The 57,671-nt window shown below is 50.6% G+C and carries 51 protein-coding genes (1 of these 51 running past the window's edge); 13 read left to right on the plus strand and 38 right to left on the minus strand.

Features of this window, described 5'->3' with window-relative positions; all coding sequences use genetic code 11:
• The 5 genes from BMX58_RS02855 to BMX58_RS02875 form a co-directional block, all read right to left on the minus strand.
• The coding region (locus tag BMX58_RS02855; protein WP_131814026.1) for a PTS sugar transporter subunit IIB at positions 1–299 on the minus strand (299 nt) is incomplete at its 3' end.
• 67 nt (positions 300–366) lie between these two features.
• Positions 367–1,677, minus strand: a complete 1,311-nt coding sequence (locus BMX58_RS02860; protein ID WP_068621890.1) for a PTS sugar transporter subunit IIC — start codon at positions 1,675–1,677, stop codon at positions 367–369.
• 198 nt (positions 1,678–1,875) lie between these two features.
• Positions 1,876–3,276, minus strand: coding sequence for a glycoside hydrolase family 1 protein (locus BMX58_RS02865; protein ID WP_068621888.1), 1,401 nt, complete (start codon positions 3,274–3,276; stop codon positions 1,876–1,878).
• Positions 3,277–3,528: 252 nt separating this feature from the next.
• The gene (locus tag BMX58_RS02870) at positions 3,529–4,284 is read right to left on the minus strand and encodes a MurR/RpiR family transcriptional regulator (RefSeq protein WP_068621887.1); all 756 of its coding nucleotides are present in this window, start codon (positions 4,282–4,284) and stop codon (positions 3,529–3,531) included.
• Between the two features lie 178 nt (positions 4,285–4,462).
• Positions 4,463–5,500: a DUF7309 domain-containing protein gene (locus BMX58_RS02875; protein ID WP_068621885.1), complete on the minus strand. Its 1,038-nt coding sequence runs from the start codon at positions 5,498–5,500 to the stop codon at positions 4,463–4,465.
• Between the two features lie 200 nt (positions 5,501–5,700).
• On the opposite strand from BMX58_RS02875, the gene BMX58_RS02880 reads away from it, so the two are divergent.
• On the plus strand, positions 5,701–6,459 hold the full coding sequence (locus tag BMX58_RS02880) for a GNAT family N-acetyltransferase (RefSeq protein WP_068621883.1): 759 nt from the start codon (positions 5,701–5,703) through the stop codon (positions 6,457–6,459).
• Positions 6,460–6,523: 64 nt separating this feature from the next.
• Here BMX58_RS02880 and BMX58_RS02885 read toward each other — a convergent pair whose 3' ends face one another.
• The 10 genes from BMX58_RS02885 to BMX58_RS02930 form a co-directional block, all read right to left on the minus strand.
• Positions 6,524–6,802: a DUF503 domain-containing protein gene (locus BMX58_RS02885; RefSeq protein WP_068621881.1), complete on the minus strand. Its 279-nt coding sequence runs from the start codon at positions 6,800–6,802 to the stop codon at positions 6,524–6,526.
• Between the two features lie 434 nt (positions 6,803–7,236).
• A complete protein-coding gene (gene hisIE, locus BMX58_RS02890; protein ID WP_068621877.1) occupies positions 7,237–7,878 on the minus strand; it encodes a bifunctional phosphoribosyl-AMP cyclohydrolase/phosphoribosyl-ATP diphosphatase HisIE in 642 nt (213 codons plus the stop codon).
• Complete coding sequence (hisF, locus tag BMX58_RS02895; protein ID WP_068621876.1) at positions 7,871–8,635, minus strand: imidazole glycerol phosphate synthase subunit HisF; 765 nt, start codon at positions 8,633–8,635, stop codon at positions 7,871–7,873. The genes hisIE and hisF overlap by 8 nt, the downstream gene beginning before the upstream one ends.
• A complete protein-coding gene (gene hisA / locus BMX58_RS02900; RefSeq protein WP_068621875.1) occupies positions 8,632–9,336 on the minus strand; it encodes a 1-(5-phosphoribosyl)-5-((5-phosphoribosylamino)methylideneamino)imidazole-4-carboxamide isomerase in 705 nt (234 codons plus the stop codon). Before hisA ends, hisF begins: the two co-directional genes overlap by 4 nt.
• A complete protein-coding gene (gene hisH / locus BMX58_RS02905) occupies positions 9,337–9,912 on the minus strand; it encodes an imidazole glycerol phosphate synthase subunit HisH (protein ID WP_068621874.1) in 576 nt (191 codons plus the stop codon). It abuts the gene before it with no gap.
• Positions 9,909–10,487 (minus strand): imidazoleglycerol-phosphate dehydratase HisB, encoded by a 579-nt coding sequence (gene hisB / locus BMX58_RS02910; protein ID WP_093088776.1) that lies wholly within the window; start codon positions 10,485–10,487, stop codon positions 9,909–9,911. The genes hisH and hisB overlap by 4 nt, the downstream gene beginning before the upstream one ends.
• Positions 10,484–11,482: a pyridoxal phosphate-dependent aminotransferase gene (locus BMX58_RS02915; protein ID WP_068621871.1), complete on the minus strand. Its 999-nt coding sequence runs from the start codon at positions 11,480–11,482 to the stop codon at positions 10,484–10,486. Before BMX58_RS02915 ends, hisB begins: the two co-directional genes overlap by 4 nt.
• A complete protein-coding gene (gene hisD / locus BMX58_RS02920; protein ID WP_093088778.1) occupies positions 11,479–12,729 on the minus strand; it encodes a histidinol dehydrogenase in 1,251 nt (416 codons plus the stop codon). The genes BMX58_RS02915 and hisD overlap by 4 nt, the downstream gene beginning before the upstream one ends.
• Positions 12,716–13,333 (minus strand): ATP phosphoribosyltransferase, encoded by a 618-nt coding sequence (gene hisG / locus BMX58_RS02925; RefSeq protein ID WP_068621867.1) that lies wholly within the window; start codon positions 13,331–13,333, stop codon positions 12,716–12,718. Before hisG ends, hisD begins: the two co-directional genes overlap by 14 nt.
• Positions 13,334–13,345: 12 nt before the next feature.
• Positions 13,346–14,167 carry an ATP phosphoribosyltransferase regulatory subunit gene (locus BMX58_RS02930; protein WP_239420526.1) on the minus strand — a complete coding sequence of 274 codons (822 nt, stop codon included), beginning with the start codon at positions 14,165–14,167 and terminating at the stop codon, positions 13,346–13,348.
• 159 nt (positions 14,168–14,326) lie between these two features.
• On the opposite strand from BMX58_RS02930, the gene hisJ reads away from it, so the two are divergent.
• The 3 genes from hisJ to BMX58_RS02945 all read left to right on the plus strand — a co-directional run bounded on the left by hisJ (position 14,327) and on the right by BMX58_RS02945 (position 16,712).
• Positions 14,327–15,133: a histidinol-phosphatase HisJ gene (gene hisJ, locus BMX58_RS02935; RefSeq protein WP_068621863.1), complete on the plus strand. Its 807-nt coding sequence runs from the start codon at positions 14,327–14,329 to the stop codon at positions 15,131–15,133.
• 153 nt (positions 15,134–15,286) lie between these two features.
• Positions 15,287–15,862, plus strand: coding sequence for a DUF1836 domain-containing protein (locus tag BMX58_RS02940; protein WP_068621861.1), 576 nt, complete (start codon positions 15,287–15,289; stop codon positions 15,860–15,862).
• The gene (locus tag BMX58_RS02945) at positions 15,852–16,712 is read left to right on the plus strand and encodes a DegV family protein (protein WP_068621927.1); all 861 of its coding nucleotides are present in this window, start codon (positions 15,852–15,854) and stop codon (positions 16,710–16,712) included. The genes BMX58_RS02940 and BMX58_RS02945 overlap by 11 nt, the downstream gene beginning before the upstream one ends.
• Before the next feature lie 299 nt (positions 16,713–17,011).
• Here BMX58_RS02945 and BMX58_RS02950 read toward each other — a convergent pair whose 3' ends face one another.
• Both BMX58_RS02950 and BMX58_RS02955 read right to left on the minus strand, forming a co-directional pair.
• Entirely contained in the window at positions 17,012–18,409 is a 1,398-nt protein-coding gene (locus tag BMX58_RS02950) for a 6-phospho-beta-glucosidase (protein ID WP_068621859.1), read from the minus strand.
• 272 nt (positions 18,410–18,681) lie between these two features.
• Positions 18,682–19,557, minus strand: a complete 876-nt coding sequence (locus tag BMX58_RS02955) for an aldo/keto reductase (RefSeq protein WP_239420524.1) — start codon at positions 19,555–19,557, stop codon at positions 18,682–18,684.
• A 257-nt stretch (positions 19,558–19,814) separates the two neighbouring features.
• Between BMX58_RS02955 and BMX58_RS02960 the strand changes: the two genes are divergently transcribed.
• Positions 19,815–20,792, plus strand: coding sequence for an aldo/keto reductase family protein (locus tag BMX58_RS02960; RefSeq protein ID WP_068621855.1), 978 nt, complete (start codon positions 19,815–19,817; stop codon positions 20,790–20,792).
• Positions 20,793–21,293: 501 nt separating this feature from the next.
• Here the strand turns inward: BMX58_RS02960 and aroD are convergent.
• The 4 genes from aroD to BMX58_RS02985 form a co-directional block, all read right to left on the minus strand.
• Positions 21,294–22,049, minus strand: coding sequence for a type I 3-dehydroquinate dehydratase (gene aroD, locus BMX58_RS02970; RefSeq protein WP_068621846.1), 756 nt, complete (start codon positions 22,047–22,049; stop codon positions 21,294–21,296).
• Between the two features lie 262 nt (positions 22,050–22,311).
• Positions 22,312–24,315: a transketolase gene (gene tkt / locus BMX58_RS02975; protein WP_068621844.1), complete on the minus strand. Its 2,004-nt coding sequence runs from the start codon at positions 24,313–24,315 to the stop codon at positions 22,312–22,314.
• A gap of 193 nt (positions 24,316–24,508) precedes the next feature.
• The gene (locus tag BMX58_RS02980; RefSeq protein WP_068621842.1) at positions 24,509–25,894 is read right to left on the minus strand and encodes an MATE family efflux transporter; all 1,386 of its coding nucleotides are present in this window, start codon (positions 25,892–25,894) and stop codon (positions 24,509–24,511) included.
• 106 nt (positions 25,895–26,000) lie between these two features.
• Positions 26,001–26,921 carry a Gfo/Idh/MocA family protein gene (locus BMX58_RS02985; RefSeq protein WP_068621840.1) on the minus strand — a complete coding sequence of 307 codons (921 nt, stop codon included), beginning with the start codon at positions 26,919–26,921 and terminating at the stop codon, positions 26,001–26,003.
• A gap of 188 nt (positions 26,922–27,109) precedes the next feature.
• Between BMX58_RS02985 and BMX58_RS02990 the strand changes: the two genes are divergently transcribed.
• From BMX58_RS02990 to manA, 4 genes are all read left to right on the plus strand, one after another.
• Positions 27,110–28,504 carry a glycoside hydrolase family 1 protein gene (locus BMX58_RS02990; RefSeq protein WP_068621838.1) on the plus strand — a complete coding sequence of 465 codons (1,395 nt, stop codon included), beginning with the start codon at positions 27,110–27,112 and terminating at the stop codon, positions 28,502–28,504.
• Positions 28,505–28,529: 25 nt separating this feature from the next.
• Complete coding sequence (gene celB / locus BMX58_RS02995) at positions 28,530–29,813, plus strand: PTS cellobiose transporter subunit IIC (RefSeq protein WP_068621837.1); 1,284 nt, start codon at positions 28,530–28,532, stop codon at positions 29,811–29,813.
• A 145-nt stretch (positions 29,814–29,958) separates the two neighbouring features.
• A complete protein-coding gene (locus BMX58_RS03000; protein ID WP_068621836.1) occupies positions 29,959–30,672 on the plus strand; it encodes a GntR family transcriptional regulator in 714 nt (237 codons plus the stop codon).
• Positions 30,673–30,693: 21 nt separating this feature from the next.
• On the plus strand, positions 30,694–31,653 hold the full coding sequence (gene manA / locus BMX58_RS03005) for a mannose-6-phosphate isomerase, class I (protein ID WP_068621835.1): 960 nt from the start codon (positions 30,694–30,696) through the stop codon (positions 31,651–31,653).
• Positions 31,654–31,732: 79 nt separating this feature from the next.
• Here manA and BMX58_RS03010 read toward each other — a convergent pair whose 3' ends face one another.
• The gene (locus BMX58_RS03010) at positions 31,733–32,593 is read right to left on the minus strand and encodes an ROK family protein (RefSeq protein ID WP_068621834.1); all 861 of its coding nucleotides are present in this window, start codon (positions 32,591–32,593) and stop codon (positions 31,733–31,735) included.
• 349 nt (positions 32,594–32,942) lie between these two features.
• Here BMX58_RS03010 and BMX58_RS03015 point away from each other — a divergent pair, with 349 nt between their 5' ends.
• The gene (locus tag BMX58_RS03015; protein WP_068621833.1) at positions 32,943–33,992 is read left to right on the plus strand and encodes an aldose epimerase family protein; all 1,050 of its coding nucleotides are present in this window, start codon (positions 32,943–32,945) and stop codon (positions 33,990–33,992) included.
• 191 nt (positions 33,993–34,183) lie between these two features.
• Here BMX58_RS03015 and BMX58_RS03020 read toward each other — a convergent pair whose 3' ends face one another.
• From BMX58_RS03020 to gloA2, 11 genes are all read right to left on the minus strand, one after another.
• Complete coding sequence (locus BMX58_RS03020; RefSeq protein ID WP_068621831.1) at positions 34,184–36,241, minus strand: beta-galactosidase; 2,058 nt, start codon at positions 36,239–36,241, stop codon at positions 34,184–34,186.
• Between the two features lie 23 nt (positions 36,242–36,264).
• A complete protein-coding gene (gene ganQ, locus BMX58_RS03025) occupies positions 36,265–37,113 on the minus strand; it encodes a galactooligosaccharide ABC transporter permease GanQ (RefSeq protein ID WP_068621829.1) in 849 nt (282 codons plus the stop codon).
• 2 nt (positions 37,114–37,115) lie between these two features.
• Positions 37,116–38,375, minus strand: a complete 1,260-nt coding sequence (gene ganP / locus BMX58_RS03030; RefSeq protein WP_068621827.1) for a galactooligosaccharide ABC transporter permease GanP — start codon at positions 38,373–38,375, stop codon at positions 37,116–37,118.
• A gap of 36 nt (positions 38,376–38,411) precedes the next feature.
• Complete coding sequence (gene ganS / locus BMX58_RS03035) at positions 38,412–39,704, minus strand: galactooligosaccharide ABC transporter substrate-binding protein GanS (protein ID WP_068621825.1); 1,293 nt, start codon at positions 39,702–39,704, stop codon at positions 38,412–38,414.
• 179 nt (positions 39,705–39,883) lie between these two features.
• Positions 39,884–40,870, minus strand: coding sequence for a LacI family DNA-binding transcriptional regulator (locus tag BMX58_RS03040; RefSeq protein ID WP_068621824.1), 987 nt, complete (start codon positions 40,868–40,870; stop codon positions 39,884–39,886).
• 146 nt (positions 40,871–41,016) lie between these two features.
• On the minus strand, positions 41,017–41,913 hold the full coding sequence (locus BMX58_RS03045; protein WP_068621823.1) for a DMT family transporter: 897 nt from the start codon (positions 41,911–41,913) through the stop codon (positions 41,017–41,019).
• A gap of 237 nt (positions 41,914–42,150) precedes the next feature.
• Positions 42,151–43,140 carry an L-glyceraldehyde 3-phosphate reductase gene (mgrA, locus tag BMX58_RS03050; protein ID WP_068621822.1) on the minus strand — a complete coding sequence of 330 codons (990 nt, stop codon included), beginning with the start codon at positions 43,138–43,140 and terminating at the stop codon, positions 42,151–42,153.
• Positions 43,141–43,258: 118 nt separating this feature from the next.
• Positions 43,259–43,990 (minus strand): GntR family transcriptional regulator, encoded by a 732-nt coding sequence (locus tag BMX58_RS03055; protein ID WP_068621821.1) that lies wholly within the window; start codon positions 43,988–43,990, stop codon positions 43,259–43,261.
• Between the two features lie 105 nt (positions 43,991–44,095).
• Complete coding sequence (locus BMX58_RS03060; protein WP_068621820.1) at positions 44,096–45,511, minus strand: glycoside hydrolase family 1 protein; 1,416 nt, start codon at positions 45,509–45,511, stop codon at positions 44,096–44,098.
• Positions 45,512–45,541: 30 nt separating this feature from the next.
• On the minus strand, positions 45,542–46,885 hold the full coding sequence (locus tag BMX58_RS03065; RefSeq protein WP_084253805.1) for a PTS sugar transporter subunit IIC: 1,344 nt from the start codon (positions 46,883–46,885) through the stop codon (positions 45,542–45,544).
• 379 nt (positions 46,886–47,264) lie between these two features.
• Entirely contained in the window at positions 47,265–47,645 is a 381-nt protein-coding gene (gloA2, locus tag BMX58_RS03070) for an SMU1112c/YaeR family gloxylase I-like metalloprotein (RefSeq protein WP_068621926.1), read from the minus strand.
• A 199-nt stretch (positions 47,646–47,844) separates the two neighbouring features.
• Here gloA2 and BMX58_RS03075 point away from each other — a divergent pair, with 199 nt between their 5' ends.
• A complete protein-coding gene (locus BMX58_RS03075; protein WP_068621819.1) occupies positions 47,845–48,186 on the plus strand; it encodes a heavy metal-binding domain-containing protein in 342 nt (113 codons plus the stop codon).
• A gap of 340 nt (positions 48,187–48,526) precedes the next feature.
• On the opposite strand, the gene BMX58_RS03080 is transcribed toward BMX58_RS03075, so the two are convergent.
• The 5 genes from BMX58_RS03080 to BMX58_RS03100 all read right to left on the minus strand — a co-directional run bounded on the left by BMX58_RS03080 (position 48,527) and on the right by BMX58_RS03100 (position 55,628).
• Positions 48,527–50,701, minus strand: a complete 2,175-nt coding sequence (locus BMX58_RS03080; protein WP_068621818.1) for a type IA DNA topoisomerase — start codon at positions 50,699–50,701, stop codon at positions 48,527–48,529.
• A gap of 154 nt (positions 50,702–50,855) precedes the next feature.
• Positions 50,856–53,054, minus strand: coding sequence for a DNA topoisomerase III (locus tag BMX58_RS03085; RefSeq protein WP_068621815.1), 2,199 nt, complete (start codon positions 53,052–53,054; stop codon positions 50,856–50,858).
• A gap of 199 nt (positions 53,055–53,253) precedes the next feature.
• Positions 53,254–53,802, minus strand: coding sequence for a flavin reductase family protein (locus tag BMX58_RS03090; protein WP_068621814.1), 549 nt, complete (start codon positions 53,800–53,802; stop codon positions 53,254–53,256).
• A 12-nt stretch (positions 53,803–53,814) separates the two neighbouring features.
• The gene (locus BMX58_RS03095) at positions 53,815–54,912 is read right to left on the minus strand and encodes an ABC transporter permease (RefSeq protein ID WP_068621812.1); all 1,098 of its coding nucleotides are present in this window, start codon (positions 54,910–54,912) and stop codon (positions 53,815–53,817) included.
• Positions 54,909–55,628 carry an ABC transporter ATP-binding protein gene (locus tag BMX58_RS03100; RefSeq protein ID WP_068621810.1) on the minus strand — a complete coding sequence of 240 codons (720 nt, stop codon included), beginning with the start codon at positions 55,626–55,628 and terminating at the stop codon, positions 54,909–54,911. The genes BMX58_RS03095 and BMX58_RS03100 overlap by 4 nt, the downstream gene beginning before the upstream one ends.
• 324 nt (positions 55,629–55,952) lie before the next feature.
• On the opposite strand from BMX58_RS03100, the gene BMX58_RS03105 reads away from it, so the two are divergent.
• Both BMX58_RS03105 and BMX58_RS03110 read left to right on the plus strand, forming a co-directional pair.
• The gene (locus BMX58_RS03105; RefSeq protein WP_068621808.1) at positions 55,953–56,633 is read left to right on the plus strand and encodes a MaoC family dehydratase; all 681 of its coding nucleotides are present in this window, start codon (positions 55,953–55,955) and stop codon (positions 56,631–56,633) included.
• A gap of 3 nt (positions 56,634–56,636) precedes the next feature.
• A protein-coding gene (locus BMX58_RS03110; RefSeq protein WP_204243751.1) for a thiolase family protein crosses the window boundary here: on the plus strand, positions 56,637–57,671 show its 5' portion. 159 nt of this gene lie beyond the right edge of the window; only the first 1,035 of its 1,194 coding nucleotides appear in the window; it begins with the start codon at positions 56,637–56,639; its stop codon lies off the right edge, out of view.

Consider the following 57,671-nt stretch of genomic DNA (forward strand, 5'->3'; position numbering starts at 1 on the left):
GCTGTTTTCAATACTTTTTCGCCGTTCATCATGCCGTAGTCCTGCATGTTGATGACATCCATTTTTGTGTCGGTGCCGGCAACTTTGTCTTCGAATTGTTTCTTCATGTATTTGACTTGAGGCCCCAACATCAGGACATCAATTTTTTTCTTGGCCAAGTTTGCGTCCGCTTCAGAAGCGGATACTGCGAAGATTTCAGCATCCAAGCCTTGCGCTGCCGCTGCTTTTTGCATTTTTGATACGAGTAAGCTGGTGCTCATTCCAGCTGCACATACCAACATGATTGTTTTTTCTGCCATATTATTCTCTCCATCCTTATATCTAATTAGAGCCCCTATCGAAGGGGCTCATTGTGACGCTATGTTATTACGCTACTACGTTGCCTGAAGCATCTGCTTCAAGTTCACCGATTTCAACATTGTAAGCTTTGTTGTCTTCGATTTTGAAGAATGGGTAGAAGACTGCAGCACTGATGACTGTTTCGATGATTTGCCATACAGCACCTCTCCATCCGCTGATCAAGAAACCAGAGAATACAGGAGGAGTTGTCCAAGGAATGTTAACCCCGTTAGTAAGAGGAACCAATCCGATGCTCATTACGATGTAAGTAAGGATTGCCAAGATTACTGGAGTCAAGATGAACGGAATCATCAAGATCGGATTCAACACGATCGGCATACCGAAGATCAAAGGCTCATTGATGTTGAACAAGCCAGGTCCGATTGCCAATTTCCCGAGTGTTTTGAATTGGGAAGATCTGGCTACGAATAAGCACAACAATGCCAAACCTAAAGTTGAACCGGCACCACCGATTTTGATGAAGTTAGCGTAGAACTGGTAGTTGACGATGTTCGGCAATTCTGCACCAGCAGCGTAAGCATCCGCATTTTCCGCAGTCAGAGTCAACCAGATCGGTTGCATTACAGCACCCAAGATGTTTGGACCGTGAAGACCGAATGAGAACAAAAGTGTTTCCAAAATCAGTACCAAGACAGTTGCCGGTAATGTTGCACCTAAGCTGGTCAGTGGTGCTTGGATGATTTCGAAGATGAACGATTGAGCTGTTTCGTAAGGTGTCAAAGCGAACACCATGCGCAAGATGTTGAAGATCAGGATGATGAATAATCCAGGGATCAACGCGTCGAATGATTTTGCAACGTTTGACGGAACGGAATCAGGCATGCTCAGTTTCCAACCGCGAGCCAATACCCACCGCATAATTTCGACTGCGAAGATGGCGCTCATCATGCCAAGGAACAAACCGCTGGCGCTCAAGTTGCCCATTGGGATCCCTGATGCATTTTCTGTGCTCAAGATTGTTGGAGTCAAGATCAGGAAGCCGACGATACCGTAGATGATTCCTGCCAGATCATCCAAGTCATAGTGTTTCGATAAGTCTTGGGAGATACCGATCATAACAAACAGCGTCATGATGTTCATGGTCATGTTGTAAGGTACCATGAAGAATTGCGTCCAGTTGGCACCAAAGATGCCTGCCATCATGTCGGCATAACCCGGAATCGGCAAGTTTGCGAACAATAGGAAAATCGAACCGATGATCAGCAGGGACATTGCTCCGAAGAACCCGCTCTTGATTGCGGAAAGGTAACGGTTTTCGTTTAATTTATAAGCGATTGGTCCTAATTTTTCTTGTAATGTATCTAAGAATTTATCCATAATAATAATCCTCCTCTGTTAGGAACACTCTTGAAGACTGCTCAGCGTCTTCGGTAACAGTAAAATAAATCGATATGATTGCTTGTTCGGATTCTGCCAGTCAGTATCAGAACAATGGGCCTTCGTTTCCCGCATTCAAATTTCGCCGTTCTTTATCAACAGCGGATGGCACGAGAAACTTTTTCTTGCTTGCTTCCTCTAACCTTCCAGATTTTCCCCGTTTGACGCGATCACTCCTTTATACCAATAGAAACTATCTTTCCGGTATCTCTTCAGATCTTTCAGATCGAAGTCTTCCCGGTTGACGTAAACAAAGCCATAACGCTTGCGGAACCCTTGGTGGGTGCTGATAAGATCGATTGCACTCCATGTGCAATAGCCGAACACATCTGCTCCATCCGTGACTGCCAGGTTCATCTGTTCGATATGGTTGCGGAGATAGTCGATCCGATAATTGTCATGGACCTTTCCATCTTCCAGCTTATCAATACCGCCTAAACCGTTTTCAGTAACGATCAGGGGTTTACGATAACGAGAGTAAATTTGGTTAATCGTCGTGCGGAATCCGGTAGGGTCGATCTGCCAGCCGAATTCTGTATAAGGAAGATGCTCATTGTCGGATCCTGCGAAGAACCCTTCTTGGCTATCCGATAATTGCTGATCTTTTTTGCCTGCTTTGCGTTCTGTGCCGGCCGGATAGGCTTCGACAGTCGAGCTGTTGTAATAGTTGAAGGCGATGAAATCGCATTCCGCGGATTTCAATATATCCAAGTCACCAGGTTCCATGTCAGGCAAAGCATCATTTTCCTCCAGGTAAGCCCAAACTTGGTGATTGTAGACACCATAAACGGCCATATCAAGATAAAGCCAGTTGCGGATTGCGGTATACAGATCGGCCGCTTGGACGTCCACCGGGTTGTTCGATTTCGGATAGACGGCTGAGATGTTCGGTGCCGGTCCGATTTTCACATGCGGTAGTTTTTCATGGCAACTGTTCATCACTAATGCCTGCGCAACTAGCATGTGGTGGTTTTGTTGGTACAAGGATTTCAAAGTGCTTTCGCCTGTTCCGACTGCTGCCCCGTGAAGAATCATCATATTCTGCTCATTGATCGTCAGCCATAGTTTGACGCGGTCCCCGAAGTTGTCGAAGAGGACATCGCAATAGCGGACAAAAGCATCGATTGTGGCGCGGTTTTCCCAGCCACCTTTTTCGGCAAGTCCTTGCGGCAAGTCAAAGTGGTAAACCGTCACTAACGGTTCGATTCCGTATTTCAGGCATTCATCTATCAGATCACTGTAGAACTGAAGACCTTTCGGATTGACTGCACCGTCACCGTCCGGGATGACCCGCGACCATGAAATCGAGAAGCGATAGGTTTTGAATCCCATCTCGGCCAACAAGGCAATGTCTTCCTTCATGTGGTGGTAGTGATCAGTGGCTACTTTAAAATCGGATGTATCCGGAACGATTTCCTTCACGTCCTGAACGGATGGTCCTTTTCCGTCTTCATTCCAAGCGCCTTCAACCTGATAGGCACTTGTAGCGGACCCCCATAAAAAACCTTCTTTAAACGGTTTCAATTTTTTATGATACATACGCTCATTCCTTTCCCCTCGTTCTCAAATCCGAAAGACGACCTGTTTTAAGCGGTTACATCCATCCGCAAAGCAAACTCTCTTTAAAAAAGAGCAGCTTCGCATTTTCGAATGCGCTTTCGGCTTTTCAATCTAACCCTATTATAGAGTTTGTGAACGAAATGTAAACAGTTTCACCTCGTAAAGGAACAACAATCAGTTTTTGGAATGTTGTTTCAAAAAAGAATCATTCCGTTTCAGTCTGAACTCGCATTAAGGCTTGCTGTTGCGCATTTGTTGCATGTAGTTGTAATTGCGTCTTGCAAGTGTTTCAATCAAAAATACAACCGGCAATTGGGAAGTGACGTTCACCTCATCGTCGACGTATTCAGGTGTCAAGTGATAGGCCAGGTTGATTTCTGATTGTCTGGCCAAGGAATTGGTGGAGGAATTCGTGATGCTGATGATTTTGCTCCCCAGACTCTTCAGGTCACCTACCTTCCTTAAGGTGATGTCTGTCTCGCCGGAAACAGAACAAACGATAGCCACGGTGTTCGTGTACTGCCTGCTGATCAGATGGAAGGGGTAATAAGCATCTTGGATGTGGAAGGTGCTTTGACCCAGATTTGAAAACTGTCGTGCTGCGTAGGCGGCAATCAGCCCTGACGTCCCGATCCCAAAAAAGAGTGCGACTTCTGAATTGGCTATCAGTTCGACTGCTGCCTGGATTTTTTCTTCATATTCCGACTGCATGGAACGGCTGAAAAACTCTTCGACGATTTCGGAAGTTTCAAACACTTTCTTATTGTGTTTGCGGTTGTCCATTTCCTTCAGATGCAGCTTGCACTCCCAGATGTTTTCGAAACCTAACTTGCTGATGGTCCGCGTTACGGTCGCTGCTGACACGTGTGTTTCGGACGCGATTTCGCGGACGCTCATGCGGATGACTTTTTGGGTATGCTGCACGATGTACTCATACACCTTTAACTCTGTATTCGTCAGTAACTTCACATTTTCTTGGTTAAACACGGAAAAACCCCTTTATGTGGAACAAAATAAGCTCTGAGGCGTGCATTAGTTCGTAGTCTTTTCTTCTCAACCATTTTACCATTTATTTTGAAAAAAACAAAAAACAAAACAATTATTGCAGTTTGCAAAATTGTTTTGTTTTTTCGTGATTTTTTATTCAGAAAATCCTGGCTTCAGCTCAGAAGATATCTTCCGCAAGGCTTTTACGGAATGCCTCGATTTTACGCAATCTGTTTTTTTCGCTGTGCGGGATGTCCAATTCATCCAACAAGGGAACCAACATCTCGTAGGTTTCCAGCACGCTGTCGCCGCGCATTTCGATTTTTGCAGGAAATACTTTCGCTTCGAACAGATATTTGTACAACTCGAACTGGATGTCGCGCGATTTATCGGAAGTCAGCACCGTCGCCAGCAGAACTTCTCCTGACTTCTTGTCTGCGATGGCCATCATCTTCACAAACCGCGGCCGGTCCCCTTCTTTGAAAGTGATCGGTTGCGGCAAATAGAACAAATCTATTTCAAAAGTATTCTTCAGGAATTGTTTCTTTTCCATCATCAGACGGCGGATCTCGAACTGCGAAAGCATCAGATCGTAAGGCCCTTTTGTCAATTCGCCGCCAGTCAGGAATGACAGGATGTGTTCTTCCTTCAACTTCCAGACACTGTCCTTGGTGCCGGCTTGGTAATAATAACGCGTCGGCACATCATCCGCAGCAAAAGACTTATCGAAGTCCATCTTGCTGTATACAGGGAACATTTCCAGGAAACTCTCCAATACCCGTTCGAAGAGAGCAATGTCCTCTTCGTTGGCAGACCATGGAGTGAAGCCTGGCGTAAAATCGAGAATTTCCGGCCAAGCTTGCTTGCCGCGGAATTTGACGTCCGTTGTGCGAATGCGCTGATAGTCGATCTCCTGGAGTTTGTTGCGGTCGACAAATTCCAGTCGGATATTTTTCATTTTCTCGGTGTATTCGCCGTTGCCATCTACTTCCGTAAACTCCGATTCCAACAAATCCAAGTAGAGGATGTATTCCGAAACATCCCTGAAGACGCTCAGTCCGATGCTGTCCTCGTCCAATCCGTCCAAGGCAAAGAACACCGGTTCCTTGCGATCGGAATATTTGATCCCAACGACATCTGTGTCTCTCATTGTTTCCCAAGGCTTCAGTTTATGGAAAGCCTTTATGTTCTCGTACATTTTTTGATAATCTCTCATTTATATCTCCTATCTACTTGCGTAAGCATAAGCAGAAAGCCCAGATTAGCGCAGAACCCGGCGAACATACCGCTTCTTTTGGCACCTGTCCGCAGTGGCCCCGGCTGCTTATCCTGTTTCAGCTTATTGAAACAAAGTCCTTTCCTATGCTATCATATCTTGAACCTCGCATCAATTTTTCTTTTTTAAGGAGCCCGAAAATGACCTTTTCTTTCCAGGATATCGAACACAGCAAGTCCGTAGTCAAAGAAACCTCTCTGTACGCGCACCATCGCAACGAAGAAGCGCTTTTTATGCACATCGAGAATTATGTTATTTTCCATCGCGTACCGACCTACGCTGAATTCGTGGAAACGGAAGCCTATCTGAAATCAGAGCACCAAAAACAAGGGCAGGATTTCATCAAATTCATCTGGCCGGAAGATTGCGAAATTCCGCAGCCAATCATTTCCTATCTCGGATCGAACGACTTCAGTCTGGATGTCCTGGAACTTTACGCGGCACCTCCAGGAACCTTTTTGCCGACGAAAACAGAAACGCCTTCCGACCTTAAAGTGGCTTGGGTGCGAGCCGATAACCGCAACGCCTATCTGGAATTCTCAACTCAAGCCGATCTGGAAGTCAGCGAGGCATTCGCAAAACAAAAGCAACCTTACACGCGAACCAAATTCGCCAATCCGAATTTCTGCCCCATCGTGGCCATCCGCTCCGGTGAAGCGGTCGGTTCCATCGATCTCTACCTGAAAGAAGACAGCATCGAAATAGACAACTTCTATGTTGCCAAAAACCACCTGGGTAAAGGGATCGGAACGGCGCTGCAGCAGTTCGTCATGGAGCATGCCGATGGAAAGACCGTCCTTTTGGTGGCTGATGCAGCGGATACGGCCCGCGAAATGTACAATCGCCAAAATTACGCTTACGTTTCTTTCCGCTATGAATTCCTGAAGATCCTTCCATAATGACGCAACGCACTAGCACCCACTCGGCAAATTGCCGGATGGTTGCAAGTGCGTTGTTTCTTCATCATTCGATTTCGTTGATCTGGTAGATTTCCACCGGATAATTCGCTTCGATTTCCTCAATGATCTTATCCACGATTTGTCGGCAAAGCAAGCTTGAACTGTTGACGACCGCCAAGCCTATGACCGCTTGGTTCAGCATATCCTGCTCCGCCACTTCCGCAATGCTGACATTGTAACGCTGATGCATCTTGGCAAGGATACTTTTCACGACGCTGCGCTTGTCCTTCAATGAATACGAGTCAAACAACCGCAAGTACAATTCCACAGCCAACACTTTCATCGCAATCGCCCCATTTTCATTATCATATAGAAAAACATTATCTCTCCACGACAAAAAATAACCGAAACCGTCCCTTCTGTCAAGGGACAGCTCCGGTTACCACACTCTCAGTAGTTGAACTCTGGATCCCAGAAATTTCCGCCTAAGTTGATAACCCCACGCGGACAAAAAACGTCCGCTTAGTGTTTATCCCCCTTAGCGCTCGATTTCTAAACGGGATTCACCGTATCCTAGAACGGTTCTGATTCGCAGACACCACTAACGTTTTGTCATGGCTCTTGCGATTTTTAATCGCTTATGAGTGCATCATTAAGTTATCCAAAGAGACTCGCAGCGAGGCCCTCTGATGTCGCACTGTGACATCAGAGTACTTGACCGGTACGGTCACAGTGCGCCTCCAACGTACGGGTGTCTAAACGCGAATCATCACACTCTCAGTATTCTTCTACATCTCTTCTTTCGCCTTTGAAGTTGTTTTTCTTTTGATGGCGCTCGATAAGGACTTTGGTCACATCGGCGACGTCGACGCCTTGATCGTACAGGAGTACGCCCAGGTGGTAAAGCAGGTCGGCCGTTTCGTTGGCCACTTCTTCTTTGTCGTGGTTTTTGGCCCCGATGACGACTTCGAAAGCCTCCTCGCCGAATTTCTTGGCGATTTTATCGGTACCCTTGTCCAGCAGGTAGTTCGTGTAGGACTTTTCGTCATGACCGACTGCGCGCTGGCGGATGGTCTCTTCCAGGTCATCCAACCCGAAGGCAACCGGGACATCGAAACAGCTTTCCGTGTTGCGATGGCAAGTAGGGCCTGCCGGATCGACCATGATCAGCAACGCGTCCTGATCGCAATCCAGGTACATGTCCTTCACGAACTGGTAATGCTCGCTAGACTCGCCTTTCTTCCAGAGACGGTCCTTGCTTCTGGAAAAGAACCAGACAACCTCGTCCCGTTTCGTCAATTCGAAGGCCTCTTCGTTCATGTAGCCGACCATCAAAACATTTTTGTTCGTAAAGTGCTGAAGCACGACAGTCAATAACCCTTTCGAAAAATCAGGCACCAGTGCATCGTATTTAGACATTGCGCATATCCACTCCATTCTTCGTGCAGCATTGTTTCACTTCGGCGATTGACACTTCTTCATCATGGAAGATGGAAGCTGCCAATCCGGCCGATACGTCGGTTTCCTTGAACAGGTCGGCGAAATGCTGGGCATTGCCGCCGCCTCCGGAAGCGATGACCGGGATCGATACCAAAGCTTGGATTTTCTTCAGCAGGCGGTGATCGAAGCCCTGCTTCATGCCGTCATAGTCCATGCTGGTGACCAGCAATTCACCGGCCCCGAGAGCCTCCACTTGCTGTACCCAGTCCAACGTCTTGATGTCGGTCCGTTTTTTGCCGCCGTGGGTATAGCAATACCATTCTTCCTTATCGGCTTCCCATTTCGCGTCGATGGCGATGCAGATGCACTGGCTGCCGAACTTGTCGCTCGCTTCCTTGATCAGCTGCGGATTCGCCAGCGCCGACGAATTCAGGCTCACTTTGTCCGCTCCGGCATTCAGCAGGCGGGAAATGTCATCCGTCGATTTGATGCCGCCGCCGATCGTCATCGGGATGAACAGCTGCTGCGCCGTTTTGCGGATGACGTCGATCATCAGGTTATGCCCGGTTTCGGTTGCCGAGATGTCCAGGAAAACCAGTTCATCCGCGCCCAAATCGTTGTAGCGCTTCGCCAATTCGACCGGATCGCCGATATCGCGCAAGCCTTTGAATTGGATTCCTTTGACGACGGTGCCGTCCTTCACATCCAGGCAGGGAATGATCCGTTTCTTAATCATGCCAAGCCCTCCCAGAAGGCATCGGTATTGGCCGCTTTGCCGACGATCGCTGCCGCCACACCCAAAGCTTCCAATTTTTTGATGTCTTCGATGCTGCGGACGCCGCCCGATGCGGTGATCGGGTGGGTCGAGAGTTCGACAAGTTTGCCCGTCAGCTCAAAGTTCGGTCCGGCCATCTTGCCGTCTTTCGAGATGTCCGTATAGATGATGCCGCCCAAAGCCATCGGATTCGTCGCTTCCACGACGTCATAGATGGTCTGGCGGCCCGTTTCGGTCCAGCCGTTCACGGCGACCAGTTCGCCTTTCGCATCCAGCCCCAGATAGATTTTGCCGGGATATTTCGCCGTCATCTCCGCCAGCCAAGGCAGATCCTGCAGCCCCTTCGTCCCGACGATCACATAGCTGGCGCCTTTATCGAAATAGTGCTGGATGGTTTCTTCGGAGCGGATACCCCCGCCGATTTCGACAGGCAATGGGCTCTGCTGCAAAAGTTGCTCAATAAAAGGCGTTTCTTCCGGTTTTTGGTTCAAAGCGCCCATCAGATCCACTATATGGATGCGTTTCACTTGTTCAAATTGCGCATAAAAAGCGATGGCTTCCTGCGGCGTGCGCTGCATTTCCTCTTTCGTGCCGTAGTCCCCTTCGGTCAGGCGGACACTCTTGTTGTCGATCAAGTCGATCGCCGGCCAAATCTCTATCATTTATTTCCATCCCCCTTGCAAAGCTTGGTTCAAAATCTTCAGGCCGTAATCTCCGCTCTTCTCCGGGTGGAACTGGATGCCGATGACGTTATCCTTTTGGACGATCGCCACGATTTCCTGGCTGTAATCCGCCGTAGCCACGACATTTTCGTCGGTCACGACCTTGTAGGAATGGATGAAATAGACATCCTTATCCAAACCAGGATAATCCGAGTGCAGATTGTTCCAGCCCAAATGCGGAACCGGCAGATCGCTGACGATGTATTTCACTTCGCCCGGCAAAAAGCCCAGTCCATCCACATCGCCTTCTTCGCTGTGTTGGAACAGCAATTGCATGCCCAGACAGATGCCGATGAACGGCTTTGTCCGCTCCAATTCCGTCAGGAGTCCCCGCAAACCGATTGCGTCGATCCGTTCGATGGCGTCCTTGAAATGGCCCACACCCGGCAGGACAATGACATCCGCTTTGCGCAATTCCGCTTCATCATGCGTCAGGATCGTTTCATAACCGAGAAAACGGATGGCGTTCGTCAGGTTCGCGATGTTCCCCAACCCATAATCAACGATGGCTATCATTCGATCACTCCTTTTGAGGAAGGCAAGCGCTGCACATCCGAATCGGCCATCGCGATGCGCAGGCTTTGCGCAAAGGCTTTGAAGATGGCTTCGATTTCGTGGTGCGTGTTGCCGCCGCGGATCAGATCGATATGGGCCGTGTAGCGGGCATTGATGACCAACCCGTGGAAGAATTCCTCCACCAGCTCCACATCGAAGCTGCCGACTTTTTCTTTCGAAAAATCGGCATTAAAGCTCAGATAAGGGCGGCCGCTGATGTCGATGACGGAACGGGCCAAAGTTTCATCCATCGGCACATATGCGCTACCGTAGCGGTTGATCGCCCCTTTATCCTGACCCAATTCAGCCAACAGCTGCCCAAGGACGATCCCGACATCCTCTGTCGTGTGGTGGTCGTCCACATCCGTATCGCCGTCCACCTGCACATCCAAAACGAAGTGGCCGTGGAAAGCGAGCAGATCCAGCATATGATTCAGGAAGCCCACACCCGTATTGATGACGGAAGGCTCCAGCCCTCTTTTCAAGGTGATGGCGATTTTCGTTTCTTTGGTAATACGCTCTTTAGATACGCTCACAGCTGTTCTCTCCATTCTCTGATGATTTCGGCTAAGGCATCCAGCTGTTCATCCGTGGCGATCGAATAACGGACGGCCTTTTCGATGCACGGGATGCCTGATTTTTCATACGTACGCGGCTGATAGCCGTGGTCGATGATCCATTGGCCCAACGCAGGCGCCAATTCACCGTAAGTGAAGACGAAATTCGTTTCGCTCGGCAGGACCGAAAGGATAGCGCCGACTTCTTCATTGAAGATTTTCTTCAATTTGGCGGAAAGGCGGCGCTGGTCGGCCATAAAGGCACGCAGCCTCTCCGGATGCTCCAGCAAAAAGGCCGCGATGCTCAAAGACAGCGTATTGAGCGGATAGGGATGGGCGATGGAGTTCAGCAGCTGCATCGTCTTCTCCGTCGAACTGGCGATGCCGATGCGCAATCCGGCCAAGCCGTAGATTTTTGATAAAGTACGCAAAAGGATGACATGGTCGCCGACCGGCCGAGCCGGTGGATTGTCCACGAAATCCATATAGGCCTCATCCAAAATCAGATAGCCGCCGTACTGAGCCAAAAGGTCCGCCGTTTTTTGGATGAACGCGGCAGGATGCAGTCCCCCCAGCGGGTTGTTCGGTTGCGAAACAATAAAATAGGAAGGTTTTTCCTTCTCGATGACGGCATACACTTGCTCATAGTCGAAGGAATAATCCGCTCGGCAAGGCACTTTGATGATTTCGCGCTGGAATTGCGCGGCGTACTCTTCGTACATCACAAAATCCGGCTCCAGCATCAGGATCGGCCCATCACCCAAAAGAATCGTGCACTTCTGGATCCATTCATCCGATCCGTTGGCAAAAGCGATCAGGGCGGGATCCTCGCCGTGGAAAGCGGCGTACGCTTCCGTCAAGCGGTCGATGGCATCGTCCGTATATTCCTGGAAGCGCGTCGCCACGGCTATTTCCGCAATTTCTTCATCCGTCAGTGCACGGATGGGACTTTCATTTTTGTTGATGCGGATCATTTGTCGCCCCCCATTCTGACGGCCAGTGAATCGTGGTGGGCCTGCAGCGATTCTTCGGTTGCGATCAGCATCCCGGCAGGAGCCATTTTCCGGAACGTTTCTTTTTTCAGGTTCAGGACAGAGTTCGGGCGCAGGAAGTCATTGACGGACAAGCCGTTAGCAAAACGGGCATTGCCTCCGGTAGGCAGCACATGGCTCGGACCGGCAACATAATCCCCGATTGCTTCCGGCGAATATTCGCCGATGAAGATCGCTCCGGCCGTCTGGATGGCATCGATGTAATCTTCGGCGTCTTTTGTCTGGATCGAGACGTGCTCGCCGGCGATCAGATTCACGACTTCGATGTTTTCTTCCTTGCCGCTCGTCAGAATCGGGAAGTGGTTGTGCTTCAGGCTTTCGTCGATGACTTGGATGCGGCTTTGTTTGGCTTTCTGGACAAGCAATTCGGCTTCGATGGCAGCCAATTTTTCTTCGTTGTCGCAGACAAGGAAAGTGCGGGCCAACTCATCATGCTCGGCTTGCGCCAGCAGGTCGACGGCCACCCATTCGTTGTTCGCCGTTTCGTCGACGACTACGACGATTTCGGATGGTCCGGCGATCGAATCGATGCCGACATCCCCATAGACCAATTTTTTCGCCAAGGCGACATATTGATTCCCGGGTCCGACGATTTTGTCGACGCGCGGAATCGTTTCCGTTCCGTAGGCCAAGGCCGCAACGGCTTGAGCGCCGCCGACCTGATAGACGTGCGTGACATCACAAATGTAGCAAGCAGCCAACGTCGCCTGGTTGATGGCGGTTTTTTGCGGCGGCGTCACAACGATCGTCTCCTTCACGCCCGCTACATTGGCCAACACGGCAGTCATCAACACGGTGGAAGGATAACTCGCTTTGCCGCCCGGCACATAGATGCCGACTTTATTCAGCGGATGGATCTTTTGGTACAGCTCACTCGCGGGTGATTGCTGCCATTTGATGCTTTCCTGGTAGACCGTGATGTTGTCGCGGGCTTCCTCCAGAGCGGCGCGCAAGTCCGCATCCAAGGTGTCGTAGGCTTCTTTGATGACGCTCTGCGGCACTTCCAATTCCGTGATGTCGGCCCCATCAAAACGTTTTGCGTATTCGAACAGAGCCGCATCGCCTTTTTCCTGGACCGTCTGGATGATTTCCATCACGGCTTGCGTCTTCGAAAAGTCGATTGTATTTTTGGTTTTGTATGCTTCTTTGAATGTTTTAGTTGTGTACATTATCCTTCACCTTCAATTGATTGATTATAGTCTGGATTTCATCATATTTGGAGAAATAAGCATGCTTGTTCGAAATAAGGCGTGCATTGATTTCGTCAAGCCGGACTTGTTCACTCAACCCGTTATCATGCAGGGTTTTGCCGGATTGGACGATATCCATGATGGCATCAGCCATATCAATGGTTGCGGCCAGTTCAACCGACCCCTTCAGCGCGATGATTTTCACTGGCTGCTTGATGGAATCGAAATATTGTCTGGTGTAGTTCACGTACTTCGTCGCAACAACTGGATAAACATCCTTCTTCTCTTTGCTGGCGATGGCGAAATGGCAGTAACCGAACGGCAGATCCATCAGATTGTTGATGTTGCAGTTCTGTTCGATCAGAATATCGCTTCCGGTGATGCCCAAGTCCGCGATCCCTTCCTCCACATATACAGGCACATCTTCCCCCTTCACCAAAATGAAGCGGATGTCCTCTGTCTGAATGACCAATTCCCGAGAAACGGACTTCAATGCTGTCGACCATTCGGTCAGGTTGATTTCATCCAAATATTGGATGAAATCCTTAAGCTGTCTGCCTTTTGATAGCGCGATGGTAATCATTTTTTCCCTCCGTTAATTGTTGATGGCCATTCCAAATGCTTTGGAAGAGCTTGTATATTGACCGCCCGATGCTACGGGTTCCGTTTGGTTTTCTCCGTACAGCTGAATAAAGATTCCCTTGTAGTAGGATTGGTTCGGCAATGCCAGCATATCCGCGTAGACGTAATCCACGTTCTTGCTTTTCAGCGTCGCCTCCCATTCCGCCAGTTCATCCAAATGTCTAGTCAGTTCCGGATAATTCTCTTTCAGGTAGCTGGCCTGTTCGGTAGGCGCTTGGTCCATCAGGCCGATCAGCGGGTGATCCGCTCCCAAACGATGCTTCAGAGCATCCTGGTTTCTTTCGCAGATGAACTTGCGGACGGAAGGATCTTCCAGCTCACGCGGGCTCAGCATTTTTTTCAATAATTTATTATGGCTGACTACAGCAACCGATAAGGAAAGGTTCAGTTCCTTTTCCATGAATGTGATCATATCGCCCAAAACCTCGATCTGTTTGGGAATCGAATCGGTAAAAGTTTCCACACCCAACTGATGACGCTCTTTCTGCAGCGAATAGACCGGGCCGGAGTAGGCTATTTTATCGGCGCGCAAATGGTACTGCTTGCGGTATCTCACGATGGCATTCGTCCAGTCACTGCGCAGGGCGAAAAGTTTATCACCGCTCTGCCACTTATGCCGGTTCAGCATCAGGTGCAAGTCATCATGAGACAGTTGTGTCCACTCAAATTTCTCTACGACTCCCAGGTCGATCAGATCGTACCCTAAGTGGTGGAAATGATGGAGAAACCCCATCTCTCTCTGTTTCTTCGCCAGCAACGATTCATTCGTCATCATTTCGTCCAAACTGTCTCACTCCCATTTCTTTTTGATAAGTCATCTGGTATCCTTAGAATATCGTTAGAATACCATTAAACGTTGATGTTATCATACCATAGAAAGCTGCCACATTGTATCCTAAATTGATGACACTTTAAGAAGGAAGGAAGATAGAAGATGCTCAGCGACAGACACGTCCACACCCCCTATTGCCTGCATGGTTCATCCGATGCTTTAGAAAACTATGTGAAGGTTGCCATCGAAGCAGGCCTCGAATCAATCACATTCACGGAACATGCACCTTTACCGATGGAAGATCCGCTGCCCGACAAAGACAGCTCGATGCGCCCCGAAGATGTCGAAGCTTACCTTGCAGATGTCCGCTCGCTCGCAAAAAAATATCACGGCATCATCGATATTCATGCCGGTTTTGAGTTGGATTATCTGGAAGGAAAAGAAGCGGAAACGCGCGCTTTTCTGGAAAAATACCCGGAAACGGTCCCGCACTCGATCCTGAGCGTGCATTTTGTACAGCTCGCTCCTGAAGAATACTTCTGCATCGATCTGGATCGCGAATCATTCACGCAAAAAGGAGCGGAGATCGGCTACGAAACGCTCTATACGCTTTACGAAGCGGCTGTCAAAAAAGCTTTGGCGCTTCCGTACGGGGAGCTGACGCCGAAAAAGATCGGCCACATCAACCTGATCCATAAATTCCAAAAAGCCTACAGCGTCAGCGACCCGATCGACTGGAAGCTGCTTTTGGACACGGTGAAGGCGAGCGGATACATGCTCGATTACAATTTTGCCGGCATCGACAAACCGGATTACGGCAAAACCTATCCGGATCCGGAAATGATGGCCTACGCCATCAAGATCGGCATCCCCTACGAAAAGGGGTCGGACGCCCATGCCTCCCACGAAGTCGCCCGCTATTTCGGAACGGCAACAGAAACGGAATACGATGACTGGAAGGAAGCCTGAAAAGGCTTCTTTTTTTGCTCTGTTCCATCGGCACCAAGCTTTGCGGATTGAATTTTCTGCTCAATACTGGTACATTTATCTAGTAATAAAAATAATGATATCTAGTTTTAAAAACCAGATAAAATCCCTCCATTCCAGAAAGCAGGTTGTGCCGTGAAGCTTAAACCAGAGTTGAAAGAATATCAGCAGCAGCTGTTGGCCCTGGCATTCATCCGTTTTGATGACTTGCCCGATTTCGGCATCTACAGCGACCAAGTGATCGCCATCATCGAAAAACAGTTGAGTTTCCTGAACGCAACCCAGGAAGAACGCATCATCACACCGGCCATGATCAATAATTACGTCAAACTGCAGCTGATCGATAGGCCGGTGAAAAAGAAATATTTCAAAACCCACATCGCCCAATTGATCGTCATCACCTTGCTGAAACAGGTATTGCCCTTGTCGGAGGTGAAGAAAGGCTTGGATCTGCAGGTCTCCATCCGCGGTTTCCGGATAGCCTACGATACTTTCTGCCAGGAACTGGAATACGCCTTCCGGATGCTCTTCCGCGATCTCGACAAGAAGGAACATTTCACCTATACCCTGGAGGATATCCACAGCGAAAACATCGCACTGAAAATGATCACGCTGTCGTTGGCTTCAAAACTGTTGACCCAAAAAATCATTCTGGTGGATGGCGTCAGCCGCGCATCCCAAAAAGGAGAAGAAACTAATGATGAAAGCTAATTCCATTGCCGTCCTGGCTGATTCCTGCAACGATATCCCGCAGGAACTGCTCGACAAATACCATATCTACACCTTGCCGTTGATGATTAACTATAGGGACGCCAGCTATCGCGATCGGATCGATATCACACCGGAGCAGGTCTACGAAAGATTCCAGGAAGAGATCCCGAAAACAAGCCTGCCTTTGCCGGAAACGATTGCCGACACATTCGCCAAAATCAAAGCGGACGGCTTCGACAAAGTCATCGTATCCGCCATTTCCAGCGGTTTGAGCGGCACTTGTCAAGCAATCAAGTTAGTGGCGGAAGATATGACTGATATGCAGATCGTCGTCATTGACACCCTGAATATCGCCATCGCATCCGGCTTCGTAGCGCTTTATGCTGCCGAACTGATCGAAAAAGGACTTCCGTTCGATGAAGTCGCTTCAGAAACACAAGCAGCCGTGAAGCGCTCCACCATCCTGTTCGGGGTCGGCACTTTGGAGTATCTGATAAAAGGCGGCCGCATCGGCAAGGTTTCCGGGATTTTGGGGAGTGCCCTGAACATCAAACCGATCATCTCCTGCAACGAAGACGGAATCTACGATACCGTCGCGAAAGTCCGCGGCCGAAAGCAAAGCCTCCAAAAACTCATCGACATGACCCGTGAAAAACTGGGTCAGCACAAAAATTACTACCTTTCCATCTGCCATGGGGATGCCTATGAAGAGATGCTCCTCATCAAAGAACAGCTGAAGGATCTGGTGGCCGGAGCCAAAATCTACGCGGAGGGCCAAATCTCGCCGGTACTGGGCGTCCACACCGGCCCCGGATTACTGGGTGTCGGAATAATGGTGCTGGAAGACTAAAGAGTGTGATGATTCGCGGGAGGGGATGAGCACTAAGAGGCGATTACGAGAACGGGCGCTTTTTGCCCGTGACGTAATCGCAGCTTAGGCACAGATTTCTGGGATTCAGAACACGTTTGAGTAGAGTGTGATGAATCGCGGGAGGGGCCGTCTCAAATGAGGCGGTCTTTTTGGTGCTTTCCGGCGAGCGGTGGATGCGCACCCCAGCTCCGGTCAGGCCATCGTTCGCCGGAGTTGCGCGCAAAAAAGAGCGGCTTCCTAATTTTTCGGGGCAGCCGCTCTTTTGATTGCTGGATTTGTTAATTTGATTTCATCAATTCATCGACATACGCAACTGTTTCCGGTTGATTTGCTTCGATTTCGGCGATTTTCTCTGCGAATTGAGGCAGATGATCTTTGTGTGCATACAACAATTCATCCAGCAATGTTTTCGCCATCGTACCACCCGGCACTAAAGGATTGATTGTGAAGGCTTGCAATGCTGCACCGTAGCTGCCTGTAATGGCTGCGCGGATGACTGTCTCTTCCATTGCTTTCATGCCTTGCAATAAACCACGGGCTGCTGAAGGCATTTCACCCCAGTTGTATGGCTCCGCACCATGCGCTGTGATCAAAGCTGAGACTTCGACAACGCAATCATAAGGCATGTCATCAATGGTGCCGTTGTTCGCTATCGATACGACCATGTCCGTGCGTTTGTCGTTTTGGATTGAAGCGATCACTTCGCAGGCTGCATCACTGTAATGTGTACCGCCGCGTTGCGATAATTCCTCAGGCTTGTAGTTCAAAGCAGGATCTTTATAAAGTTCGAACAGGCGTGTTTCTGTCGCTTTGACGACTTGCGCACGTGTTTCGCCTTTTTCGAATTCTTCGATGGAATGCTTCAGCATTTCATCTTCGATATAATAGTAACGGTGGTATCCGCACGGAAGCAATCCTAAGTCTTTCAATTGCTCATAGTGGAATTGTGCGCTGTGGATGTTTTTCAGATGGTTGTCGTCTTCGCTTTGCTGCGGTCCGTAAACCAGATCAATCACTTCGTCTGTGCGTTCAGCGCCTTTATCATCCCAAATACGGTGCCAGTGGAAATGATTGATTCCAGCAAACTTGAACAGCAATTCGTCTTCCGGAATCGACAGTTTTTCGGCTGCGACCTTGCGGTGTCCAATCGGAACATTGCACAATCCGATTGTTTTCTTCCAACCAAAATGTTTGATGGCGGCTTCCGTCACCATGCCTGCAGGGTTCGTAAAGTTAATCAACCAGGCATCCGGACATTGTACTTTCATATCCGCAATGATTTGGCCGATGATCGGAATAGTACGGAAGGCTTTGAACATTCCGCCTGCACCATTTGTTTCTTGACCCAACACGCCATGGGATAATGGGATGCGCTCATCTTTGATACGGGCATTCAGCAAACCTACACGGAATTGCGTCGTTACGAAATCCGCATCTTTCAAAGCATTGAAACGATCCAATGTCAAATGGACTTCCCAGTCCAAACCAGCCGCCTCAACTTGGCGTTTTGCCATTGCGCCGACGATTTCCAGTTTCTCTTTACCCTCTTCGATATCCACCAACCAAATTTCTTTGATCGGCAATTCATCTTTCCGTAAGATGTATCCTTCAATCAATTCCGGTGTGTAACTGGAACCTCCACCAATCGTAACAATCTTCAAGGCTTCTTTCGACATGCATGCTTCCTCCCATTTTTGGTTTTCTTTTCGATTGCCGGATCGCCCGGCTCAAAAATTCTGTCGTGACAATGCATTTCCTCATAGAAAGCGGACCTGAGCCAAAACACTGTTCAGGAAAGGCTTTCATTCACACCTTCCATGAAAGGGCTTTTCGCTTTCATGTGTTCATTTTAGCATACCCCTACACCATCGGGAGAATCCCCTTACATTCTGATCACAAGTTCCCCATTATGATTTTTGTTTCAGAAATGAAACGATTTGTTTCGTACTCAAATGATATCCAAGGCCGTTTTGAAAGTGGGTGCCGGGAACCTTCCATCCAACAGTTTCAGATCTTCCTCATCCAGACGGATTCTGGAAGCCGCGGCATTGAGATACGTGTGCTCAGGGTTCGAAGAGCGCGGTATCGCTGCGATATCCGGATGAACGAGACACCACGCCAAAATGACTTGGAGCGCTTCGACACCGTGTTTTTTGGCGATGTGTTGGACTTCTTCGCTCTCGAGCAATTGCTCGCGCAACCGGCCGCCTTGGGCCAAGGGCGAATAAGCCATGATCGGAATATTTCGCTCGCGTTGCCATTTCAACAGGTCGTACTCGATCCCGCGAGAGCCCAAATGATACAGGACTTGGTTCACCTGGCACTGGTTGCCATTTTCCATCGACAGAAGATCCTGCATATCATGGATATCGAAGTTGGAAACGCCCCATCTGCCGATTTTCCCTTCCGCCTTCAATTGCTCCATTCCGGCAATCGTCTGGGACAGCGGCACATTGCCGCGCCAATGCAACAGGTAAAGATCCAGGTGGTCCGTTTCCAATCTGCGCAAACTTTCCGCACAGGCAGCCAAAATCTCATTCCGGCTCGCACGATGCGGATACACTTTGGAAACGAGGTAGACTTGGTCGCGGATGCCTTTGATCGCTTCGCCCACCAGATGTTCCGACTTGCCGTCCCCATACATTTCGGCTGTATCGATAAGGGTCATCCCCAGCTGCACGCCTAAACGCAAAGCCTCGATTTCCTCTTGCCTTTTGGCAGGATCTTCCCCCAGATACCATGTTCCTTGGCCAAGCTGCGGCATGCTGCTGCCATCCGGCAACGCCACCATTCGCTTGCTGTTCTCTTTTTTCAGAGATTCCATAATGTGTTCATCTATGTTCAGCATTTACAGACACCAACCTTTCTGTTTTTGGACACCGTCCCTTACGTCAAGTATACCTTTTTTTACCCGGAAAATAAAAAGAATCATAACGCTTACAAACTTCGTGATTCTGCGGTCTTATCCTTTGGCGATTTTGTTCTTGTGGCTTATGATAAGAATATAGGGTGTTGCTGTACGTTCTAACGAAAACGGAAGGACAAATCAAGAAACGGATCGGAACCAAGGAGGAGAAGCATATGAAATACCGGAATCTTGGAAAAAGTGGTTTGCGCGTCAGTGAAATTGCGTTGGGGAGTTGGTTGACGTACGGAAAATCAGTAGCGGATCAAACTGCGGAAGCATGCATCCGGACTGCGTACGAAGCGGGCATCAACTTTTTCGACACAGCCAACGTCTATGAAAAGGGAGCAGCGGAGACCGTGCTCGGAAAAGTGCTGAAGGACTATCGGCGCTCCAGTTTGGTCGTCGCCAGCAAAGTCTATTTCCCGATGGGGGACGGCCCGAATGACCGGGGATTGTCCCGCAAGCACATCCTCGAGTCCTGCGATGCCAGCCTGAAACGCCTGGGCATGGACTACCTGGACCTCTACCAATGCCACCGTTACGATCCGACTGTACCTTTAGAGGAAACGCTGTGGGCCCTCGACGACCTGCAACGCCAAGGCAAGATCCTTTACGCCGGCGTCAGTGAATGGCCTGCCGACAAAATCCAGGAAGCGCACCAGATCGCAAAACAGCACAACTTCCGGCCGCTCGTTTCCAACCAGCCGATCTACAATATGATCGAGCGCTACATCGAAGTCGACGTACTGCCCGTCTCCGTCGCAAACGGCATGGGGCAAGTCGTCTTTTCCCCATTGGGCCAGGGCATTCTGACCGGCAAATACAAAACCGGCCAACAAGTTCCGGAAGGAAGCCGAGCCGCCAACAGCAAACTGAACAGTACGATGCAGAAATATCTTGAAAACGAGCTCTTACTGGAAGCGGTTGGGGAGATCGAAGCCATCGCGCACGAATTGGAGATCACCATGCCGCAACTGGCTTTGGCCTGGATTTTGCGCCAACCCGGCGTCAGCTCCGCCATCATCGGCGCCAGCCGTCCGGAGCAGATCGAGGACAACATCAAAGCAGTGGATGTGGAACTGACCGAAGAACTGTTGCTTGGCATCAACCAAATTCTGCTGAAAGTAAGCAGCTTCAAGCCAAGAAGCTGAGAGCGTGATGAATCCCGTTTAGGAATCGAGCACTAAGAGGATAGCCACAACGCGACCCGCTTTTGGTCGCGATGTGGCTATCAGCTTAAGCACAGATTTCTGGGATTCAGAACGCGTTTGAAAATTTCAAAGGATGCACTGTGGTCGCAAGCGACCAAGTACTCTGATGTCACAGTGCGACATCAGAGGGCTTCACTGCGAGGAAGTTTGGATGTCCTGAGATGGCTATCAAGCGATTAAAAATCGCAAGAACCATGACAAATCCTGAATAGAAAACAAGCCAAAAAGACCGTTTCGAGACGGTCTTTTTGGCTTGTTTATTCAGGATTTCGCTCCTGCCCTCCGGTGAACGGGGGCTTCGCCGGAGTTCGGCCAACATTCCGAATTGCCTTCTCCGATAAGGGAAGCTTCGTCGAAGTTGCGGCTGAAAGTTACCGTTGTGATCCGGCGAGCGCATGCCTTGCCGGATCTGAAGCCCGTTTCGGGCGCACCCCTTCTTTCTCAGTCCAACGCCAGTATATCCAGGATGGAACGGACATCGCGGACGGATACCTGCCCCGGTGCTGAGACCTCTTTGGCCGCCGCAAAAGTCAGGCAGGAACCGAACAGTTCACCGGCCAGCCGGGAAATGACGCCGTATTTCCCCATCGACATCGTGATACATGGCCGGTCAGCTTTCACCTTTTTCATTTCCAACGTCGCCGCCAGCAACGTCAGGACATCTTCCTCGCTTTGCGGCATGACCGCGATTTTCGTGATGTCTGCCCCGAGTTCCTGCATCTTCACCAATCTTGCGACGATTTCCTCTTTAGGTGGCGTCCGGAAGAAATCGTGGCTCGACAGAATGACTTTCACGTTTTTCTCTCTGGCTTCGGAGATCAACTTGATCACCTCTTCTTCCGAACTGAACAGTTCGAGATCGACCAAATCCACCCGCCCGCTGCGGATCGCCAAACGGACCAGTTCAAAATAGCGCTCCATGCTCAGTTCGCGCTCCCCGCCCTCTTTTTTGGTGCGGAAAGTGAATAACAACGGCTTTTTATGGATGCTGTTGATTTCGGCCAATAATATTTCAACTTGCTCGGGCTGCTCTACTCCATCGAAGCAATCGATGCGCAATTCCGCCAGATCGTATGCAACATTTCCCAGCATTTTGACATCAGCAATGATTTCCTGTTTTGTTTTGCCTACCAACGGCACGCAGATTTTCGGCCTGCCTTCGTTGAAGACGACATCTTTCACTTGAACGGTTCCCATCAATGTATTCCTCCAGGCGCATCTCATCACCAACTACCCTGAACCGTTATGGTTGCAGGATGCCGGATTCTCGCGTATATGATACTTTCCATTTTAGCGTTTATCGTAGCAAAAGCATAGAAGCACTTTACGCAATTTTTCCGTTCCGCTCATTTTTCTATTCTGTTCCTATTTGAAAAATGCAAAGTGCATCAAAAAAAGCTGCCCCCGCTCCCAGAGGAGTAGGTGGCAGCTTTTTGACATTGACTAGTCTAAAATAAGTCTATTTTGCGAATTTAGCTTGATAAGCCGCAACTACTTTTTCAGTAGTGAAGCCATATTCCGCCATTACAACGTTGCCGTTGCCGCTTGCGCCGTAAGTGTCGATGCCGTAAGCCAGGCCGTCAAGACCGACATAACGTTCCCAACCGAAAGTCGCGCCCATTTCGATGGACATGCGGTTGCGGACTGCACCAGGCAAGACGGTTTCTTTGTAGGCAGCATCTTGCGCTTCGAACAGATCGAAACTCGGCATCGAAACGACGGATACGTCCACGCCGGCTTCACGCAAGTGTTTCTGCGCTTCTACAGCCAAGTTCACTTCCGAACCAGTCGCGATCAGGATGCCTTCAGGCGTTTCGCCTTGTTGCGGTGAAAGCACATAAGCGCCTTTTTTCACGCCTTCGCGGGCCAAGGTTGGCGTGCCTTCCAAAACAGGCAAGTTTTGGCGCGTCAGCACCAACAACGTCGGTTTGTCCATTGAAGAAACCGCGATTTCCCAAGCGGCGCTGACTTCGTTGCCGTCGGCCGGGCGCAGAACCGTCAAGTTCGGCATGCCGCGGTAGCTGGACAAGTGTTCCACTGGTTCATGCGTCGGGCCATCTTCGCCGACCGCTATCGAGTCATGCGTCATCACGTAAGTGCCTGGCAGATTCGAAATCGCTGATAAACGCATTGCTGGGCGCAGGTAATCCGTAAAGACGAAGAACGTTCCGACATACGTTCTCGTGCCGCCGTGCAATACGATCCCGTTCATGATGGCAGCCATCGCGAATTCGCGCACGCCGTACCAGATGTTGCGGCCAGCATAGTTGCCCGGCTCAAAGTCGCTGGCGGACTTGATCATTGTGTTGTTTGAAGAAGATAAGTCAGCCGAGCCGCCCCAGAAATAAGGAACCGTTTCGCCCAAGGCTTGGATCGCTTCCGCACTGGTTACACGGCTGGCTTTGGCTGCACTGCCCACTTCATAAGTCGGCAGTTTGTCTTGCCAGCCTTCAGGCAATTTGCCCGCCATTGCGTCTTCGAATTGTTGCGCCAATTCCGGATAAGCCGCTTTGTAGTCGTTGAACATGGCTGTCCAGGCTGCTTCCGCTTTTTGGCCTTCTTCGACCATTGTTTCGTTGAAGCGGGTCGTCACTTCGCCAGGCACACAGAATGCTTCGTCGGCACAGCCGTAAGAAGCTTTTGCGAAGGCAACGCCTTCTGGGCCAAGTGGCGCGCCATGCACTTTGTGCGTTCCTGCATCAGGAGCACCAAAGCCGATGATGGTTTTGATTTCGATCAGTGTCGGTTTTTCGGTTTCCGCTTTCGCTTCCTCGATGGCTTTCGAGATGGCTTCCAGATCGTTGCCGTCCTTCACCAAAATATGTTGCCAGCCATAGGCTTCGAAACGGGCAGCCACATCTTCCGTGAAGGATTTTGATGTCGGGCCGTCCAAGGAAATATCGTTGGAGTCGTACAAACCGATCAGTTTGCCCAATTTCAGGTGGCCGGCCAAGCTGGCTGCTTCATGGGAAATGCCTTCCATCAGATCGCCGTCGCCGTTCAGGAAGTAGGTATAGTGATCCACAACCGGGAAGTTCTCTTTGTTGTAGGTTGCAGCCAAGTGCGCTTCCGCCATTGCGAAGCCGACTGCATTCGCGATCCCTTGTCCCAATGGACCGGTCGTCGCTTCCACGCCGTCTGTGTCATGCACTTCCGGGTGTCCCGGAGTTTTGCTGCCGAATTGACGGAAGTTTTTCACATCGTCCAAGCTTACAGCGAAGCCGGACAGATGCAATAAGCTGTACAACATGGATGATCCATGTCCAGCCGATAATACGAAACGGTCACGGTCTGCCCACAAACTGTTCTTAGGGTTGACTTTCAAATGTTTTGTCCAAAGCGCGTAGGCCATCGGAGCGGCTCCCATCGGCAAACCAGGGTGTCCCGAATTTGCCTTCTGTACGGCGTCTATGCTAAGTGTACGTACTGCATTAACTGCTAACTCATCAATTTGATCAAACATTTTTTTCCTCCTCAAGATAGTGAATCAAGTATTGAACTCCTAAACGAACACAATCTGAACTATGCCGGCTTTCCCTGAACGATTTCATTTGATGGGTAACCAACTTTTATAATCATGCTTTAATCTCATTATAACATATTCCGAATCGGTTTATATCAGTTTATTAACTTAGCTATGCATCAATAATGGGTTATCAATCCGACACTTCCACCCGTCGCTCCCGTTCGGCTTCCTTGCAGCTTTTCGCTTCCAATAAGGTCAATTTCCGTTTCAATTGACGGTAAGCATAAACCATCGGAACGGCAGCCCCGACCCAAGCTACAGGATTGGCAAAGGCGACTGCCTGGTAACCCACCAGACCGGCGAATGCTAAGGGAACAAGTACACGCGCGACCATCTCCATGACACCCCCAAAGGTAGGCGCAGTATTGTCCCCCACCCCTTGCAGCGTGTAGCGCAAAATGATCAGCGTCGTCAATACCAGATAGAAGCTGGCCGTGGCGATAAAATAGGTACGCGCAAATCCCAATACGGCTGGATCATTCTGGTCGAACAACAGCCGGATCAGATCCGTACCGAACAACAGCAACACTGCTCCAACCAGAATGCTGTAGGCACATGACAGCAGCAAACTGATGCGGGCGCCTGCCCAAATCCGCGCGTACAACCCGGCGCCATAATTTTGGGCTGCGAAAGTCGCCATCGCGATACCGATGGAGGCTATCGGCAACGTCGCCATGATGTCCAATTTTTGGGCGATGGCATATCCGCCGACCGCTTCCGGACCGAAGCCGTTCAGACTCTTCTGCAACACGATCGAACCGATCGCAATGATGGATGCCTGCAGACCGATCGGGAGCGAAATTTTCAACGGCAACGAGAAGTCCGTAGGTTCCATGCGCCAATCTTCACTGGAAAAGTGCAGAATCGTCATTTTCTTGCGGATGTAAACGAAGCAGAGAAAACTGGCGAACAACTGCGATGCAACCGTTGCAAGCCCTGCACCGGCGACGCCCATCGAAAACCAGACAATGAACACATAATCCAATGCCACGTTCATTATCGAAGAAATCACCAGGATAACCAACGGCAGCTTGCTGTCACCCAGCGAACGCAGAATGTTGCTCAATAAATTGAATGCCATGATCGCCACCGAGCCCCACATCATAGCCAAAAAATAGGCTTCAGCCTCTTTGCTTATTTCTGCCGGGGTATCCATGAACAAAAGGATCTCTTCAGCGAACCCGACACTGATAAGGGTGATGAGTATTGTCATGGCAAGCGTGATCCAGACGCTTATCGTGATACTTTTGCGGATCCGCTCTTTGTTTTTCGTGCCGAAACGCTGCGCGATGACAATCCCCAGACCGGAAGTGACGCCGATCCCGAATCCATGGATAAAAAAGAGCACCCCGCCGACCGATCCGATGGCCGCCAGTCCTTCCACTCCCAATGTCCTGCCGATGATGATCGTGTCGGCCAAGCTGTAGAGTTGTTGGAAAATATTCCCTATCAGCATCGGAACCGAGAACAGCACGAGCAGCTTCGCAGGGCTGCCGGCAGTCATATCTTTTGTCATCCTTCACCTCCCTCTGTCGCTTGCATGCCTTACTGGTTTATAGTATACCAGAGATGTACGAACAAATTAACAAAAATATATAAATTGTACCTACAAAAATTCCTTTCTACTCATTCGGCTTGTTTCCGAACCCGTTGTCGGCGAGTATCTTCTCGCACAACGAATGGCTCAGGTAGCTCGATTCCGTGGAGACGGGGTTCGCCTGTTCCTTTGCGCCCGCGACAAACGAACGGATCAACGGCGCAAAGCCTCTCTTGTGGAGCGTCCCTTCCCAATCGCCGAAAGCGACTTGCTGCTTGCCGTTTTTGTATTCGATGGTCATATCGGTCAAATTCACTACGCGCGCAATCCCTTCCGGACTTTGGACTTCCATGACTTCGCGATTGGCCCCCGCTTCATAGTTCATCGAAACGAAACAAGTGGTGCTTTTCGTCTCCAGCATCAGCCAGAGCCGTTTCAGTTCCCCTTCGCTTTCGACTAGGTGCGATTGCACCGAAACAACTTCATCATCCAACAAATACAAAGCGGTATCTGCGATATGGATGAACAGATCATAAAGGGCGAAGCGGACCGGTTCTACGTTTTTGACACGATCTTTCTGAATCAGGATCATCTTTTTGTCAGGAATTTCTTTCAGGCGCTGGATCATCGGAGCAAAGCGGCGATTGAAGCCCGCCGTCAGGAGCAAACCCTTGGCGTCCGCCAACTCGATCAGTCCCTTTGTCTCTTCCGGATCATCACTGATCGGCTTGTCCACGTAGACCGAAATGCCGCGCTCCAGCAACTTGCGGATGATTTCCGCATGGGCAACGGTAGCCGCGTGCACGAAAGCAGCTTCGATGCCGCTGTCCAACCACTCCTCTAATGAAGTGTACAAATACTGGAAGCCGAATTTTTTCCCGACAGCTTCCAGTGTCTCCTTGTTCCGCGAGCATAGATGCCACTCCACCTCATCCTGCATCTCGACCATGACCGGCAGATACGCTTTTTGCGCAATGTTCCCTAACCCGATGACTCCAATCTTCATCAATAATCGCCTCCAAATCTGTTTGTTCCTTTTATACCATAATCTTGCGGTGAATTCTCGTTATAAGGCGAAAATATCCCGAAAATAAAAAAATATATATTTTTAATTGAAATCGATTGCATTCCTGGAATTTATTTTGTATAATTCTTTTTGAAGTTATGTATAGACATGAAAAAGGAGTTGTTTAGATGAAATACGAATTTCCTGCAGGTTTTTGGTGGGGATCGGCAGCAAGCGGACCGCAGACAGAGGGCACGATGGCTGGAGACGGCAAAGGGGACAATATCTGGGATCATTGGTACAAACAGAACCCTGAGCTGTTCTTCAATCAAGTCGGGCCTGAAAACACATCCTACGTATACAATCGCTACAAAGAAGATATAGCGCTCATGAAAAAAACGGGGCACACCAGCTTCCGGACTTCCATCCAATGGAGCCGTCTGATTCCGGACGGTATCGGCGCGGTGAATCCGGAAGCGGTGGCGTTCTATAACAGCTACATCGACGAGCTGTTGGCCAACGGCATCGAACCCTTCATGAATCTTTATCACTTTGATATGCCGTTGTCATTACAACAGAAAGGAGGCTGGGAAAGCAAAGAAGTCGTGGACGCCTATGCGGATTACGCACGCATCTGCTTCGAACTGTTCGGCGACCGCGTGAAAAAATGGTTCACCCACAATGAACCGATCGTTCCGGTCGAAGGCGGCTATCTTTATCAATTCCACTACCCAAGTGTTGTGGATATGAAAAAGGCCGTTCAAGTCGCTTACCACGAAACTCTGGCAAGCGCGAAAGCCATCCAGATTTACCATGAAATGAACCTTGACGGGCAAATCGGCATCATCCTCAATCTGACGCCTAGTTACCCGCGCAATGGGAACGATCCTGAAGACGTCAAGGCAGCCCGTCTCGCTGATGCCTTCTTCAACCGTTCCTTCTTGGATCCTGCCATCAAAGGCACCTTCCCTGAAGATTTGGTCGAATTGCTGAAGGAATTGGATTACCTGCCGGAATATACACAAGAAGAATTGGAACTCATCAAACATAATACCATCGACATTCTGGGGATCAATTACTATCAGCCGAGACGCATCATGAAAAAAGAAAGCACCACGCGCCTGTCGGACAAGCCGATGCCGGATGATTACTTCGACAACTACATCTGGCCGGAACGCAAAATGAATCCGTACCGCGGCTGGGAAATCTACGAAAAAGGCATCTACGATTGCCTGGTCAATGTCCGTGACAACTACGGCAACCTCCCTTGCTTCATCTCCGAAAACGGGATGGGTGTGGAAGGCGAAGAGCGCTACATCAACGCGGATGGCAGGATTGACGATGATTACCGTATCGAATTTGTCCAAGATCATCTGAAATATGTCCATCAAGCGTTGCAGGAAGGCTGCAATGTGAAAGGCTACCACATGTGGACGTGCATGGATAACTGGTCCTGGACGAACGCGTACAAAAACCGCTACGGCTTTATTGCGGTCGATCTGGATCAAAAAGGCAAACGTACAATCAAGAAAAGTGGCTACTGGTTCAAACAAGTTTCTGACAATAATGGTTTTGACGCATAAGGTTTCCAGGAAAGGAAAATGATGAATGAATAATTTTATTGATAATTTAGCCGAAAAATTGACTCCGCTTGCCGGCAAACTCGGCTCGAACAGATATTTGGCAGTATTGCGCGACGCTTTTATGCTCTCTTTCCCGCTGACGATGTTCGGTTCCATCGTCGTGGTGCTGAACAACTTGCCCTTCTGGAGCGATGACCTGAAAGGGACATTGGGTGGCTTGTTCGGAAACGGCCAAAACGCAACCATGTCCATCATGACGATCTTCATCACATTCGGTATCGGGTATTACCTGACCCGGTCCTATGATGAGGACGGCATCTTCGGTGGGGCTGTTTCGCTGGCTTCCTACCTGATTCTGACGCCTTTCAACTTCACGACTGCAGACGGCGCTGAAGTGAGCGGCGCCCTTTCCCTGGATCGCTTGGGCGCAAAAGGGATGTTCATCGGGATGCTGGCAGCGTTCCTTGCGGCTGAAATCTACGTCCGCATCACGAAAAAAGGCATCGTCATCAAAATGCCTGAAGGGGTTCCCGATGCGGTTGCCCGTTCGTTCGCTTCCTTGATCCCTGCCATTTCGACGTTGACCCTCTTCTTGTTGGTGAACGCTTTGGTTTCCGGCGTCTTCACGACAAACCTGCATGACGTTGTCTATACTGTTATCCAAAAACCATTGGTAGGCTTGGGCAGCGGTTTGCCTGCTACTCTGTTATCCTTGTTCTTTGTCCAAATCCTCTGGTTCTTCGGTCTGCACGGTCAAATCATCGTCAACTCCGTTATGGATCCGATCTGGAACACATTGGCGCTGGAAAATCTGGAAGCATTTAAAGCCGGCGAAGCTTTGCCGCACATCATCACAAAACCATTCATGGAGACATTCACAGTCGGCTTGGGCGGTTCAGGGATGACTTTGATGGTCGTCATCTTGATGGCTTTCGTCATGAAGAGCAGACAAATGAAGGACATCGGCCGTCTGGCGATCGGACCTGGCTTGTTCAACGTAAATGAACCCGTCATCTTCGGCTTGCCGATCGTATTGAATGCCTCGATCCTGATTCCTTGGGTATTGACTCCGCTCGTCGTAACGACCGTAAACTACTTGTCGATGGCATCCGGTTTGTTCCCTACTCCAACCGGCGTAACGGTTCCTTGGACTGTTCCGTTGTTCTTCAGCGGTATGATGGCCACCAACTCCGTCATGGGAGGCGTGCTCCAGCTGATCGATTTTGCGATCGTCGGCCTGATGTGGTATCCATTCCTGATGGTAGTCGATAAAGCGAATTTGGCAGTCACTGCCGAGGAAGCTGCATAATCGGTAATTCCGATTTGAGGACCCGAAGCAGCGCGCTTCGGGTCCTTTTTTGACTACACCCGGTCCAAGGCCGCCTTGTTTCGGACGCAACCTATAAGGTATAATGGAGTTCACATCGTTTAAATTTCCGGGAGGACAAATCGCAATGAAAAAATATGAAGAAATCGCGGACGAACTGCGCCGCCGTATCGCTGAAGGCGAGTATGCGGAAGATGAAATGCTCCCGGACCAGATCGCTCTGGCAGAAGAGTTCGGCGTCAGCCGCATGACCTTAAAGAAAGCCATCGACATGATTGCGATGGAGGGACTGATCTTCCGCAAACGGGGTGTCGGCACTTTCGTCATCAAGAGCGCCCTCTGGAACAGCGGCGACTCGAAAGCGGATGAATACGCCGGTTTGTCCAAACAGTTCCCGAACAAAACTGTAAAGAGCAAAATCATCCATTTTGCGATCCTGTTCCCTCCCAAAAATATCCAATCTTTGCTGATGTTGGAGGACAATCAACCCGTCTATCACCTGCAGCGTCTGCGAATCATCGACGACAAACCCTACATACTGGAAAATACTTATTTTGTGGCCGGTTTGGTGAAGGACCTGACGGAGGACATCATCCACCGTTCCATCTATGATCACATCCGCGATACCCTAAAATTGAAAATTGGCGGAGCCTACCGGAAAATTCATGCCGACCGTTCCAATGAACTGGATTGTCAGGAATTGATTTGCGATGAGCATACCCCGATCCTCGAAGTGGAACAGGTCGTTTACCTTACCAACGGGACGCCGTTCGAATACTCGACTTCCCGCAGTCGCTTCGACACGCGTTCCTACACCATCACCGACATCATCAAACAATAACAAAACATTAGGAGGAAAAATATGCAAGAGCCATTGTTTATCCAACCTGTCCTGCAAGAAAAAATCTGGGGCGGCACCAAGCTGCGCGACATCTACGGTTACGACATCCCCAGCGATCACACCGGCGAATGCTGGGCCATCAGCGCCCATCCCGACGGCACCGGAGCTGTTGAAAACGGTCCGTATGCCGGCACCAAGTTGGATGTCCTCTACACGGAACATCCCGAGCTGTTCGAACATCCGACTTCGCCCGTATTCCCATTGCTGACCAAAATCATCGATGCCGCCGAAGCCCTGTCCGTCCAAGTGCATCCCGATGATGCTTACGGATTGGAGCATGAAGGTGAACTCGGAAAAACCGAATGCTGGTACATCATCGATGCCGATGAGGATGCCGAAATCATCTACGGGCACAACGCCCAATCGAAAGAACAGTTTTCCGGAATGATCGCCGAAGGAAACTGGGATGGCCTGCTGCGCCACGTCAAAGTGAAGAAAGGCGACTTCTTCTTCGTACCGAGCGGCACCATCCATGCCATCGGCGGCGGCATCACGATCCTGGAAACGCAGCAGAGCAGCAACACAACTTACCGCGTCTACGATTTCGACCGCAAAGATGATCAAGGCAACACCCGCGACCTGCACATCCAGCAATCGATCGACGTGTCGTTGATCCCGCACATTGATCCGGCGAACCATTTCGAAACAACTACGACGGACGACAATACCGTGACGACTTTCATCGAAAGCGACTATTTCACTGTCTACAAATGGGATATCCTTTCCGAAATGGCCTTCAGCAAGACGGCTCCATACACTTTGGTGAGCGTCATCGAAGGCAACGGCAGCCTGACTGTCGACGGCAAAGCTTATCCGTTGCATAAAGGCGACCACTTCATCCTGCCTGCGACCGTTCCGGCCTGGACTTTGTCGGGCAGTATGGAACTGATCGCTTCAACGCCCGGCCCGAAAAACAGCTGAAAAATATGAAAAGCGGCACCAACCTTGACGATATTCGTCGGGCTGGTGCCGCTTTTTAGTTTGCTGATTCGATTGTTCCTTACGCTTTCACTTCATTCGCCAAAATGATCGCACCGGTGATGCCGGCATCGTCGCCCAAGCCCGGTGTCACCAAATAATCATCGACTGCCGGAACCGGCACATAGTCGGCAAGCAATTTCGTGAATTTCGCTTTGATGTTATCAAGCATACCCGGAACTTTCATGACTCCGCCACCCAGGACGATGCGCTCCGGACGCAGGATGACCGTGTAAGCTTCCAATGCTTGCGCGATGTAATAAGCGATGTAATCCCATACTGCATCGGTAGGTTCAACGTCTTTGCCGGCTTTGCCCAGTCGTCCGTCGATGGAAGGGCCGGCCGCCATGCCTTCCAGGCAGTTGCCGTGGTAAGGGCAGAAGCCTTCGTAGTGGTCGTGTTCATGCGGACGCACGAGTATGTGCCCCATTTCCGGATGGCCGATGCCTTCCAGAATTTTTCCGTCGACGATTGCACCGGCTCCCACGCCCGTACCGATCGTGATGTACATGATGTTCTTCATCCCTTTGGCGGCGCCCAGAGCGGATTCGCCCAAGGCAGCCCCGTTCACGTCCGTCGTCCAGCCCATCGGCACATCGTAACGGGCTTTCATGGCACCCAGGAAATCAAAATCTTTCCAGGCCAACTTTGGTGTGGAAAGGATATGTCCATATGTTTCCGATTCTTTGTTGACGTCGATTGGCCCAAAGGAACCGATTCCGATTGCAGCTAAATCAAAACGATCAAAGAAAGCAAATACCTGCTCCAATGTTTCTTCCGGTGTAGTCGTCGGGAAAGCGATCCGCTCCAACAATTCATTTTTCTCATTTCCGACGGCGCACACAAATTTTGTTCCGCCTGCTTCAATTCCACCTACTAGCATAAAGTTCTCACTCCAATTGTTTAGTTTTCGCGTGCGTCGCCACCATCGGAATCCATTTGGCATCCATCCGATTCGTCCTGAAACAGCATGCTCGCACCTTCCTCCATTATACCGCTTTCAGCCAACAGAATCTTGTTTTTCCGGCATTTTTTTGAGAAAAATCGAGAACTTTCCCAGTAGTAAACTTGACGGTTAAGTAAATATTTACTTAATTATAATATTTATTTACTTTTTTGTTGCTTTAGGCAATTCAAACGCTTACAATTAAATGAAACCATACTTCTATTCACTAAACATAGCGGATCGATGCATCCGTTCAAAATGAAGCAACCACGAGAGGGGAAACAAAATGAAAGTATCTGAAGCAATAATCGGGCAAGCCCACGGAAAGGATGTCGTGGCTTACACTTTGACGAATCCGAACGGCATATCCCTTACGGCAATGACATACGGCGCCAGCATCACGGAACTTTTGATGCCGGACAAAAACGGGAAGGTTGACAATGTGATTTTGGCGATGGATTCGTTGGATGATTACGTGACCCACCGCCCTTATTACGGAGCGACGATCGGCCGGATCGCCGGACGCATCACCAAAGGGGCTTTTGATTTGGATGGAACAACCCATCAATTGGTGGTGAACGAAGGCGTCAACCAACTCCACGGCGGCCCAGACGGCTTGGATACGCATGTTTGGGATGCGGAAGTCGAGGCTTCCGCTGATGAAGCCAGCATCCATTTCACGACGACCGATGCGGACGGTGCCAACGGTTATCCCGGTACACTTTCGGTGAAGGTCAGCTATACGCTCACTGCCGAAAACGAATGGAAAGTGACATATCGGGCAACGACAGATCAGCCGACTTTGTTCAATCCGACCAACCATGTCTACTTCAACTTGAGCGGGGACATCAACCAGCCGATCCTGCAGCATAATCTGCAGCTGAACAGCGCGGCTTTTGCCGAATTGGGCGAAAGCAACATGCCAACCGGAGCTTTGCTGCCGACGGAAGGGACGCCTTTTGATTTCCGCAACGAAGGGAAGCTTGCGGTCGCCGCTGAAGGCAGCCATCCGCAGACTCGGAAAGTCGCCGGCTTCGACCACCCTTTCCTGCTGCAGCATGACGAAGGAAAACCAGATGCGATCCTCAGCGATGCCGAATCCGGCCGGACCGTCAAAATGTACACGGATCAGGATAGCGTCGTGATCTATATGCACAACGCCGCCATCGACAAGTACACCGTTGCCGGCAACCCGGTCATCCAGTATGCCGGCATCACATTGGAAACACAGGCTCTGCCTGACGCCATCAACCAAGAAGGCTTCGGTGACATCGTGCTGCGCCCGGATGAAGTCTATACGGCCGAAACGATCTACAAGTTCGAAGTGCAGCAGTGATCGAAGGGGCTTTTTCATAATTCAATAGGCCCCTTTGCGGTTTATTGGTGTGGATGGTCATACTCAGTTCAAATCCGAAGCAAAATAGCCCGCCAAATCGGTGTTTGGCGGGTTATTTCTTACCATAAATAAAAGTGGCTATATCAAATCCAGAAAATACTACTCTGGTTTTGATATAGCCGCTTTTCAATTTATATCATCTGATGGAGATATACCCTTACAGCATACTTTTCCAATCTGACTTCGCCTTCTTCTTTCCGCTGCGTAAGCATGTCTTTGAGTTGGAAAGGCAAACGGATCGTCTGTTCTTCTTCCGTAAAGTTCATCACGAATACATAAGCTTCTTCCTCGGCAGTACGTACTTGAACAGATACGCCTTTCCCATGTCCAACAGCGAAAGGTGCTCCGATCCCTGCTTCTTCGGTAATTTTGTCATAAATCATTTCATGAAAGGCTTGCTCTGTGCGTGCGCCTATCACGTAGCTTTTGCCTTTTCCAAATGCATACCTCGTCACTGCTGGTGTATCCTGATAAAAATCATCCAGATAGGTCGCAAGCACTTCCCCGTTCGTAACAGTAAGCAGAGAAGCGTAATCCTTCACTTCAAAAACCTGCTTGCCATAACTGATCCGATTGCTGTCGGATGGGTAAAAAGTATCTGTTTCGCCCAATTTCACTCCGCAAATTTCCTGCATGATCTCCGGCCAGCCGCCTAAATAGGTCAAATCATTTTCATCCACAATACCCGTAATGTAAGTTGTCACCAGCGTCCCGCCAGCAGCAACGAAAGTTCTCAAACGCTCTTGCATGGCTATCGGCAACATATAAAGCATCGGCGCAACCAGAACTTTGTAGTCAGAAAAATCTTGCTTCTCCGTGATCACATCCACGGGAATATCATGTTCCCAGAAATAGCGGTAATGTTCCTGCGCCGTTTGCGGATAGCGCAGCGTTTCTTTGCTGAAGCCCTGGATTTCCTGCAAAGCCCAATGGTTGTTCCAATCATAAAGGATGGCCACCTCCGCCTCACGGAAACTGCCGGCAACAACTTGGAGCCGCTCGAGCACTTCCCCTACCTCCGTCACATCCTGGAAAACACGATTCTGCGGATCGCGGTCATGATCCACAACCGCCCCATGCAATTTTTCCGACGAACCGCGCGATTTTCGCCATTGGAAATACAAGATGCTGTCCGATCCGTGCGCCAGCATCTGCATGGATGAAAGAAGATGCATCCCCGGACGCTTCGTCTTGTTTACGCCGTGCCAGTTTACTCCGCTGGGCGTCGATTCCATCAAAAGGAACGGTTGTTGTTTCAGCGATCGATACAAATCATCGACAAAACCGACCCGCATCGCCAAATCAGCGGTAGTGACCCCCTCTTTATGCCATGCCGGATAAGCGTCCCAACTGATGACGTCGACATGCTCAGCGAATTTGCTGTAGTCCAAAGCCTGGAAAGGCAGCAGTTCATCGGTATCGGCCATGAAGTTGACCGTGATCGGCACGTCAGGCGTCAATTCTCGCAAGGGGCTCGCTTCGTTTTCGTAGAAAGCAATCGTCTGGTCCGTGACAAAACGTCTCCAATCGAGAACCAAGCCGTGCATCTCATGCTCCCCTAAAGGCGATGGCGATTCGATTTCTTCCCACTCTTGGTAACGATGGCTCCAAAAACTGGTCCACCAAGCTTGGTTCAGCTTTTCCAGATCATTTCCGTATTTTTCTTTCAGCCAGCCGCGGAATGCAGTTTGGCATAGGTCGCAATGGCATTCCCCACCATATTCGTTCGAAACATGCCACATCAATAAAGCCGGGTGTTGCCCATATCGTTCAGCCAATTTCCGGTTCATTTGGGCAGTCTTTTCACGGTAGACAGGCGATGTGAAACAATGATTGTGCCGCCTGCCTTGCAGTTCCTGCTCCCGTTTGCTTGTGACTCGGCGAATCTCCGGGTACTTCTTTGCCATCCAGCTTGGTTTTGCACCACTTGGGGTGGCCAAAATGATGTTGCCTCCATTCGTATGAATCTTTTCGAACAGATCATCCAGCCAAGCAAAATCATATTCGCCTTCACGCGGTTCCAATGCGCTCCATGCAAAAATACCTAATGAAAAGGTGTTTGTTTTGGAGAGACGCATAAACTCCAAGTCTTCCGCCAGTATATCCGGTCGATCCAGCCATTGATCCGGATTATAATCACCACCGTGAAGAAAATGGTTCTTCTTGGTGACGTATTTTCTCATTGCCATAGTCGAAAACTCCTTTAATTAAATTAACCTTTCGTACCGCCTGCCGTCAGACCGGACACAAAGTTTTTTTGCAACAGGATGAAGATGACCGCGACAGGCAAGCTGATCAAAATAGCACCTGCCGCAAAAGTTGTGTAGCTGGCACCCATCACGTCGTTCACTAAATTATAGAGTCCGATCGGCAACGTGTAAGCTTCCGTCTTCCTTAATATCGTGGAGGAAATGACGAAATCACCCAATGGACCAGTAAAACCGTTCATGGCCGCCACCGCAATCATCGGTTTGGAAAGCGGCAGAATGATGTCGATGAATATTTTCGTGTGACTCGCGCCATCAATCCTTGCACTTTCGTCCAAATCATACGGGATTGTATCCATATAACCTTTCATCAGATAGGTATTCATGGGGATCTGACCGCCGATGTACAACAGAATCAGCAGCACATGACTGTTGACGAGCCCCAACAACTGCGCCAGAACGAATATCGCCACTAAGGCCGAAAATTGCGGAATCATCTGCAACAGCAGAAACAGCGTCAGCCCATTCTTCCTCCCTTTGAAACGGAATCTGGAGAATGCGTATCCCGTCAGGCTCACGCTGACGACTGTCCCGATCATCGTAAAGAGGCTGATTTTCAGGGAATTCATATACCAAGTCCCGTAAGGAAGGCTTTGTTTGCCTGCGAAGAGTTCACGGTAATGATCCAATGTCGGATTTTCAGGAAACATGCTTGTGCTGATCAGACTGTTGCCAGGGTTAAAACTGGCGCCGACCGTCCACAATAGAGGATACGCGATGATCACAACAAAGCAGGCAATGATCAGGTAGGAAAAGAATAGTCGTGCAAATCTGCGGTTTTTTGTCGTTTTCATACTTATCTCCCCTCTTGGTTAAACGAATTGGATTTTCTGAACTGCCACATGGCAATCGCGATGACAAAAACGGACAACAGGATCGTGAGCGCTGCAGCCAACGCATATTGACTGGACTGCATGGTCAATTTGTAGATCCAAGACACCAAAATGTCCGTCCCTCCAGCTGTAGAGCCTGGAGTTGCTGGCCCTCCTCCATTGAAGAGATAGATGATATTGAAGTTGTTGAAGTTGAACGTATATTGTGTGATCAGCGTCGGTGCCATCGAAGTCAGTATCACAGGCAGTGTGATGTTCCTGAATTTATCCCATGAGGTTGCACCATCAATGACAGCAGCTTCGTAAAGATCATCCGGAATAGATTGCAGAATGCCGGTTGTGACAATGAAAATGTAGGGGAATCCCAGCCAGCCTTGAATAGCGATCAGAGCCACCTTTGTCCACAACGCATCGGTCATCCAAGGGATCGGACTGAGGCTGAAGAAAGCCAAAATATCATTATTGATCGCGCCGAAACTATCATTGAACATGCCCGCAAACACCAAAATCGTCACAAACCCGGGCACCGCCCAAGGCAAAACGAACATGGTCCGGATGAAGCGTTTCAACTTCAGATCTTTTTGATTCACCACCACTGCCAAAAATACGCCGATAGTGATCTGCAAACTCGAAGCCAGCAATGTCCAAACTACGGTCCATCCCAACACATCAAAGAAGGTGGAGCGCCAGATATCGACAGTGAAAATGTTCGCGAAAGTTTTGAATCCCACCCAGTCAAACAGATGTGCAGGTGGGCTGTGGTACAGATCATAATTGGTGAAAGCCAACGCAAAGCTGAACATGATCGGAAAGATGACCGCAAAAACCAACAGCACCAGTGCCGGACTGCTGATGACATATGGGTACCCTTGCTCAACCAAGTTGAAATAGCTTTCTTTTAATGACGTAACCGGTAAGTGAAGGTCCCTTCTTTCACCATTCTTGTAGGCATCGCGGATGTTCAGAATGTAAAGAATCACGCCAAAGAAAAGAATGATGATAGCCAAAATGCCCTCTGCCAACAAAAAAATCGAGTTGTCGCGCGGGATTTGTTCCCCCAAGGTAAAGATGCCCCATAAGCCCATATTCAACAGATCTCCAAAAGCAAATGCGAAACTTACTGTCGCAATCAGATAGAGCAAACCTTTCAGCCACTGCTTATTATAAAACTGCCCCCCTCCCGGTAAGAGAGAGAGGACAGCTGCCGTTTTACTATGATTCAATATTTCTCACCTCATTTTCTTTATGTGCCGGATTCCTTATTGTCCGCCATGATTCGCTTCGATTTGATTTTCAATTGTTTCTGCTGCCTGATCCAAAGCTTCCTTCGGTGTTGCTTTTCCGGTGGCGATGGTTTGCAGCGCTGCATCAGCAGGAGACCAGACTTCATTCATCTCAGGTACGTTGGGTGTCAATTCCGAATGCAGACTTTGCTGTGCGACTGCTTGGGCTGCAGGATCATCCGCCAAGGCATCCCCTTCAGCCAAAGATTTAACGGCCGGTACTTCTTTAGTTGTTTGGTAACGACGAAGCGAATTTTCTTCATTTGTGATGAACTCGATGAACAACTCCGCCAATTCGGAATTTTTTGAATAACTGCTCACGTTGTAACTCTTCACGCCTACAAATGCACTCATCGGGTTTCCGTTCGGCAATTCGGGCAATGGCAGGATGCCGTAGTCAATGCCGGCACTGGAGAATGGCTCCAAATTCCATGGCCCTGAAATCACAGCTGCCGCTTTCCCTTCACTGAACAAGGAATCCAACACATTGATGGCTTGCTCTCCGATCATACCGGATGGGAATAGCCCTTCTTCATACCATTTTTGGATGTAGGCTGCCGCTTCGATTGCACCATCGGTATTCAAACCGATATCGGTTGTATCATATTTACCGTCTGCATCCTTTGCAAAAATATAGCCGTCATAACCGCCGATTACGCTTTGCGCATAATAAATCTGATCCCATAATGCCAACAAACCGTATTGTCCATCCTTTGTCGCTGTTTTTGAAAGCTCATACCAGCCTTCGACAGTCGTCGGCACTTCTGCTTCAGAAACAAGCTCTTTGTTGTAATACAGGATGGTCGTTTCGACGACTTTCGGTAATCCGTAAAGTTTTCCGTCCACCATCTGCGATTCCAAAGCTACATCCGTATACACATCCAGAATATCTTCTTCCACTGTCATCTCTTTAAGCAAGCCTTCAACTACGGCAGTGCCGACTTGGTCCCCCGGGATCGTGAATACATCGGGTCCCGTTCCGGCCGGTCCATCCAACCGCAGATCTTCCAGTTGACCACCATATGCTTTTTCAGTGACTTCCACAGTAACGCCATATTCACTTTCGAACTCGGCAATGGCCTCCTCGATACCCACGGATTTGTCGATATCTTCCCACACGACCAAGGTTTGACCTTCAAAGCCGCCATCTTGGCTAGTGACCGATTCGGTTGCGACACTGGAGTCCGAACTACTGTCGGCTGGGCCGCAGGCTGCCAACGATAATAAAACTACACTGCTGAGTGATAACAATAAGGCTTTCTTCTTCATATCCGAAACACTCCTTCATTAAATGTAATCGCTTTACTAAAAATATAATACCAAACTGGATAAATAAAGTAAACAAATTTTCACTGATTATTTGGTAAAACATTTTACTGGTTTATGCAAAAAGAAAAGCACTTCCTCCCATCTGTTCAGATGATCAAAAATGCCTTTAGCTTTCAGGACTATGTACTTTTCCTTTCGATGAGAAAAGCATTCAACAGGACTTTTTTTGTGATGCCTCTTTTGTCTATCAGCTGCTCCAACAGTAACGAGACTGCAGTCTGGCACAGCTCCTTCATATCGATGGCATACGTGCTCAACGGCGGAGAAACATAATTTGCAACTGAGATATTATTGATGCTCAGGACACTGACATCCTGCGGAATGCGGACATGATGCTCATTCAGAGCCTGCAGCACACCCACGGCAATGGGATCCGAAGCGGCAAAGATGGCACTGGGCAGTTTTTCGCCAGACTTCAAAGCTGCATCCATCAACTGATACCCGGTTTCCAGCGAGAACCCCCGACGGATATAGATATGCTCTTCTTCCAGCATGTCGGTATGCTGCATCTCATCACGGAATGACCGTTCCCGGATATCCATTTCGTCCAAATGCGTATCGGGATTCACATAAGTACCGCCAACAAAACCGATTTCCTTATGCCCTTTTTCTTGGAAAAAACGGACCGCTTTCCGGGTGATATAATCCAAGTCCGGACGAACGGCATCATAAATGTCCGAATACGGCGAACTGTCCAAGAACACTCCGTTTTTTGTCAGCGTTTCAAGATAAGCAATCTCCTCGCTGCTGAATGAGCCCACAGCGATAAAACCATTGATGTCTTGCGGGATCGCATCCATGCCTTGGGCTTTTTTGTATACCGTCAATGACACATTTTGTTTATCGGCTTGCCGGATCAGTTCTGTACGCATGGTCTTAAAATAGACATCCTGCAATTCTTCCATATCGGAAACCCAGTACAACAGCGCAACATTTTTGACAAGTGGCCGAGAAACTTTTTTACGGTATTCCAAATCTGAAGCTACTTCATATATCCGATCACGTGTCTCCTCTGGAACAGACAAAGTCGGATCATTATTCAACACACGCGAAACAGTTGTAATCGAAAAACCTGTCCTTTTAGCGATATCCCTTAACGTTGACATATATACACCTCTTTTTCAGTAAAAACTTTCACCTTCATCATACCCGTAATATTTGGGCTCGTCAAACACAAATAGAAACACAGGGGCGCAAATCCTAGCTGGATTCAAGTCCCTGTGTTTTCCCATTCAGTCAAAGCTATATCTCTTCAATCCCGCAGATCCAAATCTCCGAATGGCGTATCAACTTTATCTGTCTTCGGTTTCAACTCAACCACAAGAACGCCGGTCAGGATCAACGCCGCTCCGATAAGCATCCGCAGCGTGATCGCTTCTTTCAGGAAAAGCGCGGAAGCGACCATTCCGAAGACGGCCTCCAGCGACAGAATAATGGCTGTTTCGGTTTCTTTGGTGAATTGCTGCGAGGCTGTTTGGATCAGAAAGCCCAGCATCGTGCTGATGGTTCCCAAGTAAATGATGGAAAAGTAGCCTTCTCCGGCTGCCGGCAGCACGAATTCTCCCCTTGCGAGCGATACGATCAATCCTAAGGCAGTGGCGGTGCCCATCTGAATGGTGGTCAACGCGTAGATATTTTCACCCAGCACGAACCGATTAGTGAAGATGATCTGCAGGGCGAACAACAAGGCGCAAACCAACGTCAGCATATCCCCGTAGTTCACGTTGTGGAAATCGGTCAGCGAAATGACGGCAATGCCGCTGATCGACAAAAGCGCGCCGATGATGGCCGGGACCGTCACTTTCCTTCTGAAAAAGAGTGCGCCTATGAACGGCACCAGCACGACGTTGAACGCGGTAAGGAAGGCGTTCTTCGAGGGCGTCGTATAGACCAAACCCACCGTCTGAAACAGGAACGCCAAGTAAAGGATGCTTCCGAGACCGATGCCTTTCAGATAAGTCTTTTTGGTCGCATGCTTCAGTTGGCCGAAAAAGATGGCAGCCATCAGCACAAACGCCAACAAAAAGCGCATGGTCAGTATTTGGTATGGGGAAAAATACTCCAACGATATGGCGCTCACGACGAATCCCGAACCCCATATCATCGTCACAAAAACAAGTCCGATCTGTCCCTTTCTTCTGTCTGTCATATCACTTCCCCTTTCTGTTGCTAACAACACTTGCCCGCTTCATCGCTGCCGATGAACAATCCGGGCGTACTTATCCACTTTACCCAATATTCTGATTGTCTGCAAGCAGATTTATGCAAAATAATAATACTGTTTTCTTTTCATTCAGTCTGTGCACTGAGGCGCGTCATCATCCGATCAACAAAAAAGCTTCCCGAAGAGATGCCATGCATCATTCGGGAAGCTTTTCCTGTTTCGTTATTTTGCCAATACCGCTTCGATTTCATCCAGTTCTTCATTGCTGAAGTCAAGATTATCCAGCGCTTTGACGTTGTCGTCGATTTGGCTGACTCGGCTGGCGCCGATCAGCACACTCGTGACTTTGCCGTCGCGAAGAATCCAAGCAACGGCCATCTCGGCCAATGTCTGTCCGCGTCGTTGTGCGATTTCGTTCAGCGCGCGCGATTTCTCGATCGTTTCCTGCACGCGCTCCGCGTTCAGGAACGGCGAAGACGGTCTGCCGGCACGCGAATCTTCCGGAATGCCATGCAGATAGCGGTCGGTCAGCATGCCTTGCGCCAACGGACTGAAGGCGATGGTGCCCAATTTGTTGTCCGCCAGAACGTCCTGCAAGCCATCCTCGATCCAGCGGTTGTACATATTGTAGGCCGGCTGGTGGATGATGAACGGCGTCTTCAAGTCTTTGAAGATGGCGGCTATTTCAGCCGTCTGCTCCGCAGAATAGTTGGAGATGCCGATATACAGGGCTTTGCCTTGGCGGACCATCAGATCCAAGGCTTGCGCCGTCTCTTCGAACGGTGTTTCCGGATCCGGACGGTGCGAATAGAAAATATCCACATAATCAAGCCCCATCCGCTTCAGGCTCTGATCCAGGCTCGCCGTCAGATATTTCTTCGAACCCCATTCCCCGTAAGGCCCTGGCCACATATCGTAGCCGGCCTTGCTGGAAATGATCAGCTCATCCCGGTATGGCAGGAAGTCCTTCTTCAGAATCTTGCCGAATGTTTCTTCCGCGCTGCCTGGAGGCGGACCGTAGTTGTTCGCCAGATCGAAATGGGTGATCCCCAAGTCGAAGGCGCGCTGGACCATTTTGCGCGAATTATCGAACAGATCCACCTCGCCGAAGTTGTGCCAAAGCCCCAGGGAAATGGCAGGCAGTTTCAGACCGCTGTTGCCCACGCGGTTATAGATCATTTTGTCGTATCTGTTTTGTGCCGGTTGATACATGTCATCACCTCAACAAGTTAATATATTCATTATAGCGTTTTCATTATTGCATGGCAAAGCATTTACAAAAAATAAACGGACAACGAAAACTGCCCGGCAGTATCGTTGTCCGTTCGGATCAGCCCAATAAACCGTCTCGGCTGATGTTGACAAAAGACATCTCGACCATATCATAGCGGTGATGCACGATCGAATATTCCAAAGGAGTGCCCCGTTCCAGGAACATGACTTTGCTGACTTCCAGCACCGGGTCCTCATTGGAACAGTGCAGATATTGCTTGTCGTTCTCATCCGGCTTGACCGCGCGGACCGTCTGGCGGTTGTCGCCGAAGACGATGCCCAAATCGCTTTGCAGATAATCGTACAGCGAGCGGTTCAGGATTTCCTTCGTGATGTTCGGCGCCAGCGCGATCGGGATGATCGTATGCTCCAAAGAATACGGTTTTTCGTCCAGGATCCGCAGGCGTTTGATGTCATAGACGGGCTCTTCCTTCGTGATGCTCAGTTGGTTGCATTCTTCTTCATCCGGGAAGCGGACGTTGAAGTCGAGCACTTCTGTCTTCAGTTCCAATCTTTCGCCGGCAGCGGCGGTCAAACCGACGTTCTGGCCGATCTGGATGCTCCGCTCGGCCAGGTTGACGGCATTCTTCTTCACATAGGTCCCCGATCCCTGGATCGTGTACACCATGCCGGCGACACTCAGCATATCGAGCGCTTTTTTTATGGTCACGCGGCTGGTCCCGAATTCCTTCGCCAAGGATTCCTGATCGGGAATCTTATCTTCAGTGTGATAGGTCCCGTTTTTGATGCGTTTTCTGATTTCGTTTGCGACTTCTTTGTATTTTGCCATATCCTTCACCACTTATCTACGTGATTTGGAAATTTGTATTTACAAATCTCTGTTTGTTCATTATAACATAGACAACCGGCCGGTAGGCAATAGGCAAAACAAGCCTCACTTGTATTCGTGCTCAGCCACTTCCAGCTGTCCGCTTTGGATCAGATCCCGGTACCAGTAGGCCGATTGTTTCAAGGAGCGCTTCCGGTCGTCCTCCAGATCGATCCGCACGAGTCCGTAGCGGTTCTTGAAGGCATTCATCGGCGAAACGCAATCGGTGAACGCCCAGAGCATGTAGCCGCTGCAGTTCGCGCCTTCATGGACGGCATCCAGCAAGGAACTCAAGTGCTCGGTGATGTAGGCGATGCGGTAATCATCCTGGATGGTGCCTTCGCTGTCGGCAAAACGCTCCTCTTTTTCGATGCCCATGCCGCTTTCCGCAATGAACCACGGGATATTGCCGTATTCGGATTTCAGGCGCATGGCCATATCGTACATGATCTGCGGGTAGATTTCCCAGCCGCGCGAGGTGTTCATCCTCCTGCCCGGCAAAGCAAAATCCTCATAGTAGTATTCCGGATGGAACGGCGTCTCCTTGTTCCATTCGTAACGCGGGGCGCGGACCCGTTTCGGGAAGTAGAGGTTGATGCCGAGATAATCGACCGTGTTCGCTTTGATGATGAGCAGCTCTTCCTGCGTATATGCAACCGCAACGCCATGCTTTTCAAGCAAGCTGAACAGTTCTTCGGGATACGCCCCCTTCACCAATGGGTCCAAAAAGATCCGGTTATACAGCAGATCGTACATCCGCGCGGCTTTTTGGTCAGCCGGAGACGAGGAGCGCGCATAGGTCACCTCGGGATTCAGGATGGCGCCGATCCGGCCGCTGTAGCCTTTTTCGTGGAAAATCTGGACTGCCCGGGCCGTAGCGATCACCTTGTTGAAGTTCCATTGCATCCACTTTGAAGTGTTCTGCTCGTGCGGATAGCGGATGGCATCGAGGTAGACGCGCGTCTGGATGACGACCGGTTCGTTGAAAGTGAACCAGTGCTTGACGCGGTCGGCATAGCGCTCGAAGGCCAGTTCGGCGTATTTCGCGTAGAGTTCGACGACATGCTTCGAGCTCCAGCCTTCGTATTTCTCCATCAAATAGGCCGGGACTTCGTAGTGCTCGAGGCACAGCATCGGCTCGACGCCGGCTTCGATCAAGGCATCCACGACATCACTGATGTGCTGCGCATAATCTTCATCGACCACCGCATTTTCGTAGTCCGTGAAGAAGCGCGCCCAGTTGATCGACGTCCGGTAATGCGTCAGTCCGATTTCCTTCATTTTGTCGATATCCTCTTGGTAGCGTTCATAGAATTCGGTTGCTCCGGCAGGACCGTAGCCTTCATGCCACACGAAGGGCTCCTCCTTGTACCACATGTCCAGATAGGAATCCTGCCCCTCTTTTTTGCCTTTCCAGCCTTCCGTCTGCCAGGCGGATGAGGACGCGCCAAGCATGAATCCTTCAGGTATTTTTCTAATCATTCTCATTCCCCTTTCAGTTCTAATCATTCATTATTCAACAGCAGTTGCCGTTTCTGTTTTTCTTTCTGTTTCTGCCTCTGTGTCCACCGCAAGCGCACGGTTGCTGGCCTTCACGAACGGCAGATAGATCAGCGCGGAAACGACGATGCAGATCAGTTGCGTTGCGACCGCACCAAGACTTCCGGCTGTCGCCAAGTACCCGCTGATCAACGGCGGTGTTGTCCATGGAACCATCACGACCGCTTTGCCGGCAAATCCGATCGCTGTCGCGAAGTAGCCGATCGTGCCCGTGACCAGGGGCGTCAAGATGAACGGGATCGCCATGATCGGGTTCAGCATGATCGGCATGCCGAAGATGAGCGGCTCGTTGATGTTGAAAATGCCAGGTCCTACGGAAAGTTTGCCGATTTCCTTGAAGTCGGCGCGTTTCGAAACGAGGAAGACGGCGATCAGCAGACCAATCGTGACGCCGGATCCGCCCATGCTCATGTACATGTCCCAGAACGGCATATTGATGATGTGCGGCACTTCCTTGCCGGCTTCAAAAGCGGCAGTGTTTTCAGCGATGGCAGCCAACAAAATCGGCTCGCGGATCGGTTTGATCATCTGGTTGCCGTGGATTCCGATCACCCAGAAAATCTGCGAGACGAACATCAGAAGCAGGATGCCCGGCAAGCCTTGTACGACTTTCGCAAGCGGCGCTTGGATGGTCGTGTAGATGATGTCGTACAAAGTCAATCCGGTGATCATGAAGATCAGATGCGCGCCGGCCGCAATGATGGAGACCGTCAGGATGGTCGGGATCAAGGCGGAGAAACCGCGGGAAACGTTCGTAGGCACGGTATCGGGCATCGAAATCTTCAGTTTTTCCTGTTTGCTCAACCACGTATAAAGTTCAACGGATACGATGGCGATGAACATGCCCAGGAACAAGCCGCGCGACCCTGTATAATTGCTGGAAAGGACATTCGTCACCGGAACCGGCGTTTCCTCAAACAAAACTTCGATCGCTGTCGGGATCGTCGCAATGTAGCTGATGACCGCCAACAGACCGGCAAAATGGTCGGATACTTTGTTCAGTTTGGCGACTTCGATCCCGATCAGGAAGACGGCACCGATCGTCATCAGATTCATGGTGGCATAGTTGATCGCCTGCGTAATCGGTTTCATTTGTTCCAAAAAGCGTAAAGCCTCAAACTGGGCAAGTCCGTTGATCGGATCGAACACCATATTCGAAAATAACGTGGCAAAGGCACCTGTGATGATGACCGGCAATAACATTGAAAAGGCATTTTTGATTGCGATGATGTATTTTAAATCATTGATCTTATAGGCAATCATATTCAATCGTTCAATCCACTTCGCGTTCTCCATTCTTTTTCCTCCTAAACTGTTTGTCATTCTGTTCGTTAACCGAGTTGCCTCCTCCAACTCTCTTTTTCACATTGTAACCCCTTTCTCAATTGTTGTAAATACCTATTTTATATTTGTGTTTACAAATTTAATTTTTGATGGATCCATTTCTAGCGGACGGGCACCAAAACCGCGCTGCTCCGGTGAACAGGGCTTCGCCGGAGTTCGGCTTGCGTTTGGTATGCGTGCTCCGATGAGGCCTGCTTCCCCGGAGCTGCGGCCGATTATTACCGGTGTCCACCGGTGAGCCGTAGCCTCACCGGAGTTCAGGAACCGGCATGGGCTGGGCAAAAAAAATAGGGAGGCCTCAAATGAGACATCCCTGGCTACCGTGTATCGATCATTCATGCAGTTCCAGCGGCAAGCCGTCCGGATCTTTGAAAAAAGTGAATTTCTTGTTCGTGTAGTCGTCCAAGCGGATCGGTTCGGTCTCCACTCCTTTGCGGTTCAATTCAGCGACAGTCGCCTCGACATCCTCCACATAGAAGCAGAGATGGCGCAGCCCGACCGATTCCGGACCGCTCTTGCGCTGAGGCGGATTCGGAAAAGAGAACAGTTCGATTTCGCTCTCCCCCAGTTTGAGATCGAGTTTGTAGGAATCCCTCTCGGCCCGGTAGTTTTCGCGGATGATCGGCAATTCCAGCACCTCGGTGTAGAAAGCTTTGGAAACTTCGTAGTCGGAGGCGATGATCGCCACGTGGTGAATTTTTTCAAATTTCATGGTAACATTCCTTTCGGTTTCGGCTTTCTTCCATTCTATCATTGTGCACCCTTCCGCACACGTTAATCGCGCGAGCATCGCAACGATTTCTGTTTCTATTCCAGCTGTACTTTTGATATAATGAGGATATCTTCAGAAAGTTATAATCGATTTGTTGAACTGATTGTTTCGTCGTCAGGAAGAAAGGAAGGTACATCCTATGATTATTACAACAACCGCCCATATCGAGGGAAAAAGAGTTACGGCTTATCAAGGCATCGTTTTCGGGGAAGTCATCACAGGCATCAATGTATTCAAGGATTTAGGAGCCGGCATCCGCAATCTCGTCGGCGGCCGTTCAAAAAGCTATGAGGATGAACTGGCTGTCGCGCGCGAAAATGCCTTGGCAGAAATGGAAGATCGCGCATCCGCAAAAGGCGCAAATGCCATCATCGGCATGAAAATGGATTATGAAGTACTGGGCGCCGACAACGGCATGCTGATGGTCACCTGCAGCGGCACCGCCGTGAAATTGATGGATGAATCGGATTATTTAGGCTAAAATGATTGAAAAAACGGGGCTGCCTCATTGCGGGGCTGCCCCGGTTCGCTGTTTACCGGTAACATCCTGTGCAACGACATTTCGTTGCAGTAGTGGGGAGATGGCGGCTGTTGTCTTCTCCGGTGAACGCAGGCTCGCCGGAGTTCGGCCCACATTCTGCTTGCTCACCTCCTGTGAGCACCGCTTCCCCGGAGGTGGGCAACTTTTTTGGCGCTTTGCTCCGGCGAGCAACTCCTCATCGGAGTTGTGCACATATTCCGGCCCGCTCCTCCGGCGACCGGAAGGCGCGCACCACGACAAAGAAAAGCTGCCCCGTTCACAAAAGAGGCAGCTTTTCTGTTCAGTATGCCTTCTTCCGCACCGGCTTTTTCTTGCTCGGAGCGAACGGTTTGAAGGAAACGGCATAATTGCCGGCTTCGTCTTTCCCCAGCAGCAGGGCCGTCGAAAAGCTTTTGCCGTCCTTTTTCTTGAAGCCCGACAACCGCTTCGTTTCCTTGCGGGCCAACAGCTCTTTGGCTTCCTCGGGGGACAGGTAACGGCGGGCGATGTAGCGGGAAATCCGGAACGGACAGGCGTCGCCGTAGTCCTGGCATTGGAGGTAACTGCCCTTGATGATCGCTTCCTTCCCGCAGACCGGGCAAACGCCGACGACCGCACCATCGCTGGCCGCATCGATGCGCTCCGCGATCCCTTCGGACTGCAGCATCTCGTTCTTCGTGCCGAGGATTTCCGTGACGAAGTGTTTGATGTTCTCCAGGAAATAACCCTGGTCGCCCTCGCCTTTGTGGATTTTCGCCAAATATTTTTCCCACTCGGCCGTGAAGGCGACATCGCTCATTTTGTTGCCGGCCACGGCTTCACAAAGCAGCGTGCCCTTTTCGGTGATCGCCAGCTGATTCTTCGAGGCCGTGATGTAGCCCCTGTCCTTCAGGTTTTCGATGACGCCGGCGCGGGTCGCTTCCGTTCCGATGCCGTGCGTTTCCTTCAGGATCGCCTTGTCCTCGGCATCATCCAGCTCTTTGCCAGCGTTCTTCATGGCGGCGATCAGTGTGCCTTCTGTGTAGGGCTTCGGCGGGGTGGTCTTTTTCTCCTTCGTCGCCAGGACGGCCGTTCCGGTTTCGCCTACCGTGACCATCGGCAGGATTTTGTCCTCCGGTTCGCCTTTTTTCTTGGCATTGCCTTCCAGCTTCTTCCAGCCCAGATTCTTGATGATCTTGCCGGATGCCACGAAGTCCAGTCCGCCGATATCCGTTGTGATGGTCGGTTCATCGTAAATGAAGTCCTCCTCGAACATCGCCATTGTCCGGCGCAGGACGAGGTCATAGATTTTCTGCTGGTTCGCATTCAGTTTCGTGAGCCGCGCCTGATCGGGCACTTTTTTCGTCGGGATGATGGCGTAATGCTCCTGCACTTTAACATCATCAACGTATTTTTTGCGCGGAATCAGATTCGGCTTGCCGATGGTATGGCTCAGAATCCCCAAATAGCCGGCAAGATTGGCCTTCAGATAGGCGAATTCATTTTTGGTGATGAACGTCGAATCGGTCCGCGGATAGGAGAGCAGCTTTGCCTCATACAGCGACTGCACGGTAGCCAACGTGTCTTTTGCACCCATCTTGAATCTGGCATTGGCTGCCCGTTGGAGATCGCTCAGCGAATACAGGCGCGGCGCCAGTTCCCGTTTGTTTTCATTGGCTTCATAACGCTTGATGGTGGCGGGCATCTCCGCCGCCAGTTGATTACCCGTAATGAACGCCTTCATCGCCTGTTTCGATTCGAATTCGTGCTGATACTTGGCTTCGAAGGTTCCGTTCGTGACCGTGATCCGGGCCAGGCACTCGTAATGCGTCTCTTCCTTGAAGGCCGCGATCTCCTTCATGCGTTTGTAGATCATGAAGAGCGTCGGCGTCTGCACGCGGCCGACCGAAAAGGCGCCTTCCTTGATCCCGGCTTTCTGCAGCGCGATCGTGTACAGCCGGCTCAGATTCATGCCCACCAGCCAATCGGCGATTTCCCGGCTTTGGGCCTCGATGTAGGACGGATAGGTGTCCTTTCCGTCCAGCAATTCGGTGAACCCGCGGCGGATTTCGTTGGTTTCCAGACTGTTGATCCAGAGCCGCTTCATTTCCTTCTTTTCCGCGCCGGCGTGCCGGATGATCGAGCGGGCGATGTTTTCCCCTTCGCGGTCAGAGTCGGTGGCGATGATGATGCGGTCGGCTTCCTTGAGCTGCTGCTTGATGTTCGCCATCTGCTTGCCTTTGCCGTACTGGATCTTGTATTTGTAGCTTTCCGGGAAAATCGGCAAGTGCTCCAGGCTCCATTTTTTCCATTTCGGATCGTATTCTTCCGGCTGCAGCAAGCCCAACAGATGGCCGGAAGCGTGGACGATGACCGTTTCGCCGTCGAACAGGCTGTCCTGGATCACGTAATTGCCGGCAACCGTCGCCTTCTTTTGGAAAGAGCTCGCGTAGGCGGCCGCCTGCGAAGCCTTTTCGGCCAAAATGACTGTTTTCATCTCAAACTTCCTCCTTGACAGGATTGCCGTCTTCTCTTGTTGCGGCAATCGATACCCTACGATTATAACATACGCACACCTCCGGAAACCGATCGAAAAAAGGACTGCGGGCGGCAATAAAAAATGCCTCCGCAATCCTTTTTCGTAACGTTCGCTAGTCGTCGAGCTTGAGTTTCTGCAGCGCCTCGAACAAGGCGTTGTTGACCGGCGCTTCATCCTGATTCTGTTTCTTCAGATATTTTTGGACGTCCTGCTTAGCGGCTTTGCCGCCGGAGCCTTTTTTGCGGCGTTCATTGAAGGCCGACAGTTTTTCGCGGTAGCCGCATTTGCAGGTGAAGATCTGGCCGTCTCCTTCGCCGTGCAGTTCCATCTTCTTCATGCACTGCGGGCAGCGGGCATTGGTGACGCGCGCCACATTCTTGCGGTAGCCGCATTCGCGGTCCTGGCACACGAGCATCTTGCCTTTTTTGCCGTTCACTTCCAGCATCTGTTTGCCGCATTCCGGGCAGGTTTTTGTCGAGATGTTCTCGTGCCTGAACTTGCCGTCGCTCGTCTTGATCTCCGAGACGATCGCTTGCGTATAGGCCTTCATTTCTTTGATGAATGCGTCCTTCTTCAGCTTGCCGGCAGCGATCTGTTCGAGCTTCTGCTCCCATTCGCCCGTCAAAGCCGGGGATTTCAGCTCTTCCGGAACCAGCTCCAGCAATTGCTTGCCTTTGGAGGTGACATGGATTTCCTGCCCGCGTCTTTCGATCAGGAATGAGTTGAACAGCTTCTCGATGATGTCGGCGCGCGTAGCCACGGTACCCAATCCGCCCGTTTCCTTCAACGTCTGCGCCAAGGCTTTATCGGTCGTTTCCATGTATTTGGCCGGATTTTCCATCGCCGTCAACAAGGTCGCTTCGTTGAAGTAGGCAGGCGGTTTCGTCTGTCCGGAAGTCTCGCTCACGTAACGGATCGCCAGTACATCGCCGGTTTCGATTTTCGGCAGCGCCTGTTCCTCCAGACCGTCCTCCATTTCCTCATCATCCGCGGTGCGGTTGCTGTAGACTTCTTTCCAGCCGGCAGCAGTGACTGTCTTCCCGCGGGCCACGAAGCGCTCGCCGCCGATATCCGCGCGCAGAGTCAGCTGCTCGTATTCATGGGCCGGGTACAGCACAGCCAAGAAGCGCTTCACAACCAAGTCGTAGATTTTGAGTTCCTGCGCCGACAGTTTTCCGATCTGGACAAACTCTTCGGTCGGGATGATCGCGTGGTGATCGGAGACTTTGCTGTCATCGACGAAGGCTTTGTTCGCCTTGATCGGACTCGCCAAGACTTTGTTGACGAGCGGGCGGTATTCCTTGATGGCGCAGGCCTTCAGCCGGTCCGGCAAGGTGGCCACGATGTCGTTCGACAAGAAGCGCGAATCCGTGCGCGGATAGGTCAACAGCTTGTGCTGCTCGTAGAGTTTCTGCATGAGGTTCAGCGTCTCTTTGGCGGAATAGCCGTAGAGTTTGTTGGCGTCGCGCTGCAGTTCGGTCAGGTCGTAAAGTCCGGGCGCATAGGCTTTTTTCGGTTTGCGGTCGACCGCCACAACCGTCGCTTGCTGCTTATCCAACTTTTTGACGATGGCTGTCACTTTGTCGCGGTCGAAGCTCTTCGTGTCGTTCGTTTTGGCGTCCTGCCAAATCAGCTTCAATTTCGTATCGGTCTGGGCTTCGATGCCGTAAAACGTCTTCGGCTGGAACTTTTTGATTTCCTCTTCGCGTCTGGCGATGATGGCGACGACCGGCGTCTGGACGCGGCCGCAGTTCAACTGGGCGTTGAATTTGGTCGTCAGCGCGCGGGTCGCATTCAGACCGATGTACCAATCCGCTTCCGAACGGGCCACAGCCGACTGATACAAATTTTCGTACGCTTTCCCAGGCTTCAGGTTCTTGAAGCCGTCTTTGATGGCTTTGTCCGTCACGGACGAAATCCAGAGCCGTTTGACCGGTTTGTTGACTTTCGCCTTCTCGATGATCCAGCGGGCGACCAGTTCCCCCTCGCGGCCGGCATCGGTTGCGATGATGATGTCGGAGACGTCATTGCGCACCAGTTGCGATTTGACGGCGTTGAACTGTTTGCCTGACTGCTTGATGACCGTCAGCTTCAGGTTTTCCGGCAGCATCGGCAGATCCGCCAAGTTCCAGTTTTTGTATTTCACATCGTAGGCTTCCGGATCGGCCAGCGTCACCAGATGGCCCAATGCCCAAGTGACGATATAGTCTTTCCCTTCCAAGTATCCCTGGCCCTTTTTCTCGCACTGCAGTACGCGGGCGATGTCGCGCGCCACCGATGGTTTTTCAGCTATTACTACACTCTTACCCATAATTTATGTTTGCTCCCTTATCTCTCGTTTCGTCAGGTCCTACTATATCACAATCACAGAATTTTTAAAGGGAGCTTAGCTTTGATACTGAGAGGGCCGCAAAAAAAAGAAGGAACAGATCCGCTCAGGAATCCTGCCCTTCTTGTATTTTTCTGAAGCCGTCCCCCTTTCGATCACCGGATTGTGGGATCCGCTGCGATCAAACGCCTTCCGGAACCCATTTCCCCATCAGACTGCGGTAATCGAGGGTTTCCCCGTCAACCACAAACGTGCCGTCGCCATTGGCATGGAAGGTCCGGCGTTCTTTTCGGTCGTTGTCGCACCACACCCGTTCGGCCTGCAAAACGACTATCCCATGGGGCTCGACATAATCGATGACTTTGCACTCCAGGCAGGCAAGGCATTCGGCGATCAATGGGGCCGCAACACCTTTTGCCGGCAATGGCGTCAAGCCAAATTCCTTGAATTTGTCCACTGTCGTCCCCGAACAGGTGCCGATTCCGATCACTTTTTCGGCTAGGTCAACCGTCGGAACGGCCAGGACACATTCCTTCGTTTTCATGAAGGTCGTGAACGAGTGGTTCCACGGCCCCGTCGAAAGTGCGATCCGTGGTGTGAAATCCATCACCATATGCCACGAAAGGGTCATGATGTTATTTTTGCCTTCATCGTTTGTCGTGAGCAACAAAACCGGCCCAGGCTCTATGAACGTGAATGCTTTCTCGATAGGCAATTCCACCAATGTCATAATCGATTCCCCCTATATTCTGCGGTAGCGTTTCAAACCTACGATGTTCAGAATCGTAAAAATACCGATGAACACAACAATGGCCGCCAAATCATTCCTGATATCCCCGAACCCTGTCCCTTTGATCATGACGCTCTGCAGCGCATTCCCGATGTAATAGAGCGGCATGAATTTAGCCAACACCTGCAGCCATTCCGCCAATATGCCGATCTCGATGAGCCCTGAAAAGAAAATTTGCGGAATGATCACGACCGGAATGAATTGCACCATCTGAAATTCCGAGGCGGCGAACGTCGACAGCAGCACACCGAAAGACAGTGCCAACAGCGCCGTCAGGAAGGTGATCAGCATCACCAACCCTAGGCTTCCGGCTACCGTGACATGCAAAACCCGGACAACAAACTCGACCAACAGCAAGGTTTGGATAAAGGCAAAAAATCCGTACCCCAAAAGGTATCCAGCAATGATTTCACCCCTTCGGACCGGCGCCGCCAACAGCTTATCCAGCGTTCCGGTTGTCCGTTCCCGCAGAAGGGCCATCCCCGAAATCAGGAAGACCAAGAAAAAGATGAAATAGCCAAGCAAGATCGGGCTGATGGTCGAGAAATAATCGGAATCCGCTTCGCCATACAGGTACTGTTCCGTGACAGCCGTCTGTTGCGGAACAGCTTGAGCCAGGCTCGGATTGGCTGCTGCCGCCTGTTGGGCGAGCGACGCGAAGGCGCCCAATTGCCGTTTTACCAGCGCTCCTTGGAGTTTTGCCCTGACGGCCGCGCTCTTGGCAGGCGCACTGTTCTCATAGGTAATCTCGATGGAGCCGTCCGCTTTTTGTGCGATGAAAGCCACCAATTGATTGTTTTCGATGTTTTCCTCCACCTGCTCTCCGCTCGGAAAGACGGCGGCCTCCAAATGATTGGCTTCCAGATTTTCGACTATTTCCGGATCCAGGTTATAGACCCCCACCTTGTAGGCCGAGTCCGAACCCGAAGAAGTGAACAGAAAATACATCAAGGTGAATATCATCAAAGGCGCGAACCACATCAAGGCCAGTGTCCGCTTATCCCGGAACATCTGGATGAAAATCCGTTTGGCGATGGCAAGTGCGATCATTCTTCCTCACCCCCCGCTGCCAAAAAAACTTCCTCAATGCTGTGCACGTCAAATTGCGCCATCATTTCGGCAGCGGTCCCCAAAGCGATCAAGCGCCCATGGTTCAGCAAGACCAGCTTGTCGCAGCGGCTGGCTTCGTCCATGGCATGGGTTGTGACCACAATCGTTTTACCTTGGTCCCGGATTTCATTCAGCTCATGCCAGATGCCTTGCCGCAAGATCGGATCGACGCCGACAGTCGGTTCATCCAAAATGAGTATGTCCGGATTGTGCAGCAGCGCGATCGCCAAAGACAGGCGCCGCTTCATCCCTCCGGAATAGCCTGACACGCGTTTGGATAAATCTTTCGTCAGATTCGTCACTTGAGCGACATAATCCAGCCTTTTCTGCAGCACATCTTTTTTCAAGCCATACAAATTCCCGAAGAAAGCCAAGTTCTCTTTGCCCGTCAATTCTTCGTACAAGGCATCCGCTTGGGCCATATACCCCACTTTGGCCAATACTGAAAAATTGGGCATCAGCTTATCACAGATTTTTGTCTGGCCCGTATCCAGGCTCTCCATCCCCAGCATCAACTTGATCAAGGTTGTCTTCCCTGTCCCTGAAGGTCCGATGATGCCGACAATTTCGCCCGGCTCGATCGTAAAATGAATATCTTCCAAAACCCGCTGCTGCTTGAACTTTTTTGAAACGTGCTGGACCTCAATCGCATGCATAGGCAAATCCCGCTTTCTCCGAATCTGTTTTTTTGGTTGGCTTTGAACGCTCAGGCCAATGCTCGTCACCCAACGCCGGGCGTCCTGAATGGGAGGGTGTCTATCGAAATGTCCGGATGGGCTTACCGACAAAAACGGATCCTCTTTCTTTATATTATAGTCCTCTTCGGTTCGGGACACTAGCTTCATCCAAACGAAAGCCTGCTTCTGCCGCTTGCCAACCCGGATCAATCAGCAGCCCGCATTACATTGTCACCCTTAAACAAACATAGGTTGACGCACGATTGTTCCTGTGTTACCTTTTTCTGGACAGGAGGAAGCGCTTTGGAAAAAACACTGATATTGAGCCGCGACAGCGTGGCTGCCTGGCAGCAAACGCTGGGTTTGAACCATGATTGGCAAACTCGGATTCCGCCCACTATCGGGGCCGCCTTGGCATTGGCCGTGCTGGCAGAAGAGGTCCCCGACGGCTTTTATTTGGCCAAACAGGAATGCCTTTTCACCGGCTGCCTCGAACAAAACAAGAACTATGCCTTGGCCGGCAAAATAACCAAAATGATCGAGAGCGACGCCTTGGACTGTTTGACTTGCGAGGTGACCATCAGCCATGCAGGCGAAACGCTGCTCGCTTTGACCTCCACCTTGGTCAGGCCGAAGCGGGAAAACGAAAAAAACGATACAAAAGCGGTCGGAGGGCAAACCTGCCCTGCGGAACAGCCCATCCAGCGCAGAAGTTTCAGCCCGGGCGATATCAAGCGTTACACCCAACTCAGCGGCGACCGCAACGGCATCCATCAAGGTGATCATCCGGTTGTGCCGGGCATGCTCTGCCTCTTGGCCATCGAAGATGCCTTGGCGCTCCAAGGCATTTTCTGCCGGCGGTTCTCCGTCCAGTACAAGCGTCCGCTCTATGCCGGCGAAGACCTTGCCCTTTATCTGCAAAATGATCTTTTATGCGGCAAGGTTCAGAATCAGCTGCACTTGAAATTGAAATGGGAGGCTTGAAACATGCACGCACAAATCAACGCGATGAAGGAAGTCTATATTGTGGGCGGTCTGCGCACACCCATCGGCAAAACAAACGGCAAGCTCAAGCGTTTTTTGCCCGAACAGTTGGCGGCCAAAATTTTGAATGAGCTGCTTGAAAAATTTCAGCTTGAGCCGCAAAACATCGATGAAGTCCTGCTGGGCAATGCCGTTGGCCCCGGCGGCAACCTCGCCAGGGTTTCCTTGCTGGAAGCCGGCTGGCCCTATGCCATCCCTGCCCACACCCTCGACTACCAATGCGGTTCGGGCCTGAGCGCTGTTCAATTCGCAGCTAGCCGGATCGCAGCCGGGGAAAGCGACCTCGTCATCGCCGGCGGAGTCGAGAGCACAAGCATGGCTCCGCTCAGGCAATTCAACCCGAAGGATCCCCGCTTCCAAGGGCATGGCATCAGCTATGAGCGCGCCCCCTTCTCCACCCCGGCCATCGGCGACCCCGATATGGGGGAAGGCGCCGAAAACGTGGCCCGGCTGATGGGCATCTCGAGGGAACAGATGGACGCTTATGCCTTAGAAAGCCACAGAAAAGCCCAGGCGGCCTGGGAAAACGGCTCGCTGAAGGACATTGTCGCTCCGCTTGCGCTGCAGGACGGCACACTGCTGGAAAAGGATCAATGCATCCTGCCCGGTTTGTCCCTGGATTTCCTCAAACGGCTGCCCCCCGCCTTCATCGCGGACGGCAGGATCACTGCCGGCAACGCCTGCCTGAAACACGACGGCGCCGCCGCCCTGTTGCTGTGTTCAAAACGCGCTCTGGAAAAATATGGCCTGACAGCGCAGGCGGTCATCCGTGCTACGGACTGCACAGGCTGCGATCCCAACCTGTTTCCGCTCAGTCCGGTCCCTTCCGTCCGGAATCTGGCCCAAAAAGCCGGCATCACGTTGGACGCGGTGAGCGCCTTCGAGATCAATGAAGCTTTTGCGGCAAAAGTGCTGGCTTGCTGCGGGGAACTCGGCATCGAGACGAAACGGACCAATGTGCTCGGCGGCGCCCTTGCC

The sequence above is a fragment of the Trichococcus ilyis genome (assembly GCF_900109135.1).
Classification (GTDB): Bacteria; Bacillota; Bacilli; order Lactobacillales; family Aerococcaceae; genus Trichococcus; species Trichococcus ilyis.

Coding starts and splice junctions, on each gene's coding strand:
- BMX58_RS02860 (WP_068621890.1), bottom strand. CDS start 1,677: ATGGATAAATTCTTAGATACATTACAAGAAAAATTAGGACCAATCGCT.
- BMX58_RS02865 (WP_068621888.1), bottom strand. CDS start 3,276: ATGTATCATAAAAAATTGAAACCGTTTAAAGAAGGTTTTTTATGGGGG.
- BMX58_RS02875 (WP_068621885.1), bottom strand. CDS start 5,500: ATGAGAGATTATCAAAAAATGTACGAGAACATAAAGGCTTTCCATAAA.
- BMX58_RS02880 (WP_068621883.1), top strand. CDS start 5,701: ATGACCTTTTCTTTCCAGGATATCGAACACAGCAAGTCCGTAGTCAAA.
- BMX58_RS02885 (WP_068621881.1), bottom strand. CDS start 6,802: ATGAAAGTGTTGGCTGTGGAATTGTACTTGCGGTTGTTTGACTCGTAT.
- hisIE (WP_068621877.1), bottom strand. CDS start 7,878: ATGTCTAAATACGATGCACTGGTGCCTGATTTTTCGAAAGGGTTATTG.
- hisF (WP_068621876.1), bottom strand. CDS start 8,635: ATGATTAAGAAACGGATCATTCCCTGCCTGGATGTGAAGGACGGCACC.
- hisA (WP_068621875.1), bottom strand. CDS start 9,336: ATGATAGAGATTTGGCCGGCGATCGACTTGATCGACAACAAGAGTGTC.
- hisH (WP_068621874.1), bottom strand. CDS start 9,912: ATGATAGCCATCGTTGATTATGGGTTGGGGAACATCGCGAACCTGACG.
- BMX58_RS02915 (WP_068621871.1), bottom strand. CDS start 11,482: ATGATCCGCATCAACAAAAATGAAAGTCCCATCCGTGCACTGACGGAT.
- hisD (WP_093088778.1), bottom strand. CDS start 12,729: ATGTACACAACTAAAACATTCAAAGAAGCATACAAAACCAAAAATACA.
- hisG (WP_068621867.1), bottom strand. CDS start 13,333: ATGATTACCATCGCGCTATCAAAAGGCAGACAGCTTAAGGATTTCATC.
- BMX58_RS02930 (WP_239420526.1), bottom strand. CDS start 14,167: ATGATGACGAATGAATCGTTGCTGGCGAAGAAACAGAGAGAGATGGGG.
- hisJ (WP_068621863.1), top strand. CDS start 14,327: ATGCTCAGCGACAGACACGTCCACACCCCCTATTGCCTGCATGGTTCA.
- BMX58_RS02945 (WP_068621927.1), top strand. CDS start 15,852: ATGAAAGCTAATTCCATTGCCGTCCTGGCTGATTCCTGCAACGATATC.
- BMX58_RS02950 (WP_068621859.1), bottom strand. CDS start 18,409: ATGTCGAAAGAAGCCTTGAAGATTGTTACGATTGGTGGAGGTTCCAGT.
- BMX58_RS02955 (WP_239420524.1), bottom strand. CDS start 19,557: ATGGAATCTCTGAAAAAAGAGAACAGCAAGCGAATGGTGGCGTTGCCG.
- BMX58_RS02960 (WP_068621855.1), top strand. CDS start 19,815: ATGAAATACCGGAATCTTGGAAAAAGTGGTTTGCGCGTCAGTGAAATT.
- aroD (WP_068621846.1), bottom strand. CDS start 22,049: ATGGGAACCGTTCAAGTGAAAGATGTCGTCTTCAACGAAGGCAGGCCG.
- tkt (WP_068621844.1), bottom strand. CDS start 24,315: ATGTTTGATCAAATTGATGAGTTAGCAGTTAATGCAGTACGTACACTT.
- BMX58_RS02980 (WP_068621842.1), bottom strand. CDS start 25,894: ATGACAAAAGATATGACTGCCGGCAGCCCTGCGAAGCTGCTCGTGCTG.
- BMX58_RS02985 (WP_068621840.1), bottom strand. CDS start 26,921: ATGAAGATTGGAGTCATCGGGTTAGGGAACATTGCGCAAAAAGCGTAT.
- BMX58_RS02990 (WP_068621838.1), top strand. CDS start 27,110: ATGAAATACGAATTTCCTGCAGGTTTTTGGTGGGGATCGGCAGCAAGC.
- celB (WP_068621837.1), top strand. CDS start 28,530: ATGAATAATTTTATTGATAATTTAGCCGAAAAATTGACTCCGCTTGCC.
- BMX58_RS03000 (WP_068621836.1), top strand. CDS start 29,959: ATGAAAAAATATGAAGAAATCGCGGACGAACTGCGCCGCCGTATCGCT.
- manA (WP_068621835.1), top strand. CDS start 30,694: ATGCAAGAGCCATTGTTTATCCAACCTGTCCTGCAAGAAAAAATCTGG.
- BMX58_RS03010 (WP_068621834.1), bottom strand. CDS start 32,593: ATGCTAGTAGGTGGAATTGAAGCAGGCGGAACAAAATTTGTGTGCGCC.
- BMX58_RS03015 (WP_068621833.1), top strand. CDS start 32,943: ATGAAAGTATCTGAAGCAATAATCGGGCAAGCCCACGGAAAGGATGTC.
- BMX58_RS03020 (WP_068621831.1), bottom strand. CDS start 36,241: ATGGCAATGAGAAAATACGTCACCAAGAAGAACCATTTTCTTCACGGT.
- ganQ (WP_068621829.1), bottom strand. CDS start 37,113: ATGAAAACGACAAAAAACCGCAGATTTGCACGACTATTCTTTTCCTAC.
- ganS (WP_068621825.1), bottom strand. CDS start 39,704: ATGAAGAAGAAAGCCTTATTGTTATCACTCAGCAGTGTAGTTTTATTA.
- BMX58_RS03040 (WP_068621824.1), bottom strand. CDS start 40,870: ATGTCAACGTTAAGGGATATCGCTAAAAGGACAGGTTTTTCGATTACA.
- BMX58_RS03045 (WP_068621823.1), bottom strand. CDS start 41,913: ATGACAGACAGAAGAAAGGGACAGATCGGACTTGTTTTTGTGACGATG.
- mgrA (WP_068621822.1), bottom strand. CDS start 43,140: ATGTATCAACCGGCACAAAACAGATACGACAAAATGATCTATAACCGC.
- BMX58_RS03055 (WP_068621821.1), bottom strand. CDS start 43,990: ATGGCAAAATACAAAGAAGTCGCAAACGAAATCAGAAAACGCATCAAA.
- BMX58_RS03060 (WP_068621820.1), bottom strand. CDS start 45,511: ATGATTAGAAAAATACCTGAAGGATTCATGCTTGGCGCGTCCTCATCC.
- BMX58_RS03065 (WP_084253805.1), bottom strand. CDS start 46,885: ATGGAGAACGCGAAGTGGATTGAACGATTGAATATGATTGCCTATAAG.
- gloA2 (WP_068621926.1), bottom strand. CDS start 47,645: ATGAAATTTGAAAAAATTCACCACGTGGCGATCATCGCCTCCGACTAC.
- BMX58_RS03075 (WP_068621819.1), top strand. CDS start 47,845: ATGATTATTACAACAACCGCCCATATCGAGGGAAAAAGAGTTACGGCT.
- BMX58_RS03080 (WP_068621818.1), bottom strand. CDS start 50,701: ATGAAAACAGTCATTTTGGCCGAAAAGGCTTCGCAGGCGGCCGCCTAC.
- BMX58_RS03085 (WP_068621815.1), bottom strand. CDS start 53,054: ATGGGTAAGAGTGTAGTAATAGCTGAAAAACCATCGGTGGCGCGCGAC.
- BMX58_RS03090 (WP_068621814.1), bottom strand. CDS start 53,802: ATGACATTGGTGGAATTGCCTATCGAGAAAGCATTCACGTTCATAGAG.
- BMX58_RS03095 (WP_068621812.1), bottom strand. CDS start 54,912: ATGATCGCACTTGCCATCGCCAAACGGATTTTCATCCAGATGTTCCGG.
- BMX58_RS03100 (WP_068621810.1), bottom strand. CDS start 55,628: ATGCATGCGATTGAGGTCCAGCACGTTTCAAAAAAGTTCAAGCAGCAG.